General features: G+C 62.0%; 43 protein-coding genes, 2 tRNA genes and 1 pseudogene. 11 read left to right on the top strand and 35 right to left on the bottom strand.

The window, feature by feature from the left end; genetic code table 11:
• A pseudogene (locus tag EKH49_RS16540) lies at window positions 1-395 on the top strand (IS481 family transposase); the annotation flags it as partial.
• A gap of 47 nt (window positions 396-442) precedes the next feature.
• Here the strand turns inward: EKH49_RS16540 and EKH49_RS06730 are convergent.
• The 11 genes from EKH49_RS06730 to EKH49_RS06680 form a co-directional block, all read right to left on the bottom strand.
• Window positions 443-515: transfer RNA gene (locus EKH49_RS06730), tRNA-Ala, on the bottom strand.
• Window positions 516-587: 72 nt separating this feature from the next.
• Window positions 588-968: a ribosome silencing factor gene (rsfS, locus tag EKH49_RS06725; RefSeq protein WP_038990849.1), complete on the bottom strand. Its 381-nt coding sequence runs from the start codon at window positions 966-968 to the stop codon at window positions 588-590.
• A gap of 57 nt (window positions 969-1,025) precedes the next feature.
• Window positions 1,026-2,408, bottom strand: coding sequence for a hypothetical protein (locus EKH49_RS16535; protein WP_161567465.1), 1,383 nt, complete (start codon window positions 2,406-2,408; stop codon window positions 1,026-1,028).
• An 82-nt stretch (window positions 2,409-2,490) separates the two neighbouring features.
• Window positions 2,491-3,096 carry a nicotinate-nucleotide adenylyltransferase gene (gene nadD / locus EKH49_RS06715; protein ID WP_128470206.1) on the bottom strand — a complete coding sequence of 202 codons (606 nt, stop codon included), beginning with the start codon at window positions 3,094-3,096 and terminating at the stop codon, window positions 2,491-2,493.
• 2 nt (window positions 3,097-3,098) lie between these two features.
• Window positions 3,099-3,311 (bottom strand): hypothetical protein, encoded by a 213-nt coding sequence (locus EKH49_RS06710; protein ID WP_128470205.1) that lies wholly within the window; start codon window positions 3,309-3,311, stop codon window positions 3,099-3,101.
• Between the two features lie 118 nt (window positions 3,312-3,429).
• Window positions 3,430-4,716 carry a glutamate-5-semialdehyde dehydrogenase gene (locus tag EKH49_RS06705; RefSeq protein ID WP_128470225.1) on the bottom strand — a complete coding sequence of 429 codons (1,287 nt, stop codon included), beginning with the start codon at window positions 4,714-4,716 and terminating at the stop codon, window positions 3,430-3,432.
• Window positions 4,717-4,732: 16 nt separating this feature from the next.
• Window positions 4,733-5,890, bottom strand: a complete 1,158-nt coding sequence (gene proB / locus EKH49_RS06700) for a glutamate 5-kinase (protein WP_128470204.1) — start codon at window positions 5,888-5,890, stop codon at window positions 4,733-4,735.
• A 3-nt stretch (window positions 5,891-5,893) separates the two neighbouring features.
• Window positions 5,894-7,483, bottom strand: coding sequence for a GTPase ObgE (obgE, locus tag EKH49_RS06695; RefSeq protein WP_128470203.1), 1,590 nt, complete (start codon window positions 7,481-7,483; stop codon window positions 5,894-5,896).
• A gap of 124 nt (window positions 7,484-7,607) precedes the next feature.
• Window positions 7,608-7,862: a 50S ribosomal protein L27 gene (rpmA, locus tag EKH49_RS06690; RefSeq protein WP_013349162.1), complete on the bottom strand. Its 255-nt coding sequence runs from the start codon at window positions 7,860-7,862 to the stop codon at window positions 7,608-7,610.
• Between the two features lie 49 nt (window positions 7,863-7,911).
• On the bottom strand, window positions 7,912-8,220 hold the full coding sequence (gene rplU / locus EKH49_RS06685; protein ID WP_022875304.1) for a 50S ribosomal protein L21: 309 nt from the start codon (window positions 8,218-8,220) through the stop codon (window positions 7,912-7,914).
• A 227-nt stretch (window positions 8,221-8,447) separates the two neighbouring features.
• A complete protein-coding gene (locus tag EKH49_RS06680; RefSeq protein WP_128470202.1) occupies window positions 8,448-11,264 on the bottom strand; it encodes an Rne/Rng family ribonuclease in 2,817 nt (938 codons plus the stop codon).
• A gap of 606 nt (window positions 11,265-11,870) precedes the next feature.
• Here EKH49_RS06680 and EKH49_RS06675 point away from each other — a divergent pair.
• The 4 genes from EKH49_RS06675 (at window position 11,871) to EKH49_RS06660 (ending at window position 15,455) form a co-directional block, all read left to right on the top strand.
• Window positions 11,871-12,494, top strand: a complete 624-nt coding sequence (locus EKH49_RS06675) for a vitamin K epoxide reductase family protein (RefSeq protein WP_038990843.1) — start codon at window positions 11,871-11,873, stop codon at window positions 12,492-12,494.
• Between the two features lie 271 nt (window positions 12,495-12,765).
• Entirely contained in the window at window positions 12,766-13,353 is a 588-nt protein-coding gene (locus tag EKH49_RS06670; RefSeq protein WP_073706135.1) for a GNAT family N-acetyltransferase, read from the top strand.
• 254 nt (window positions 13,354-13,607) lie between these two features.
• Window positions 13,608-14,909: an AI-2E family transporter gene (locus EKH49_RS06665; protein WP_128470201.1), complete on the top strand. Its 1,302-nt coding sequence runs from the start codon at window positions 13,608-13,610 to the stop codon at window positions 14,907-14,909.
• A gap of 354 nt (window positions 14,910-15,263) precedes the next feature.
• On the top strand, window positions 15,264-15,455 hold the full coding sequence (locus EKH49_RS06660) for a hypothetical protein (RefSeq protein ID WP_066138602.1): 192 nt from the start codon (window positions 15,264-15,266) through the stop codon (window positions 15,453-15,455).
• Between the two features lie 63 nt (window positions 15,456-15,518).
• Here the strand turns inward: EKH49_RS06660 and ndk are convergent, their stop codons facing one another.
• From ndk to ileS, 4 genes are read right to left on the bottom strand one after another with little or no spacing between them, the layout of a single operon-like run.
• Window positions 15,519-15,935, bottom strand: coding sequence for a nucleoside-diphosphate kinase (gene ndk / locus EKH49_RS06655; RefSeq protein WP_038990838.1), 417 nt, complete (start codon window positions 15,933-15,935; stop codon window positions 15,519-15,521).
• A 40-nt stretch (window positions 15,936-15,975) separates the two neighbouring features.
• The gene (locus tag EKH49_RS06650) at window positions 15,976-16,407 is read right to left on the bottom strand and encodes a DUF4233 domain-containing protein (RefSeq protein ID WP_128470200.1); all 432 of its coding nucleotides are present in this window, start codon (window positions 16,405-16,407) and stop codon (window positions 15,976-15,978) included.
• On the bottom strand, window positions 16,407-17,702 hold the full coding sequence (locus tag EKH49_RS06645) for a bifunctional folylpolyglutamate synthase/dihydrofolate synthase (protein ID WP_442903501.1): 1,296 nt from the start codon (window positions 17,700-17,702) through the stop codon (window positions 16,407-16,409). Before EKH49_RS06645 ends, EKH49_RS06650 begins: the two co-directional genes overlap by 1 nt.
• 56 nt (window positions 17,703-17,758) lie before the next feature.
• Window positions 17,759-21,019: an isoleucine--tRNA ligase gene (gene ileS, locus EKH49_RS06640; RefSeq protein WP_128470198.1), complete on the bottom strand. Its 3,261-nt coding sequence runs from the start codon at window positions 21,017-21,019 to the stop codon at window positions 17,759-17,761.
• 449 nt (window positions 21,020-21,468) lie between these two features.
• On the opposite strand from ileS, the gene helR reads away from it, so the two are divergent.
• The 5 genes from helR to EKH49_RS06615 all read left to right on the top strand — a co-directional run bounded on the left by helR (window position 21,469) and on the right by EKH49_RS06615 (window position 28,180).
• Window positions 21,469-23,628, top strand: a complete 2,160-nt coding sequence (gene helR, locus EKH49_RS06635; protein WP_161567464.1) for an RNA polymerase recycling motor ATPase HelR — start codon at window positions 21,469-21,471, stop codon at window positions 23,626-23,628.
• 31 nt (window positions 23,629-23,659) lie between these two features.
• Complete coding sequence (locus tag EKH49_RS06630) at window positions 23,660-24,907, top strand: sensor histidine kinase (RefSeq protein WP_128470196.1); 1,248 nt, start codon at window positions 23,660-23,662, stop codon at window positions 24,905-24,907.
• Complete coding sequence (locus tag EKH49_RS06625; RefSeq protein WP_201739573.1) at window positions 24,901-25,521, top strand: response regulator; 621 nt, start codon at window positions 24,901-24,903, stop codon at window positions 25,519-25,521. Before EKH49_RS06630 ends, EKH49_RS06625 begins: the two co-directional genes overlap by 7 nt.
• A 111-nt stretch (window positions 25,522-25,632) precedes the next feature.
• Window positions 25,633-27,735, top strand: coding sequence for an MMPL family transporter (locus EKH49_RS06620; RefSeq protein ID WP_128470194.1), 2,103 nt, complete (start codon window positions 25,633-25,635; stop codon window positions 27,733-27,735).
• On the top strand, window positions 27,728-28,180 hold the full coding sequence (locus tag EKH49_RS06615; RefSeq protein WP_128470193.1) for a DUF2871 domain-containing protein: 453 nt from the start codon (window positions 27,728-27,730) through the stop codon (window positions 28,178-28,180). Before EKH49_RS06620 ends, EKH49_RS06615 begins: the two co-directional genes overlap by 8 nt.
• A gap of 231 nt (window positions 28,181-28,411) precedes the next feature.
• On the opposite strand, the gene EKH49_RS06610 is transcribed toward EKH49_RS06615, so the two are convergent.
• From EKH49_RS06610 to EKH49_RS06555, 12 genes are all read right to left on the bottom strand, one after another.
• Window positions 28,412-29,866, bottom strand: coding sequence for an FAD-dependent oxidoreductase (locus EKH49_RS06610; protein WP_128470192.1), 1,455 nt, complete (start codon window positions 29,864-29,866; stop codon window positions 28,412-28,414).
• A gap of 17 nt (window positions 29,867-29,883) precedes the next feature.
• Window positions 29,884-30,663 carry a uroporphyrinogen-III C-methyltransferase gene (gene cobA / locus EKH49_RS06605; RefSeq protein WP_128470191.1) on the bottom strand — a complete coding sequence of 260 codons (780 nt, stop codon included), beginning with the start codon at window positions 30,661-30,663 and terminating at the stop codon, window positions 29,884-29,886.
• Window positions 30,656-31,513 (bottom strand): ABC transporter permease, encoded by an 858-nt coding sequence (locus EKH49_RS06600; protein ID WP_038990828.1) that lies wholly within the window; start codon window positions 31,511-31,513, stop codon window positions 30,656-30,658. The genes cobA and EKH49_RS06600 overlap by 8 nt, the downstream gene beginning before the upstream one ends.
• On the bottom strand, window positions 31,485-32,228 hold the full coding sequence (locus EKH49_RS06595; protein WP_128470190.1) for an ABC transporter ATP-binding protein: 744 nt from the start codon (window positions 32,226-32,228) through the stop codon (window positions 31,485-31,487). The genes EKH49_RS06600 and EKH49_RS06595 overlap by 29 nt, the downstream gene beginning before the upstream one ends.
• Complete coding sequence (locus EKH49_RS06590) at window positions 32,228-33,325, bottom strand: ABC transporter substrate-binding protein (RefSeq protein WP_128470189.1); 1,098 nt, start codon at window positions 33,323-33,325, stop codon at window positions 32,228-32,230. Before EKH49_RS06590 ends, EKH49_RS06595 begins: the two co-directional genes overlap by 1 nt.
• Complete coding sequence (locus EKH49_RS06585) at window positions 33,312-34,607, bottom strand: sulfate adenylyltransferase subunit 1 (protein WP_128470188.1); 1,296 nt, start codon at window positions 34,605-34,607, stop codon at window positions 33,312-33,314. Before EKH49_RS06585 ends, EKH49_RS06590 begins: the two co-directional genes overlap by 14 nt.
• A 1-nt stretch (window position 34,608) precedes the next feature.
• The gene (gene cysD, locus EKH49_RS06580; protein WP_128470187.1) at window positions 34,609-35,532 is read right to left on the bottom strand and encodes a sulfate adenylyltransferase subunit CysD; all 924 of its coding nucleotides are present in this window, start codon (window positions 35,530-35,532) and stop codon (window positions 34,609-34,611) included.
• A gap of 13 nt (window positions 35,533-35,545) precedes the next feature.
• Entirely contained in the window at window positions 35,546-36,268 is a 723-nt protein-coding gene (locus EKH49_RS06575; protein WP_128470186.1) for a phosphoadenylyl-sulfate reductase, read from the bottom strand.
• Window positions 36,265-37,965 (bottom strand): nitrite/sulfite reductase, encoded by a 1,701-nt coding sequence (locus EKH49_RS06570; protein ID WP_128470185.1) that lies wholly within the window; start codon window positions 37,963-37,965, stop codon window positions 36,265-36,267. Before EKH49_RS06570 ends, EKH49_RS06575 begins: the two co-directional genes overlap by 4 nt.
• A gap of 67 nt (window positions 37,966-38,032) precedes the next feature.
• Window positions 38,033-38,773, bottom strand: coding sequence for a sirohydrochlorin chelatase (locus EKH49_RS06565; RefSeq protein ID WP_128470184.1), 741 nt, complete (start codon window positions 38,771-38,773; stop codon window positions 38,033-38,035).
• 30 nt (window positions 38,774-38,803) lie between these two features.
• Window positions 38,804-39,568, bottom strand: coding sequence for an SDR family oxidoreductase (locus EKH49_RS06560; RefSeq protein ID WP_128470183.1), 765 nt, complete (start codon window positions 39,566-39,568; stop codon window positions 38,804-38,806).
• A gap of 58 nt (window positions 39,569-39,626) precedes the next feature.
• Window positions 39,627-40,112: a methyltransferase family protein gene (locus EKH49_RS06555; RefSeq protein ID WP_128470182.1), complete on the bottom strand. Its 486-nt coding sequence runs from the start codon at window positions 40,110-40,112 to the stop codon at window positions 39,627-39,629.
• A 90-nt stretch (window positions 40,113-40,202) separates the two neighbouring features.
• On the opposite strand from EKH49_RS06555, the gene valS reads away from it, so the two are divergent.
• Entirely contained in the window at window positions 40,203-42,821 is a 2,619-nt protein-coding gene (gene valS, locus EKH49_RS06550) for a valine--tRNA ligase (protein WP_128470181.1), read from the top strand.
• A 61-nt stretch (window positions 42,822-42,882) separates the two neighbouring features.
• Here the strand turns inward: valS and EKH49_RS06545 are convergent, their stop codons facing one another.
• The 8 genes from EKH49_RS06545 to EKH49_RS06510 form a co-directional block, all read right to left on the bottom strand.
• Entirely contained in the window at window positions 42,883-43,092 is a 210-nt protein-coding gene (locus EKH49_RS06545) for a hypothetical protein (RefSeq protein ID WP_128470180.1), read from the bottom strand.
• Window positions 43,093-43,140: 48 nt separating this feature from the next.
• The gene (locus tag EKH49_RS06540; RefSeq protein ID WP_128470179.1) at window positions 43,141-44,148 is read right to left on the bottom strand and encodes a trypsin-like serine peptidase; all 1,008 of its coding nucleotides are present in this window, start codon (window positions 44,146-44,148) and stop codon (window positions 43,141-43,143) included.
• A 926-nt stretch (window positions 44,149-45,074) separates the two neighbouring features.
• Window positions 45,075-45,683 (bottom strand): mycothiol-dependent nitroreductase Rv2466c family protein, encoded by a 609-nt coding sequence (locus EKH49_RS06535; RefSeq protein WP_128470178.1) that lies wholly within the window; start codon window positions 45,681-45,683, stop codon window positions 45,075-45,077.
• A gap of 42 nt (window positions 45,684-45,725) precedes the next feature.
• Window positions 45,726-47,018, bottom strand: coding sequence for an ATP-dependent Clp protease ATP-binding subunit ClpX (gene clpX / locus EKH49_RS06530; RefSeq protein ID WP_073706121.1), 1,293 nt, complete (start codon window positions 47,016-47,018; stop codon window positions 45,726-45,728).
• A 167-nt stretch (window positions 47,019-47,185) separates the two neighbouring features.
• Window positions 47,186-47,845: an ATP-dependent Clp protease proteolytic subunit gene (locus tag EKH49_RS06525; protein ID WP_038990812.1), complete on the bottom strand. Its 660-nt coding sequence runs from the start codon at window positions 47,843-47,845 to the stop codon at window positions 47,186-47,188.
• 47 nt (window positions 47,846-47,892) lie between these two features.
• Window positions 47,893-48,516, bottom strand: coding sequence for an ATP-dependent Clp protease proteolytic subunit (locus EKH49_RS06520; RefSeq protein ID WP_255209556.1), 624 nt, complete (start codon window positions 48,514-48,516; stop codon window positions 47,893-47,895).
• A gap of 223 nt (window positions 48,517-48,739) precedes the next feature.
• Window positions 48,740-50,071, bottom strand: coding sequence for a trigger factor (gene tig / locus EKH49_RS06515; RefSeq protein WP_128470177.1), 1,332 nt, complete (start codon window positions 50,069-50,071; stop codon window positions 48,740-48,742).
• A gap of 86 nt (window positions 50,072-50,157) precedes the next feature.
• Window positions 50,158-50,232: transfer RNA gene (locus EKH49_RS06510), tRNA-Pro, on the bottom strand.
• Between the last annotated feature and the right edge of the window lie 117 nt (window positions 50,233-50,349).

The following is a 50,349-nucleotide window of genomic DNA, read 5'->3' as shown; positions in this document are numbered from 1 at the left end:
CCTTGGACGAATTCCAGCACGTTTACAACACCCAACGACCGCACCGGGCACTGAATCGAAACACGCCAGAACAGTGGTACCAGCGCACCCTCAAAGCACGCCCCAACCTCATAGATGTAACCCGTGATCGCGAGTTTCGCATCCGCTACGATCGCATCGACACGGACGGCAAAGTAACCCTGAGGCACGAAGGAAAACTGCACCATTTAGGGGTACGCAAAGTCCATCGCAGAAAGAAAGTCATGATGCTCATCGACACCGTCGAAGTCACCGTGCTGGATCTCGAGACCTCAGAAATCCTGAGCAGACATTTGATTGACGCGGAGCGAAACTACTGGCCGGATAAGCAGAAATCCCCCGGCCGGTGGCCGAGGGATTCCGATCAAAATTTGTAAAGTATGTCTCGACTCATCTGTCAACGATGTCTCGACTCTTCACATTGTGGAGGTAAGGGGATTCGAACCCCTGACCTTCTGCATGCCATGCAGACGCGCTACCAACTGCGCCATACCCCCAAAAGGATTGCTACCCTGATCAGGCAACTCCACAATCATAGATGACTACCTGATCAGGATGCAAATTGAGGGCTACTTCTGGTTTTCAGAGTTTTCCGCAGGCAGCTCGATGACTGGGCAGTCGGCCCAAAGGCGTTCAAGCGCGTAGAAGATGCGGTCTTCCTGGTGCTGGACGTGGACGACGACGTCGCCGTAGTCCAGCAGTACCCAGCGGCCCAGGCCGAAGCCTTCGCGGCGGATCGGGCGCATGCTGTACTTGTCGAGCACCTCGGCAACGATTTCGTCGACGATCGCGTTCACCTGAGGTTCTGACCCACCAGAAACAATCAAGAAAGCGTCGGTGACGCCCAGGCGGTCGGCAACATCCAGCGCGACCATGTTTTCTGCCAGCTTTTCGGAAGCCGCATGCGCGGCAACCTTCACGAGGGCGATTGATTCTGCGTGTGCTCCCATTGAGTGGAGTGTCTCCTTATAGAGGTGTAGATCGAGAACCTAATTGTCCTACGAAAACTAGTTGCCAAGCAACATGATCAGGCCAGCGACCAACGCGGCACCGCCCACACTGAGGGCGACGATCATCGCGATCAGCATGTTGTTGGCTCGGCGAAGACCGTGGGCCTGCACGTCAAGCGGCTGCAAGCCCTGCGCGTTGACCGCGTCGATGCGTGGCATGTCGACGCCAGCAGCTGGCTGCTCGGCCTGCGGCTCTGGCGCAGGCTTGGCCGCCGGTTTTGCAACGGGCTTGGCTGGGGCCTTGGGCGCAGGCTTGGCCGGCGCCTTCGACGCTGGCTTGGGAGCCGGCTTAGCCGGGGCCTTGGCCGCAGGCTTCGCTGGGGCTTTCGCCGCGGGCTTTGATGCTGGCTTGGCCATCGGCTTCTTGGCTGCTGGCGCCGCTTCGTCCTTCTTGGATCCTGCGGTGAAGTCCAGTGAGACGCTCTGCGTCTTCGGGCCCTGCACGCCGGTCTTTGCGATGCGGTCCTCGACCTCGCGGATGTTGCCCATGGCGCCGGTGAACGGGTCGGACGCCTGGTCGTCTTTGCCCTGGTTGGCGTTCTGCACGCGCAGGCGTTCGCGCTCCGCGGCACGGCGGGAAATGATGGCTGCGCGAGCGGCCATTTCACGCTGGTGGGCGAGAACCTCGAGATCGATCTCGGAGTCGTCCTCCCCCAGCAGGTTCGGATCAACCGGAGCCTTGGGCGCATGGGCGCGGCGTGCGGCCAACGCCTGCTCGACGCTCATGACGGTAGTCTCCGGGGCGTCGTCCTTGGCCGCAGGCTTCTTCGCGGCGGCGGGCTCCTGCTCCGCCTTGCCCTGATCAGCCAACGCCTGCAGGCGCAGCTGGCGGCGGGTCAGCGGCTTCGGCTCCTCGGCCGGGGCGACGGTTGGAATGTTGGTGGTCAGCGCGCCGACTTCTTCTTCAAGGCGGCGGCGCTCGCGCAATGCCTCGCGGTCGCGGGCACGGCGCAGCGATGCGCGCTCACCTAGTGGTTCTTCGGCCTGCGGTGCACCAGCCGGCTTGGCTGCGGGCTTGGCGCTGGGAGCCTTGGCCGGAGCGGGCTTTGCCGCTTGCGGCTTGGCCTGAGCGGCGTTGGCGGCTGGTGACTGCGGGACTGGCTTGGCCGCTTCCGGCTTGCCGCTTGCCTCCTTGGGAGCAGGCTTTGCAGCCGGCTCCTTGGCCGAAGCCGTTTTTGCTAGCTCTGCCTTGGGTTCCGGCTTGGCCTTTGGGGTCGCGTCGCTTTTCGCTGGCTTCGCCGAATCCTCGGCCTTGTCCTTCGACGCGAGTTCCTTGGCTTCCTGTTCGGCCTTGCTGCTGGCCAGCAATGCTTCCATCTCAGCACGTCGTTTTTCGCGCAGAGCTCGCCTGCTTGAAACCGGCTGCGAGTTATCGCTCATCCTGATACTTCTCCCGACCGCATAGACAAATACCGTCACCCTTACCTAGAGATTATGCCGTGTTACCCCACCCTATGTGAGGTTACGACTCGGTATACAGCCCATATTTTGCAATGTACTGCACCACACCGTCCGGCACCAGATACCAAACCGGCTTATCTGCGGCGACACGCTCCCGGCAATCGGTGGAGGAAATTGCCAATGCGGGAATCTCCAATTGCGAGACGTTGTCGCGGCCCAGATCCGCGATGACATAGCCAGGACGGCTCACGCCAACGAAGTGGGCGAGGTCGAAGACCTGGTCGATGTCGCGCCAGCTCATGATCTGGCTCATCGCGTCGGCACCGGTAATGAAGAACAGCTCCGCGTCCGGGCGCAGGGCACGCAGATCGAGCAGCGTGTCGCGCGTGTAGGTGGCGCCCTCTCGGTCGATGTCGACGCGGCTTACGGTGAAGCGCGGGTTCGACGCGGTGGCGATCACCGTCATCAGGTACCGGTGCTCGGCGCCAGTGACCTGGCGATCGGCCTTCTGCCATGGCTGGCCAGTGGGTACGAAAACAACCTCATCCAGGTCGTACTCGGCAGCTACCTCGCTGGCGGCTACCAAGTGGCCATTGTGGATGGGGTCAAAAGTACCGCCCATCACGCCGAGGCGCAATGGGCGGTCTTGAGGCTTGTGCTCTGCCAAGACTAGTGGCTATGCGGTACGTGAGTCTTGAACTGGCGGTGGGTGTCCTCTGGCTCAGGCTTGGCTTCGTGGCGGTTGCCTACGTTGGTGTAGGACACGGTGATCAACAGCAGGATCATCAGTGCTGCGAAGATGCCACCACCGATGATCACAGCGAAAGTGTGAGGGTCCATGCCGGTGGAAGCGGCTTCGGAAGCCAAAATCAGCGCGTTCAAGATAATTCTCCAGTCGTTTTCACGAGCCCGCTGCGCCACCAGCCTGGGCGGATGGAGCAGCGGCTCGAAAAGTAACGGTACGTTTCTTCTACATCGTACCGAAAAGGGCGGTCAGAAACTATTTCCGGATATGTCCGTCGCCTTGGACGATCCACTTGGTCGTGGTCAGCTCGGCCAGGCCCATCGGGCCGCGGGCGTGCATCTTCTGGGTCGAGATGCCCACTTCGGCGCCCAGGCCAAGCTGACCGCCGTCGGTGAACCGGGTGGAGGCGTTGACGATCACGGCGGCCGAGTCGATCTCCGCGACGAACTGCTCGGAGGCGGCCAGCGAGGAGGTGACAATCGCCTCGGTGTGGCCGGTGGAGTAGGCGCGGATGTGCTCCAGGGCCTGGTCCATGCCGTCGACGACCTTCACCGCGATGTCCAGATCCAGGTACTCGTTGCCCCAGTCCTCCTCCCCCGCGTCGATGGTCTGCAGCTGCGGAACCAGTGCGGCGGCACGATCGTCCGTGTGCAATCTCACGCCGGCAGCGGACAGGGCCTGCAGCACTGCCGGGGCGGCTACCGCGTCCTTGTGGACCAGCAGGGTTTCCACGGTGTTGCAGACGCTGGGACGGTGGGTCTTCGCGTTGAGCAGGATGTCCACCGCCATTTCCTCGTCGGCGCTCGCGTCGAGGAAGATATGCACATTGCCCTCGCCGGTTTCGATCACCGGCACCTTGGCGGTGGTGACCACGCGCTGAATCAGCTCGCGGCCGCCGCGCGGGATGAGCACGTCGATCTTCCCGCGGGCGCCCATCATGGCGTCGGCGCCGGCACGGCCGAACTCGTCGACCGAGATCACGATGTCGCGCGGCAGGGAGACGGACTCCAGCGCATCGCGGATCACCGCAACCAGCGCCTGGTTGGAGTTCAGCGCGGCCGAGCCGCCACGCAGCAGCACGGCATTGCCGCTCTTCAACGCCAGGCCGGCAATGTCCACGGTGACGTTGGGACGGGCTTCGTAGATTGTGCCGATGACGCCCAGCGGCACATTGACCTGGCGCATGCGCAGGCCGTTGGGCAGGGTTTCGCCGCGCACCACGCGGCCTACCGGGTCGGGCAGCCCGGCGAGCTCATGCAGCGCGGCGATCAGGCCGTCGATGCGCGGCCCATCGAGCTTCAGCCGGTCAAGCAGGGCTTCGGAGGTGCCATTGGCGCGGCCCGAGGCCAAGTCCTGCTCGTTGGCGCGCAGGATCATCGAGCGGTTCTCGTCGATGCGCGCGGCCATGGCGGCCAGGGCGCGGTCTTTCCAGTCGCGGTTGGCGCGCTTGAGGATCCGCGAGGCGCGGCGTGCGCGATCGGCCAGCTGATGGACCGAGGTGGTGACGTCGGTGGTCGTTGCTTCGGTGTTTACGGCGTCCATACTCATGCTCCTCATTCTAGAAAATGGGTTCGATCAAAGCCAGATCATCGACATGCACTACCGACCTGTCGTAACCTGCGCCCATTTCTTCCACCAGTTCCGTGGTGCTGTGACCCAGCATGTCGGGCAGTTCGTGGGAGCCGAAATTCACCAGCCCGCGGGCGAAAGGCGTCCCATCGGCATCGCAGATTTCGACGACATCGCCGGCTTCGAATTCCCCGCGCACGGCGGTGATGCCGGCGGCCAGCAGCGAGTTGGTGCCGCTGGCGATGGCCTTGACCGCGCCGGCGTCCAGGATCAGCTTGCCTTCGATGTTGGCCAGGTAGGCCAACCAGACGTCGCGGGCCGAACGGCGGGAGTTACGGGCCGCGAACCAGGTGCCCACGTCCTCTCCGCGCAGCGCCTTGGCCGCATTGTCGGTGCTGGTCACCAGCGTGGGGATGCCTGCCGAGGAGCTGAGGGTCGCGGCGTCGACCTTGGTGATCATGCCGCCGGTGCCCACCCCGGCCGCACCCGGGGTGCCCAGATCCACGGCTTCGAGCTCATCGGGGTGCTCGATGGTGGTGATCCGGCTGCCGCCGTCGTCCGGGTGCGCGTCGTAAACGGAGTCCACGTCCGAGAAGAGCAGCAGCGCGTCGGCCTTGACCAGGTGGGCCACCAGCGAGGCGAGCCGGTCGTTGTCGCCGAAGCGGATTTCGCGGGTGGCTACCGCGTCATTTTCGTTCACGATGGGCAGCACGCCCAGGTTCAGCAGGCGAACCAGGGAACGCAGCGCGTTGGTGTAGGAGGAGCGGCGCATCAGGTCATCGGCGGTCAGCAGCACCTGGCCCACGCGCTGGTCGTACTCGTCGAACAGCTGGGTGTACTGCGCCAGCAGCAGGCCCTGGCCGACGGCCGCGGCGGCCTGCTGGGTGGCAAGGTCCTTGGGACGCTTGGCCAACCCGAGCGGGGCCAGGCCGGCGGCGATGGCGCCGGAGGAAACGAGAATGACCTCGGTACCGTTGCGCAAGGTTTCAGCGAGCGTGTCCACCAGGAACTTCAGCCGTTCGTGCGATATCCCGCCGCTGACCGTGGTCAACGAGCTGGATCCGACTTTGATGACCAGCCGCTTGGCTTGCGGCAGCTGGTGGGGCGAGGTAATGGCTGAAATTGTCTTGGTGGCGCTTTCACTCATACTTTAATTTTCCTCCTGGTTTGCCTTTGGTTCAGCAGTTTTGCGTCCGTACTTGGCGTCCACGGATTCGGTCCAGATGCCGGCCTTGCGTTCGGCTTCCAGCTCGGCGCGGGCGGCCGCCTTGGCGGCCTTGCGCTCCTCGTGCTCGGCACGCTTCTCCTCGCGGGTCTTGCGGTCGCCGCGGTCCTCGAGGCGGATATCCTCGCCGCGCCGGCTGCCGCCGAGCAGTTCGGCACCGGCAGCCATGGTCGGCTCCCAGTCGAAGACCACTGCGTCGTCCTCTGCACCGATGACCACCGCGTCGCCCGGCTTGGCGCCGGACTTGAACAGCTGGGTCTCGACGCCCAGCTTGGCCAGGCGGTCGGCCAGGTAGCCTACGGCTTCATCGTTGCGGAAGTCGGTCTGCATGATCCAGCGTTCCGGCTTCTCGCCAATCACCCGCCACATCGGCTCAAGGTTCTGCTCCTCGCGGCGGATGGTGAATTCGACGCGCTTGGCTGCGCGCGGACGGATCACAGGCACCTCGACGACAGGGGCTTCAACCACCTGTTCGGCACGGGCCTGCTCTACCAATTCAGCCATAGCGAAGGACAGATCGCGTAATCCGTTACGCGAGAGCGCGGAGATCTCGAAGACGCGGTAGCCGCGCTTCTCCAATTCCGGGCGAACGAATTCGGCCATGTCAGCGCCGTCCGGCATGTCGACCTTGTTCAGCGCGATCAGCTTCGGGCGGTCGATCAGCGGCACGATGGTGCCATCGGTGCCGGCGAAGGTGGAATCGGCCTCGTAGTTGGCCAGCTCCGACTCGATGATCTCCAGGTCGCTGATCGGGTCGCGGTCCGATTCCAGCGAGGCGCAGTCCAGCACGTGCACGATCGCCGCGCAGCGCTCGACGTGGCGCAGGAACTCGTGGCCCAGCCCCTTGCCTTCGGAAGCGCCCGGGATCAGGCCGGGCACGTCGGCGACGGTGAAGCGGGTTTCGCCGGCTTCGACCACACCCAGGTTGGGCACCAGCGTGGTGAATGGGTAGTCGGCGATCTTCGGGCGCGCCGCGGACAGGGCGGCGATCAGCGAGGACTTGCCGGCCGAGGGGTAGCCCACGAGGGCGATATCGGCCATGGACTTCAGTTCCAGGACGATGTCCTGGCTGGTGCCAGGGATGCCCAGCAATGCGAAGCCCGGGGCCTTGCGCTTATCCGAGGCGATGGCTGCGTTGCCCAAGCCGCCCATGCCGCCGATGGCTGCGATGTATTCGTCGCCCGGATTGACCAGGTCGCCGAGGATGTCGCCGTCCTTGGTCTTGATGACGGTGCCGGCAGGTACGCCGAGGACCAGGTCCTCGCCGCTCTTGCCCGGGTGCAGGCTGCCCTTGCCCGGTTCTCCGTTGCCGGCCTTGCGGTGCGGCAGGTGGTGGAAGTCCAGCAGCGTGGTGACCTGGGGGTCGACGCGCAGGATGATGTCTCCGCCCTTGCCTCCGTTGCCGCCGTCGGGACCGCCAAGCGGCTTGAACTTCTCACGCTTGATGGACACACAACCGTGGCCACCATTACCTGCGGTGACATGAAGGGTTACGCGATCAACGAATGCAGCCACGGGGCCATCTACTCCTAGTACGGGGGTGCGAGGGATACTCGCTTAAAAGTCTAACTATGCACGCAAGGGGCGGACCGAAATCGGCCCACCCCTTGTGTACTAAAAAATTTGCCTGATGCCTGAATTAGGCAGCAGCCACAATGTTCACCACGCGGCGACCACGACGGGTGCCGAACTCGACTGCGCCAGCAGCCAATGCGAACAGGGTGTCATCCTTGCCACGGCCTACGCCGGCGCCTGGGTGGAAGTGGGTGCCACGCTGGCGAACGATGATTTCGCCTGCCTTGACTTCCTGACCACCGTAGCGCTTTACGCCTAGGTACTGTGCGTTGGAATCGCGACCGTTGCGAGTGGAACTCGCACCTTTCTTATGTGCCATGCCTTTTAGCCTCTTTCGCTACAAAAAATGGATTCTACGATTGCCTGAATTAGGCGATCGAGGTGACCTTGACCTTGGTCAGAGCGGCACGGAAGCCCTGGCGCTTCTTGTAACCGGTCTTGTTCTTGTACTTCTGGATAACGATCTTCTCGCCGCGAAGGTTTTCTACAACCTCAGCGGTGACCTTGACCTTAGCCAGATCGGCAGCTGCGGAAGTTACCTTCTCGCCATCTACCAACAGCAAAGCTGGAAGCTCGATGGAGCTGCCTGGGGCAGCCTGAAGACGGTCAACGGTGATGAGGTCTCCTACGGAAACCTTCTCCTGGTGGCCGCCTGCGCGGACAATTGCGTACACCACGTGGGTACTCACTTCTACTCGACGTTTATTGTCTTACCGGCGCAGATATCGACCCGAACACCCACATAGTGGATGCGATCCGGGGATCTCATGCGCTTGTGCCTTGACGCCGAGCGGACCAAAAGTCCGTGATCTTGGCGTTTAGCACCGATCAACTAGATTACGCTAGTCCCCGCCACTGGAGCAAATACAAACTGCCCCAGCGTGGGAAGCGTGATCAAGTTCATCTATTTCAGTTCGCGTACCGGAACACCCACACCGAGCATGACCGGTTGCCCGGCAGACTCAGCTGGTTTTTCCTTCTTCGAACCGGAGGCATCCATCTGGACTACCGAACCGGTAGCGGCGGATACCTCTGCCACGAGGACCTCTGCCGTCGCATCGCCCTGGACCGAGGTGGCCCGACGACTGCGGCGCTTTGGCTTCGTGGAAATCTGCGGGGTTGCCGTGGCGGCAGCCGGAGCGGAAGCAGGTGCAGTTGCAGCGGCAGGAGCACTGGCAGCTGGCATGGCCAGGCCGGTAAGCACCGGCTGGTCCTGCTGCGCCGACTCCTGCGGACGCGATGCACGGCGCGAACGCTTGCGAGGCTGCTCTTCGGACTTCGGGGCAGCAACAGGTCCAGGAGCAGCTTGCTGTTCCTGGCTGGCCTGTGCGTCCTCGTTGGTCGAAGCGCTTTCCTCGGCCTGGTTGCGGTTGCGTCCGCGGGAGCGCGAACGGCGGCGCGGCTTGCGGCTGCCATCGTGCTCTTCGCTGGACTCTTCCTTGCCAGGCAAGGCGGCTTCCAGGGCCTCCAGGGTCACCGAAGCCTCGGCGGCCTGCGCAGGGGCCGCGGACTTGGCCACGGGAATCTGCTCGCCCTCGATGCTCACTGCGTTTTCAGCAGGGCCGTCAAGGTGCGAGGCGGCGGCAATATTGGCCAGGGCGTTGCGCGTGGCTTCGTCCTTCTCCCCTGCTGCCTGGTCCTGCTTCTCAACCGGCTTCTGCTCGTCCTTCTCGCCGCCGCGACGGCGGCGGGAATTGCGGCTTGGCTTGTCGTTGAACTTCTTGCCATGCGCTTCGCCATGCGAGTTGAAGGACTTGCGCGATTCGACCGGCTCGTCGTGGGTGATGACGCCAGCACCAGCGCAGTGCTCGCACTCTTCGCCGAAGACTTCGAGCAGTCCGGTGCCCATGCGCTTGCGGGTCATCTGCACCAGGCCCAGCGAGGTCACTTCGGCCACCTGGTGCTTGGTCCGGTCGCGGCCCAGGCACTCGACCAGGCGGCGCAGCACCAGGTCGCGGTTCGACTCAAGCACCATGTCGATGAAGTCGATGACGATGATGCCGCCGATGTCGCGCAGGCGCAGCTGGCGCACGACTTCCTCGGCCGCTTCCAAGTTGTTCTTGGTCACGGTCTCTTCGAGGTTGCCACCCGAACCGGTGAACTTGCCGGTGTTGACGTCGATGACAGTCATCGCCTCGGTGCGGTCGATGACCAGCGAGCCGCCCGAAGGCAGGAAGACCTTGCGGTCCAGTGCCTTGGCGATCTGCTCGTCCACGCGGAAATTGGCGAAGATGTCCTCTTCGGCTTCCCACTTCTCCAGGCGTCCCATCAGGTCCGGGGCCACGTACATGACATAGGCCTCGATGGTGTCCCAGGCGTGCTCGCCCGAGACGATCAGCTTGGTGAAGTCCTCGTTGAAGACGTCGCGGACTACCTTGATGGTCAGGTCCGGTTCCGAGTACAGCAGTTCCGGAGCCAGGGTCTTGGTGGAGTTCGCCTGTTCCTCGATGCCTTCCCACTGCGCGCGCAGCCGGTTGATATCGTTGGTCAGCTCCTCCTCGGAGGCGCCTTCGGCGGCGGTGCGCACGATGACGCCAGCGTTTTCCGGCAGGTGGTCCTTGAGGATCTTCTTCAGGCGCTGGCGCTCAACATCGGGCAGCTTGCGCGAGATGCCGGTCATCGAACCGCCCGGCACGTAGACCAGGTAGCGGCCCGGCAGCGAGATCTGGCTGGTCAGGCGGGCACCCTTGTGGCCAACCGGGTCCTTGGTGACCTGGACAAGGACCGAGTCGCCGGCCTTCAATGCGTTCTCGATGCGGCGTGGCGCGCCTTCGAGCGCTGCCACATCCCAGTTGACTTCGCCTGCGTACAGCACGGCGTTGCGGCCGCGTCCGATATCCACGAAAGCGGCTTCCATGGAGGGCAGCACATTCTGCACCTTGCCGACGTACACGTTGCCGATCAGCGAATCCTGCTGGGTCTTGGAGACGAAGTGCTCTGCAAGCACGCCGTCTTCGAGCACGCCGATCTGGATGCGGTCTTCGCGCTGGCGCACGATCATCTTGCGCTCGACGGACTCGCGGCGGGCCAGGAACTCGGCCTCGGTGATCACCTGGCGGCGGCGTCCGGTTTCGCGCGATTCGCGGCGGCGCTGGCGCTTGGCTTCCAGGCGGGTGGAACCGCGCACCGAGGCGACCTTGTTGTTGACCGAGCTGTGGCTCTCGATGCTTCCACGCGGAGCACGTACGCGGGTGACGGTGTTCGGCGGATCATCCTGCGAGCCGCCTTCGAGCTCCAGGTCCACGTCGCCACGGCGACGGCGGCGACGGCGACGCGAGGTCACGTCGTCGGAATCGGCGTCTTCAGCGGAATTCGAGGCAGCGGCGCGGCGGGCAGGTTCCTGCTTCTTCGCGACGGCTGCGGCCAGCACAGCCTGGGCGGTTTCCGGCACGGCAAACGGATTGAGGATCATGCTACTACCGTGTTCGGCCAGCAGCATGCCGGTCTGGTCAACGTCGTTCGCCTCTTCCACCGGGGCAGCTTCCTGCTCGGCGGCTTCAGCTGCTTCGGCGTTCTGCGCCTGTGCGTCTTCATGCTTGGCTGCGGCAAGCTCGACGGCCGCGTCATTGGCGGTATCGCGTGCCGCCTGGGCACGGCGTTCTGCTTGGCGGCTGGCCCGCTTGGTGGAATCAGGCGTGGAAACCTGGGTGCGGCGGGTGGCCCGCCAGCGGTATGGGCTTTCCTCGACACCGGCAGCGGCATTGAGTTCGGCCAAGGTCATGGCGCGACGCAGTGGCCGCGCAGGCGTGGTTGAAACACTGGTACGGCGGGCTCGAGTTGAACGGTTGCCCCGCTTATTACCTTGCGCTCCACCCTTTCGTTGATTTGCTGCGCTCATTTAAATTCGCGTACTCCTACTATGTCCCGCTTCGGCATCCTCCACAGACGGCGCCGTCGCTGAAACTACAATCATCACGTGTCGCTTGGCCTACCTGACTTCCAGAAGGCCGGACACAAAAGCTCGCTATTTTCCGCGGGTTCAACGCAGGTCCAAAATTCTGAACCATGCGCAAATCCTGCGGATCAACGTGGCCTAAGAAAACCGGCTGCTTTCCTTTGCAGCCCTACGATCCGCGGTATTCCCTCGGGAGGCGCACATATTGGGCACTCAACCGAAGCGATGCATCGCCTGTCGATCTGTCGTTTCAAAAGTCTGTCGTCGGGTTGAAAGCAGACTGTGGATCCGCGAACAACCATTTACATTCTCTCATATTTCGTTCACGCCTTGTTCATTGCTTCTCACCTGTTGCACAGAAACGCTTCCTAGGATGAAAAAGCCCACGGCGGAATTACCCGCTTTCCTATGAACTTATGGAATAGTCAAAACATGGTTTCATCACTAGAAAATAGCCGCGGCTCGGGCGTGTTGCCCTGGTGGGCTAAGGAACGCGGCTTCGGCCTGTTCATCATCGTTACCGGGTTGGTCTCTTGGCTCGCCGCCGGAATCCTGGTTCTGGAACGCTTGGAGCTCTACAAGAACCCCGACTACATCACCAGTTGCGATGTTAATCCCTGGATCTCTTGTGGCACCGTGATGAAATCCGAGCAAGCAGGCATTTTCGGTTTCCCCAACCCCTTTTTCGGGATTGTCTGTTTCGCAGTGGTAATCACGATCGGCTTCGCCCTGCTTGCCGGCGCAAGCAACCTGAAGCGCTGGTTCTGGCTGTGCTTCCAGCTGGGCGTGACGGCGGCCATGGGGTTGGTGATCTGGTTCTGGTCCCAGGCCCTCTACGAAATCAATGCACTGTGCCCATACTGCATGGTCGTCTGGGTCATGACGATTCCATTGTTCGTCTTCACTACCGCACGCAATGTGCTCACCGGCGTGATTCCCGCAGGCCCCGGCGTGAAGAAGTTCTTCAGCGAGTGGAGCTGGATCATCACCGCTATCATCTGGGTGCTCCTCGCCGCATCGGTCGTCCTGCGTTTCCCGCACGCCTTCTTCGGCTAGAACAACTCCAGATCTCCTCACGTACCTGCGGGGCCGCCACTTCCGGTGACGGCCCCGCAGTGCTGTTCCCGGCACTCCGCCCCACCCCGCCGGCCATATAGGTCATGTCCAGACCTTGTACCACTTTTTGTTGCCCCCCGACGCGCCAATGCGCAAAGGAATCCCAATTCCCGCTGCGACTAGCGCTTATAGGACACATGGCGGCACCTGCACGGCTTCGCCAACAACGATTTTCCGGGCGCCGCTCAGCTAGACCCGGTAGATTGGATGCATGGCAAGTGACATATGGAACACAGAAAATGCCCAAGACTACGGAATTAATCTGCTAATTTCCGAACACATACGGCTGCGTGAACTGCAAGAGGAAGATCTTGCATTCCTCACCCAATGGTGGAACAGTCCGGAGTTCATGGCCCTGCAAGGCAACCTGGTACTTCCCCACCCGGTCACCGAGGCCGCAGAACTCTTCAAGTCCCGGAGCATCAACCGGGGCACCACCGACGGCGTTGGACTGTCGATCACGCTTCCCGACGATACGCTGATTGGGCACACAGCATTGTACGAATACAACGCTCCAGCGCGTTCTGCCGAGCTGATGATCATGATCGGCGGATCCAATGTTGGCCAAGGCTACGGCACAATGGCCATCAAGATGATCATCGATTACGGCTTCCGCGAAATGGGGTTGAACCGCATCGGCCTGAACGTCTGGGCATACAACGAGCGCGCGCTACGCACCTTCAACCGCGCAGGATTCCGTGAAGAGGGCAGGGTGCGCCAAGCCGGATTCCACGACGGCTCGTTCCACGACAAGATCATCATGGGGCTGCTGGCCAAGGAATACTTCAGCGCCAAATAGCCCGGAGAGGCAGCGAACAAGATTTGAAAGCAACGGGGCCGCGCAGCGCGCGGCACCGTTGCTTTGCATGAGCTTGCCTCCAGAGCGCTTGTAAAATCAGCCAATAGTTGTAGGAATCTTCGGCTTAATGGTGCAGAAGCAGGTTCTATTGGCCTAGCCAACACTAAATAATCAGTCTTGCGGTGTTGCCCCGGAACCTTGTCAAGTCGTTAGCCTATTGTTAGAGCTATCAGAACCAGCTACAAGGAGCGACTATGGCTTTTTTCCGTAAGGTCAGGCTCGCCGCGTTGTCGAAGAACCAGTCTCAAGATGACAAGCCGACACCTGCCGAGCACCACCGCGTTCCGGCCAAGGACGCCAAACCAGAATTCACTGTCACCAGCTTGTGGACCGACTTGCTAGGCCGACTGGGCATCCGCAGCGCGCAGCTATTGATCGTTGGCGCTCTGGCAACATTCCTCATCATCGGCATGCTCCGCTTGACCATGATCGTGATCCCGACTCTGCTGGCCGTCATCATTTCCTGCGCGCTATGGCCACTTGTCGTCAAACTGCGCAAAATCGTTTCACCGATGCTGGCAGCATGGATCGTATTCCTCGGTTCGCTCTTGATCCTAGGAGGCATCGGCACCGGCCTGGTCTTCTCGGTCATCAGGGAGTGGCCAAAGCTCGTTGACCAAGCTGTCGAGGGTTTCAACCAGCTCAATGAGATGGTCCGGGGCTTCATCGGCACGATGCCGTTCAACATCGACCAGAGCCAGATCGACAGCGTCGTTGAAACAATCACCGGATTCTTGACCAGTTCCCAGTTTGGCACCGGTGCATTGAACACGCTGAGCGCCGCCGGCAGCTTCGTCACTGGCTTGATCCTGCTTCTGGTGATCCTGTTCTTCTTCCTGAAGGACGGAGACAAGATCTGGGCCTTTGCCGTGTCGTGGACTCCACGCCACTACCGCAACAAGTGGATTCTCTCCGGCGATCGGGCCCTGCGCACCTTCGGCGGCTACATCCGCGGTACTGCCACCGTGGCCGCAGTAGATGCCTTGGGCATCACCGCAACATTGCTGATCGTGCAGGTCCCCTTGGCCATCCCGCTAGGTGTCATCGTCTTCCTCGGATCCTTCGTCCCGATGGTCGGTGCTACGGTTGCCGGTATCCTGGCCACGCTGATCGCGCTGGTGACCAACGGTCCAGTGATTGCGCTAATCGTGCTTGCCGCGGTGATCTTGGTGAATCAGCTGGAGGGCAACTTCCTCCAGCCGGTCGTCATGGCCAATGCCCTGAGCCTGCATGCGCTGGTCGTCTTGATGGCGCTGACCGCTGGCACTGTCCTGGCTGGCATCGTTGGCGCCGTCCTGGCGGTGCCGCTGGTTGCGGCAGCGTGGGCGGTGATCAAGGTGTGGACCGGGCGCGACAAGTCGGATGCGGTGGCTGAAGCCAGTGAAGACATCAAGTCCGAAGTTGAAATCAGCGAAGAGGACGCGGCTATCGAAAAGCTCGAAGCCAAGGAGAAGCACAGGGAACAGCACATGGAATCCCCTCAGGATTCTGCGTAATTGTCGCCAGTGGGGGCGCTCCTGCATTGCAGGGGCGCCCCTTTCTTACGCCACTTAATGCTGTCGTTCGAATTATTTCCAAATAATTCTCAAGGCGTTCACGCACCCTCCCAGCCCTGAATTTCCAGGGTTTTCACCATGCGAGCAGAGCGTGGATGGCTAATCCCGCGTTGCCGTGCGTGTTGTTTCTGTGTTTAATGTGACTGAAGTGATGGAAGTGGAGCGACGCGGGATGCGCAAGCACCTTGAGAAGTCTTGCTGCATGTCTTCGTTTTCCCCAACAGGGAGAATCCCGCGCCATGCTTCGCCCGCAATCAATGCGCTAACGCGTGCTGAAGACTGGGAGGTATCCACGTGCTGGAATCCAGCAATGACGAAGCAGATAAGTATTTTTCGCTGACCGTCGGCCCGATCGCCGACCGCCACCAGGTGGTCAGGATCGGTGCCGCGGAGCAGCTGCCACTGGACTCGGCCGCGCAGGCGTCCGGAAGTTCGGTGCAGCAACCGTCCGCGCTCGCCCAGGACAGTTTGGATGACTGGTTCTAGGTTCCGCTTTCGGGGATCAAAAGTCCCGGCAGCCCATGGTTGCCGGGATTTTTGCGTATCAGCTTACTTGCCGAACCAGATGCCGATCTCGCGCTCTGCGGACTCAACGGAGTCCGAGCCGTGGACCAGGTTCTGCTGGACTTTCAGGCCCCAGTCGCGGCCGAAGTCGCCACGGATGGTGCCTGGGGCTGCGGTGGTCGGGTCGGTGGTGCCGGCCAGCGAACGGAAGCCTGCAATGACGCTCTGGCCTTCAGCCACGATCGCCACCACTGGACCGGAGAGCATGAACTCCACCAGCGGCTCGTAGAACGGCTTGCCTTCGTGCTCTGCATAGTGCTCGGCGAGCAGCTCGCGAGTAGCTTCCAGCTGCTGCAGCTTGGCAATGGTGTAGCCCTTGGCCTCGATGCGGGCAAGGATCTGTCCGGTCAGGCCGCGCTTGACGCCATCTGGCTTGACCAGGATCAGGGTACGTTCAGTCATGTGACTACCTCTTCGTATCGTTGATGTACTTCTTGGAATCTTAGGCTTGCTCGGGGTTGGCTTTTTCCCAGGCTTCCTGGGCGGCGGCACGGCGCTTGTTCTCCACGTCGATTTCCCCGCCCTTGGACAGCGCAAACCACCAGCACAGGGCGAACGCCGCGGCCAGGTAGAACATGTCCACCAGGATGAAGCCGCTCAGGAAGAACACTACCTGCAGGATCCAGCCGATGATGTAGCCGATCTTCTTGCCCAGCAGGGCGCAGTTGAAGATGCACAGCAGCGCCACGGCAGCGCCGAGGCTGAGCACCACTGCGGGTTCGCCGCGCTTGAGCCCGAAGGCCGCGAGGGTGACGAACACCGCCAGCAGCGCCTCGCAGACCAGCACGGTTGATGCGAACATCATCTTCGTGGAACGCTGCTTCTTCTTCATCCCAGGTCGCCACTCGCGCTGGGCACGGGTGAGTTTGGCCATTAGGACTTGCCTCCCTTGAGCAATAGTGAAATCTCGCCCACCAGTGTAATCGAACCGGTGACCAGCACTCCGCCGGACAGGTCGTTGCCTGCCTCCGCGCGGCCAACGGACCACTCGATGGCGTCTTCCAGGTTTTCGGTGACGTGGATGTCAGCTTCCGGCCAGCCGGCATCGATGGCCAGGGTGGACAGCTCGCCGGCGGGAATGGCTCGCGGCGAGGAGGACTGGGTGATGCAGATGTCCTCGACCATGTCCCCGTATTCCTCGCGCAGAGTGTAGAGCATCGCCTCGGCGTCCTTCTCCTGCAGGATGCCGACCATCAGGACCAGACGCGTGAAGCCGAAGGACTCCTTGATCGCTTCCGCGGTGACGCGGATGCCGTCCGGGTTGTGCCCGGCATCCACCAGGATGCTCGGGGCCGCACGTAGCAGTTCCAGCCGGCCCGGGCTCGTCGCCGCGGCGAAGCCGTCGCGGACCAGGTCGGCGTTCAGCGCGCGCTGTCCGCCGCCGAGGAATGCCTCCACCGCGGCCAAGGCCACGGTGGCGTTCTGCGCCTGGTGGGCGCCGAACAGCGGCAGGAAGATCTCGTCGTAGCGGGCGGCCTGGCCCTGGATGGACAACAGCTGCCCGCCCACGCCATGCTGGCGATCCAGCAGCTTGAAGTCCAGGGTGTCGAAGGCCGCCGGCACGTCGAGCTCGCGGGCGCGGGCCAGCAGCACGTCGGCCGCGTCCACCGGCTGCACCGAGGAGACCAGATAGCCTCCGGGCTTGAGGATGCCGACCTTCTCCTCGGCGATCTCCCCCGGGGTATCCCCGAGCAGGTCGGTGTGGTCCAGCGAGATCGGGGTGATCACCGAAACATCGGCATCGGCCACGTTGGTGGCATCGGTGATGCCGCCCAGGCCCACTTCGAGCACCACGACATCCACCGGGACCTCGGCGAAGACCGCGAAGGCGAGGATGGTGACAGCCTCGAAGTAGGTCAGCTTGTTTTCCCCGCGCTCGACGAGCTCGGCGTCCACGATCTCAAGGAACGGGCTGATCTCATCCCATACGCGCACGAAGGTCCCGTCATCCACCGGCGCACCGTCGATCGCTATGCGCTCGGTGACCGAAATCAGGTGCGGCGAGGAGTAGCGGCCGGTGCGCAGATCGTGCGCCATCAGCAGCGATTCGATCATGCGTGCGGTCGAGGTCTTGCCGTTGGTGCCGGTGATGTGGATGACCGGGCAGGCCTTGTTCGGCTCGCCGAGGATCTCCATGGCCCGGAACATCGGAGCCATGCGCGGCTCCATCTTGTTCTCCGGGGCCCGGGACAGCAATTGCGCGTAGACGCGGTCCAGTTCGCTCACTAGTTGGCCTCGACTTTGCCGGAATCCAGCTTGGCCACGGCAACCTGCTCGCCCTTGGCCGAATCGTCGGCGACGAGCTCCAGCTGCGCGCTCAGGGTTTCGCCGGCGACCAGTTCGCGGTTGGCTTCCAGCGCTGCGATGGTGGCCGCGCTGGCGGTGATCACGGTGCGGATGCGGTCCGAAACCTGCAGGTCGGCATCCTTGCGGGCGGACTGGATGGAGCGGATCATGTCGCGGGCGGTGCCTTCGGCGGCCAGCGCCTCGGTGACCTCGGTATCCAGCACCAGGAAGCCGCCGTCGATGACCGCCGCGGCGATCTCGCCGGCCGCATCCACCACGGTGTCCAGGGTGTATTCGCCCTCGGCCAGTTCCAAGCCGCCGGCGGTGACCACGCCGTTGGCGACGGACCAGTCCCCGGACTTGGCGCCCTTGATCGCCTGCTGCACGTTCTTGCCCAGGCGCGGGCCGGCGGCACGGGCGTTGACCACCAGCTGCTGGCTGATGCCGTAGCTGGCAGCGTCCACTCCCTCGGCGTCGATCAGGGTCACTGCCTTCAGGTTCAGCTCGTCCTTGATGATCGATGCATAGGTGCCCTCCAGACGGGCGGCATCGGTGAGCACGACCTTCAGCTCGGCCAGTGGCAGGCGCACGCGCAGGTTCTTGGCCTTGCGCAGCGAGGAGCCCACCGAGCAGATCTTGCGGGTGGTTTCCATGGTTTCCAGCAACGCGGCGTCGGCCGGGAACTGCTCGGCATCCGGCCAGTCGGCCAGGTGCACCGAGCGCTGCCCGGTCAGCCCGCGGAAGATCTCCTCGCTGGCCAGCGGCAGCAGCGAAGCGGTGACCTTCACCAGGGTTTCCAGCGCGGTGTACAGGGTGTCGAAGGCCTGGGTGTCCTCGTCGAAGAAGCGCTGGCGCGAGCGGCGCACGTACCAGTTGGTCAGCGTGTCCATGTAGTGGCGCACCGCCTCGGTGGCATCGGAAACCTCGTAGGAATCCAGCGCCTCGGTGACCTCGCGCACCAGCTGGCCGGTGGCGGCCAGCATGTACGCATCCAGCGGGTCGGTGGAAGCGGTGGTGAACTTGGCCTCGTAGCCGGCCCCGTTGTTGGCCGAGTTGGTGTACAGGTTGAAGAAGTGCCAGACGTTCCACAGCGGCAGCAGCACCTGGCGCACGCCATCGCGGATGCCCTGCTCGGTGACCACCAGGTTGCCGCCGCGCAGGATCGGGCTAGCCATCAGGAACCAGCGCATCGCATCCGAGCCGTCGCGGTCAAGGACCTCGGTGACATCCGGGTAGTTGCGCAGCGACTTGGACATCTTCTGCCCGTCCGAGCCCAGCACGATGCCGTGGGAGATCACGTTGGTGTAGGCCGGGCGGTCGAACAGCGCGGTGGACAGCACGTGCATGGTGTAGAACCAGCCACGGGTCTGGCCGATGTACTCGACGATGAAGTCCGCCGGGTGGTGGCCGGAATCGAACCATTCCTGGTTGTCGAACGGGTAGTGCACCTGGGCGTAGGGCATCGAGCCGGAGTCAAACCAGACGTCGAGCACGTCTTCCACGCGGGTCAGCGTGCCGCCTTCGGCACAGCCTTCGTGGGCGCGGGTCAGCTCGTCGATGAACGGGCGATGCAGATCCGGCTGGCCGTCGTGGTTCACCGGCAGGCGGCCGAAGAAGTCCTTCAGCTCGGCCAGCGACCCGAAGACCTCGCGGTGGGTGCACTCGGCGCCCGAGCATTCCCAGACCGGGATCGGCGAACCCCAGTAGCGGTTGCGCGAGATCGACCAGTCGCGGGCGTTTTCCAGCCACTTGCCGAACTGGCCGTGCTTCACGTTGCCCGGGATCCAGTTGATCTGCTCGTTCAGCTCGACCATGCGGTCCTTGAACTTGGAAACCTCGACGTACCACGAGGAGATCGCGCGGTAGATCAGCGGGGTGCGGCAGCGCCAGCAATGCGGGTAGGAGTGCTCGTAGGAAGCCTGCTTGACCAGCTTGGCCTCGTCCTTGAGCACATTGGTGATGGTCTTGTTCGCATCGAAGACCTGCACGCCGACGATGTCGGCCAGCGGCCCGCCGGCGAAGACCGGCAGGAACTTGGCGCCCTCGTCCACCGAGAGGATCACCGGGATGCCGTGCTCTTCGCAGACCTTCTGGTCATCCTCGCCGTAGGCCGGAGCCTGGTGCACGATGCCGGTGCCGTCGGCCACGGTGACATAGTCGGCGGTGAGAATCTGCCAGGCGTTTTCGGTGCCGTACTTCTCGGTGTCGGTGTAGGTGTCCCACAGCGGGGCGTAGCGCACGCCGGCCAGGTCGGCCCCGGTGTAGCTGGCGGTGATCGCGGCGGCGGCTTCCTTGGCGTCCTTGTAGCCCAGGTCCTTGGCGTAGGAGCCGAGCAGGTCGCGGGCCAGCAGGAATGGGCCGGCGGCGGCAGAGGCCTTCACGCCAGCTTCGCCGGCTGGGAGAACGACGTACTCGATGTCCGGGTGCACGGCCAGCGCCTCGTTGGTCGGCAGGGTCCACGGGGTGGTGGTCCAGGCCAGGGCCTGCACGCCGGCCAGGGCCTTGGATGCTTCGGTCTCACCGGCAAGGATGGTGAAGCCGACGGTGACGGTCTGGTCCTGGCGGTTCTTGTAGACGTCGTCGTCCATGCGCAGCTCGTGGTTGGACAGCGGCGTCTCGTCCTTCCAGCAATACGGGAGCACACGGAAGCCCTGGTAGGTCAGGCCCTTGTCGGACAGCTGCTTGAAGGCCCAGATGACCGATTCCATGAACTCGACGTTCAGGGTCTTGTAGTCGTTTTCGAAGTCGACCCAGCGAGCCTGGCGGTTCACGTACTCTTTCCACTCGTCGGCGTACTTCATCACCGAGGTGCGGCAGGCGTCGTTGAACTTGTCGATGCCCATGGCTTCGATCTGCTTCTTGTCGGTCATGCCCAGCTGCTTCATGGCTTCCAGCTCGGCGGGCAGCCCGTGGGTGTCCCAGCCGAAGCGGCGCTCGACGCGCTTGCCGCGCTGGGTCTGGTAGCGGGCGACGAGATCCTTGACATAGCCGGTGAGCAGGTGGCCGTAGTGCGGCAGGCCGTTGGCGAAGGGAGGGCCGTCGTAGAAGACGAACTCTTCGCCTTCGCGCTGGTCGATGGAGGCCTGGAACGTGTTGTCGTTCTTCCAGTATTCGAGGACGCGCTTCTCAAGTTCTGGGAATCGCGGTGAAGCCGGGGTCGAACCGGTTGGGTCTGTAGTGACCTTCGGGTAGAAGCTCATCGAATGGGCCGTCCTTCAAGCGTAGGGTCGATAAATCCTTGCCTACGAGGACGGCGATAATGCCGCGGTACCACCCCGCTTATCCCCCGCCTAAATCGCGGAGAACCACTTATCATCAGCTGTGACGGGCTGGTCCCGTTCGGTTCTACTGGGCAAACCCGAGGTTCGCTGTTCTTCCGAAGACTCACCGGTGATAGCCGGATCGAAGTCGCAGTCCTTATATCGTACCGCGTGATGCGCGTGGTGAAAATTCCCAGATCACCCAAGATGGCAATGAGTTCAGGCTCACAGCCTTGTGGCCCAAGCACCGAGGAAAGGGGCTGATGCAAGGAAATCTCCGTTGCCTGCATTTTCAGGATAGCGCGTTGAGGGGGCCTTGCCGCAAGGCCCCACCCATGGCCCATAATCGATACCTTCCCCACGAGAACCATCCAGATCAGGGAGCCTGCGTGCCTGCTGCAACTTCTAACACCAGCTACTTCGATTCCATCCACGAACATGCCACACCCGAACTCGCGAAAGACATCGAGCAGGACCAGCAACGGCTGGAAGAGATCGCCGCGCGCATCAAGCAGCTCCGCTCCGAAGCGGTTGAGCGCATCGCTGCACGCGGCAAGGACCGGGCCGGCACCCTCCAGCAATCCCTGCAGCGCGATGTCGAGCTGAACGAACTGGCTCAGCGGCTGCGCCAGCTGGACCTCATGGGACCATACGCCTGCTTGGGGTACATGCAATTCGCCCAGACCGGCGAGCGCCTCTACATCGGACGAGCCGGCTTGAGCGATGCCCAAGGCAAGCAGCTGATGGTGGACTGGCGCACCCCGGCGGCCGAACCATTCTTCGCTGCCACGCATGAAGAGAGCTACGGGCTGTCGATGCGTCGCCGCTACCGCTGGCGCCGCCAGCGCATTTCCGACTACTGGGACGAAGTATTCGATTCCTCCCAGCTGCAATCCCATACCCGCCTGGATGACCACTCATCGTTTCTCGCGTCGCTTGGCAGCAAGCGCTCACCGAAAATGCAGGACGTGCTCTCGACGATCCAGTCCGATCAGGACGCGATCATCCGCAGCAGCTCGCGCGGAGCACTGGTGGTTGACGGCGGGCCAGGCACCGGCAAGACGGTCGTCGCCCTGCACCGCGCCGCGTACTTGCTCTACGCGGATCAGCGCCTGCGCAGCCAAGGAGGCAAGGTGCTGGTCGTGAGTCCGCATGAAGCCTACTCCTCCTATGTCTCTGATATCCTAGCGAATTTGGGAGAGGATGATGTTCTCATTGCCACTCTTTCGAACATAGTTTCGATAGGGCAAGATCTCCCTGCCGAACAAGATCCCGAAGTCCAGCGCATTAAATCCAGTGCCGCCATGCTGAGTGCGCTGAAGAAAGCAGTCGAGGTCTTTGAAGAGCCGCCCGCCACCGAGGTGGTGCTCGATATCGGTGAATTCCAAGCCACGGTCACTGCGCAACTATGGCGCGACGCGGTGGGCATGATCGACTCCGAGACTCCGCACAACGAAGCGCGCATCCAATTGCGCGAAGCTCTGGTTGACCTGCTGCTCCCCCAGCTAGCAGGCAGCAATGCCCCTGAACCGCAACTTCGCGCCGATGCGGCACGAAGTTCTGCACTCGGAGCGCTGCTCAATGAATACTGGCCCATCCTGGATCCGCTGAATCTCCTGAAGGCTTTGTATTCGACGCCCGCATTGCTTCGGTACAGCGGCTCGGAACTCACTGACGACCAGATCGAGAAGTTGCTGTCCGCCCCACGTCCAGTCGCATGGACGACATCAGATATTCCGTTGATCGATTATTCCCGCTATCTGATCGGAGACCAGGACAGCGAGACCAGCCATCGTGACGAGCAGTCTCGAATCCATGCAGAGCGAAACCGATGGACGAACGTCATAGACGATCTCATGGCCTCGGCTGATGACAAGGAAGACCTGGCATCTCAGCTCATGCACCACGATCTCCAGGAGCATCTGCTCAGCCATAGCTTGGAGACCCCGTTGGCGAAGGAAAGTTTCGACGGGCCCTTCTCGCATGTCGTCGTCGATGAAGCCCAAGACCTGACCGATGCCCAATGGGCAATGATCCAACGCCGTTGCCCGTCGGGCAGCCTGACGATTGTCGGCGACAGGGCCCAGGCCGTTGACGGTTTCAGCACGTCATGGGAACAGCGGCTAGCAAGCATTGGCATTCACGACATCTCCATCTCCCGGTTGCGGGTCAACTACCGCAGCACCGCACAGATCATGGAAGCCGCAGCAGCGCAGATCCTGCCGGAGATGCCGGAGGCCAACGTGCCGCAATCGCTGCGAGCAGACGGTGCGCCGGTACGCTATGCCCATCCTTCACACCTCAAGAAGATTCTGGATCAATGGCTGGCCGAAAATAATGAGGGCACCGCTGCGGTGATTGGGCTGCCGGGTTTCCCCGCCTCCGAACGAGTCAGCGTGCTGACTCCTGAACATGCCAAGGGGCTGGAATTCGACCTGGTTCTCGTCTGCCAACCGGAGAACTTCGGCCGGAACCGGCGCGGCGCAGTACGCCGGTACGTGGCCATGACGCGAGCGACAGCTCAATTGGTCATGCTGACTGAACAATAACCATCGGGCAGCCTTTAGTAGGCTGGCTTCCATGAGCACTGCCGAACCACAACGGTTGGAAACCCGGAATCAACAGCACGCCTTCGCCTCACCAAGCGTGCTGCGTTGGGGCCAGCATCTGGTCACGGCGATTCTCCTTGCCATTGCGCTGCTGCGTCAGCTAGCAACTCAGGATGCCGCGTTGCCTGCCATCCTCGTCTCAGTGCTTTTCGCTGGCTGGTACAGCGCAGGCTTCACTGCCCAGTCCAAGGCTGGCGTCTTCGCGGTGCGCGCATGGTGGCTGGCGCTCCTGCTCGGGATCTGGATAGCAAGCCTCTTCGTTTCGGCCGAATTCATGTGGCTCGCCTTCAGCCTGTGGCTGCTATTGGGCCACCAGCTGCCGTTCCTTCCCTCAATCTTGTGGTCGGTGGTCGTCTACGCCTTTACGCTGCTTGCTCCGTATCTGCACCATGGGCAACTGAGCATTGCGGCCATAGCCGGTCCATTAGTCGGGGGCTTGTTCGCCTGGGGCATTTCCCGCGGTTACCTGCAGATGGAACGCGATGCCCAAGTGCGCACCTCGCTCGTGAATTCCCTGGTCCGCGCCCAGCATGAAATGGCCGACCTCCAAGAGGAACTTGCGAGGTCTCAGCACGAGGCGGGCATCGCCACGGAACGCACGCGTCTGGCCCGCGAAATCCATGACACCGTCGCACAGCAGCTGTCCTCCATCGGCCTGCATGCCAAGGCAGCAGAGGCCTCCAAGGAACCGGACGCAGCCGAGAAAGCACTGGTTCGCATTGATGAGCTTTCCGGACAGGCGCTGACCGATTTGCGCCGCATTATCGCCGCGCTCGCACCCGCCGAACTGGATTCGCAGGCACTGGCCGGCGCATTGAACCGGATACTGGAGAATTTCGAAGCTGATTCGAACGTCAGCACCCGGCTGGACATCGAGCCGGGTTTGCCCGCCCTGGAGCCCAGCGTGCAGATTGCCTTGCTGCGCACCGCGCAGTCGGCGCTCTCTAACGTCCTTCGCCATGCACACTCTTCCATCGTTGCTATCAGCTTGAGCAGCAGTGGCGACGAAGTCCGCCTGGATATCGTGGATGACGGTGTTGGGTTCACGCCGAATTCCGGTCCTGCGCAAACCAGCACCGAGGCTGGCGGGTTCGGCCTGAAAGCCATGAACCAGCGGCTCCGGGAGCTCGGCGGCGGACTGGACATCGAAAGCTCCCCAGGCGAAGGCACAGCACTGTGCGCTCATCTTCCGATCAACGCCGCAAAGGACAAATCGTGATCCGCATCCTCTTGGTCGATGACCATCCCATCGTTCGCACCGGGTTGCGGGCGCTTTTTGAGAACTTCGAAGACATCGCAGTGATCGGCGAGGCATCCAGCGGCGAGGAAGCGCTAGCGTTCGTCAAGGACAACCCGGTTGATGTAGTGCTGTGCGATCTGCGCCTCGGTGCCGGGATGAACGGCGCGCAGACCACGGCAGCCATCCGCAAGCTATCCAAGCCTCCCCACGTGTTGATCCTGACCACGTTCGACAAGGACTCGGAAATCTTGGCCTGCATCGAAGCCGGAGCCGCCGGCTATCTGCTCAAGGACGTCAGTGCGCAAACCATCGTGGATTCCATTCGCCAAGCAGCGGCCGGCCAGATGGTGCTGGCCCCAGAGATGACCCTGCGGGTTGTCCAGGGCATGCGGCGGCCAAAGATCGAGCTGACTGCACGCGAGAAAGACGTGCTGGCCCAACTGGCTACCGGTGCCGGAAACAAGCAGATAGCCAAGGCATTGTTCGTTTCCGAAGCAACGGTGAAGACCCATCTGGTGCATATCTTCGACAAGCTTCAAGCTTCCAGCCGTACCGATGCCATCAACAAGGCGAAAGACCACGGTTTGCTCTAGGTTCTACCGGTATTCGCAAGACACGCCGAGTACCGTCTCAACCTTTCGGTTGAACTTTTATTCGCCCTTTTCCACGATGGATTGGACTGCAAAAACTCATTAACTGGAACTATGAAAGTTCCAGTTATTTCCCGAGTCGGCGATTCGCTGACCAGCCGGCGCGGCGCTCGCCTGTGGGCCGTCGGCATCTTCGCAGCAGTTCTCGTCCTCTTTGGCGCACTGAGCAGCATCCAGGCTCCGGCCCGGTCAGCGAGCTCGCTGGTGGGCGATTCGGATTCGGCCAAGGTCGCCCAGATCATCGCTGCGAACTCCAACGAGTCCGAAACCACGGCCCTGCTGGTGGCCAGCCGTGAAAATGGCCATTCGCTCAGCAACAACGACCGCGCAATGATTGATCGCCAGGCAGACGCCTTGGGTCACGCAGCGAACGTCACCGCTGGCCGCACCATGGCCAGCGAGGATCAGCAGGCAGCCATGGTTCCGCTCTCCTGGAATACCGTGTCCGATGCGGCCGACCGAGAAACGCTCAAGTCGATTCGAGGCTGGATCCAGGATCATCCATCAGCAGATTTGCAGCTTCAGGTCACCGGGCCTACCGCCTTTGCAGTCGATGTCACCAATGCATTTGCCGGCGCCGACTTCACCCTGTTGGCAGTCACCGTAGGAATCGTGGCTGTCCTGCTGATCTTGACCTACCGATCGCCGGTGCTCTGGCTGATCCCGTTGGCGGTCGTTGCCATCGCCGACCGCAGCGCCTCTCTGGTGGCCAACCTGCTGGGCAATGCCTTCGACCTGCACTTCGATTCCGGCGTGCTCAGCGTCCTGGTCTTCGGCGCAGGCACCAACTACGCCCTGCTGCTGATCTCCAGGTACCGCGATGAGTTGCATAAGCATGCTGATCACCGTCAAGCGCTGGCCAAAGCCTGGGCATCCAGCTTCGAGGCCATTCTCACTTCAAACCTGACCGTGGTTTTGGCTCTGCTCACCCTGGGTCTGGCAGTCATGGACGATACGCGCGGATTGGGTATCGTTTGCGCCGTCGGCTTGCTGATCGCGGCGATCTTCGCGCTGTTCCTCTTACCCCCGATCCTGGCCATGTGCGGCCGCAACGCCTTCTGGCCATTGATTCCCCGTCCAGGACAGGAAGCCAAGACGGAGAATTTCTTCGGCCGTGCAGCTCGCTCCGTGATGAACCGTCCGGGACTGAACCTCACCGCGATGGCACTATTGCTTCTGGTGCTTGCCGGAGCACTCACCGGTACGCGTATCGGTCTGGATCAAACCCAGCAATTCCGCACGGCAACTGAATCCTCCAGCGCCATGGACCTGCTGGCAGAGCATTTCCCCGCCGGGGAAACCCAGCCGGTCACCGTCTTGGCACAGGGTGCAGGGACTGGCCCATTGCGAGATGAATTCGCTCGCCTTGAGAACGTGAAACGCGTCGGCGAGGCAAGCCAGCTCGGCACTACCGCGTGGCAGGAGTTCTCGGTGATTCCCGACGTTGATCCCAACTCGGCGAAGGCCCAGGATCTTGTTCAGCAGCTGCGTGATGTCGCAGCCCGTGGAGGCGACGGCAAGGTGCTGATTGGCGGACAGAGCGCAGAACAACTGGATTCGCATCAAATGCACCTGCGAGACCTCTACGTGATTGCGCCGCTGATCATGATGATCTGCTTCGTGATGCTCGGCTGGCTCACCCGTTCATGGCGCACTGCCCTGGCTCTGGGAGTGGTGAACCTGCTCAGTGCTGCAGCTGCTGTCGGATTGGGTTCGCTGGTTTCCTCAGTCGTCTTCGAGGCTGACGCGCTGGATGTCCAAGTGCCGCTGTTGGCCTTCGTCTTCCTGGTAGCGCTCGGCGTGGACTACACGATCTTCCTGACCCAGCGCGTGCGCCAGGATGCACAGGCGCTGGAACTGCATGAAGCAGTTGCCTTGGCGGCAAGCCGCACCGGATCGGTCATCACCAGTGCCGGGCTCGTGCTCGCCGGAGTATTCGCCGCCCTGGCGACCTTGCCGCTGACCGTCCTGGGCCAGCTCGGCCTGATCGTCGGACTCGGCGTCCTGCTGGACACATTCGTTGTTCGAACCCTGCTGCTGCCCGCGCTGTTCGCGGTCCTGGGTTCGGCCAAGCGCCCGGTCTTCGGCCACGTTTCCTCCCCTGCGGAAGCATCTGCAGAACCAATCACTCAGAAAGAAAGCAACATCAATGCGTAAGCTCGTCAATTTCTCCTTCACCTACATGATCCTCGGAGTCGCCTCAGGCCTCTTCTACCGCGAATTCACCAAGATGAACGGTTTCCCGGAGGGAGCGTGGACCCAGCTATCGGTAGTCCATACCCATCTGCTCGTCCTCGGCTTCATCATCTTGCTGCTGGTGCTCATGTTGGAGAAGGCCTTCGGCCTGAGCCAGCATCGCAAGCTCTTCGCATGGTTCATGGGAACCTACAACGCGGGCGTGCTCCTCACTGCGGGCATGCAGCTCACCCACGGCATCATGACCGTGCTGGGCATCGAGTCCTCCAAGATGGTCTCCGGCATCGCGGGCCTTGGACACATGTCGATCACTGCAGGCATGATCCTGCTATTCATCATGCTCCGCCGCAGTGTCGGCGCCGGTGATCAACAGAAGGCCGCACGGAAGCGGGCAGTCGAGGGCTAGGCAATCGGCCCGTCGTCGATTTGCCGTTCCCGGCTGGCCGGTGAACTGGCTGGCAGGGCGGGTCTGAGCATCGCGCGGTAGCCCTGGCAGCAGCGCTGCTCATGGCAGCTGATACTGATTCGGCCGGTAGCAAGTCGAAGAAGTTGCGGGCTGAAAACACCAATGGGCAGGGTCCCTCAGCAGATTTGCCGAGGGACCCTGCCCATTGCGTGCTAGAGCCCGGGGTGAAACTTACAGGCTCTCAACCAATTTTTTTGCCGAAGAGAATTCCATCATTGCTTCGCGCTCAACAACCTTGATGCGGTCGCGGGTGATCTCGCCGAAACGGGTCGAAACGGTGCCGGCCGCAGCACCCAGCTCCTTCTCGTGGGCATCCAGGTTCTTCCAGCCCTCCCAGTTGGAGAAGTTCACGCCGCGGCTTTCCAGCAGCTCGGCGATCTTCTGGGAAGAATCCGGCTGTGCCAGCTTGGTGAGATCTTCAAGCAGGTGGGTGATCGTCTCCAAGGCGTCGCCCTTGGTGTGGCCAATCAGGCCGATAGGGCCGCGCTTGATCCAGCCGGTGGCGTACAGGCCAGGAACGTGATTGCCCGAAGCATCCAGCACACGGCCTTCGGCGTTTGGCAGCACGCCCTTGGCACCGTCGTATTCAATGTCATTGACCGCCGAGCCGAAGTAGCCGACTGCGCGGTAGATGGCCTGCAGCGGGTACTCGATGAATTCACCGGTACCGCGTGCGCCACCATTGCCGTCAAGCTCGTTGCGCTCAACCTTCAGACCGGAAACCTTGCCATCCTCACCCAGAACCTCGACCGGGGACTGCAGGAAGTGCAGGTGCAGGCGACGCGAGGCGCTTGGAGCTTCTTCGCGTTCTTCCTGCTCGATCAGCCAGTTGGTCAGCGTGGAGACCATGGTCTTGGTCTGGTTGTTGGTCTTCATGGCTTCGTCCGAGGCCTTGTCGAATTCGAAGTCCTCCGGGTACAGCACGATGTCCACGTCCTTGGAGTGCGAGAGTTCGCGCAGTTCCAGCGGGGTGAACTTGACCTGTGCCGGACCGCGGCGGCCGAAGACGTGCACGTCGGCGACGGCCGAGTCGTTCAGCTGCTCGTAGATGTGCTCCGGGATTTCGGTTTCCAGCAGCTGGTCAGCGTGCTTTGAGAGAATGCGGGCGACGTCCAAGGCGACGTTGCCGTTGCCGATGACGGCAACTTCCTTGGCCGAGAGGTCCCAGTTCTTGTCGGCATCCGGGTGCGCGTCGTACCAGGAAACGAAGTCGGCGCCGCCGAAGGAGCCGTCAAGATCGATGCCCGGAATATTCAGGTCGGCGTCCTTCTGGGCGCCGGTCGAGATGATCACTGCATCGTAGCGGGTGCGCAGGTCCTCCAGCGAGATGTCCCGACCCAGGCCGACGTTGCCGTAGAAGTCGATCCAGTCGTTGTCGAGCACCTTGTGCAGGGCATTGATGATGCCCTTGATGCGTGGGTGGTCAGGCGAAACGCCGTAGCGGATCAATCCGAAGGGAGTCGGCAGCTCGTCGAAGAGGTCAACGTGCAGCTTCAGTTCGCCGGAGGCGACTGGCTGGCTCTTGCTCAGCAGGTCGGCGGCGTAGATGCCAGCTGGACCGGCACCAACGATGGCAACACGCAGCGCCCGGGAAGTGAGGTGCTCAGGGACGGTAATTTCACTCATCAAACAACTTCTCTTTCTTAGTCAACGAATGAGGCCGGCGCGGTGGCTTCGGCATTCACTAGCGGCAGGAGGTCTACCAGTTGGTCGGAGGCTTCCGGGGCTAGCCGAACGACGTCACCTATAACGATAACGGCCGGATTCGCCACTGCGGCCTTGCGGGCGCGCTTTACAATCCCTTCTAGCGTACCGATAGTTGTGCGCTGCGTCTGTGAGTAACCTCGCTCAACTATCGCAATTGGGGTACTCGACGGTAAACCACGGGTAAGCAATGTCTCAACAATTTGCGGCAAATTCGATACTCCCATCAGCACCGCCAAGGTGTGATCGGACCGGATCGGCACATCAGCAAGTTCCCCGTGCCCGCTGACCACGGTGAACCCGGCAGCAATGCCCCGATGGGTGACGGGAATGCCGGCAGCCATGGGCACCGAGACGGCACTGGTAATGCCTGGAATCACGCGTACAGGAATGCCATATTCCGCGGCGTAGAGCATTTCCTCGCCGCCGCGGCCCAGCACGAACGGATCGCCGCCCTTCAGGCGGACCACCCGCTTGCCTTCCAAAGCGTATCTGACCAGTAATTCATTGGTTTCATCCTGGGTTTTGACGTGGCATCCAGGCGACTTGCCCACATCGATAACCAGCACGTCCTCAGGCAGCTCGGCCAGCAGCGCGGTGGGGCCCAGCTTGTCGGCCAGGACGACGTCTGCGGCCATCAAGGCCTTGTATCCGGCGACGGTGATCAGCTCGGGATCCCCCGGCCCACCGCCAATCAGTGTGATGCGGCCATCAGCCATTGTTCTCTCCAGTCCGGGTCATTCCTCGATCGGCCATCAGCTTGCGTTCGATCGGGGCGAAGAATAGAAGTTCGATAAGTACGCCAACCAGCAAGATGGTCAATATGACCAACATCACCAGTGGCAGGTCGGCGAGGTCCCGGCCGCGCTGGAGCAGCGAGCCTACGCCCAAGGCCAGCGAGCCGCCGACCGCGATCAGTTCGGCCGCCATCAAGGAGCGCCAGGCGAAAGCCCAGCCTTGGCGCAGGCCGGCCACGTAACCGGGCAAAGCCGCGGGCAGTTCGATGTACAGGATGTGTTCGCGCCTGGAGGCGCCGAGCACCTTGGATAGCGCCTTGTACTGTGTCGGGATCATGTCGATTCCCGAGAGCAGGCCGTTGATGATCGACGGGATCGCGCCCAGCAGCAAGACCGTGTAGATCGTCGCATCGGAGAGCCCGAAGAGGATGATCGCCGCTGGCACCCAGGCAATGGACGGCAGGACCTGCATGGCCGACACCAGCGGTCCAACCCCTTGGCGCAAGAGCGGCTGGTGGGCCAGCAAGAGCGCCAGCGGAGTCGCAATCAGCACCGCGATCCCGAATCCGCTCACGGCGCGGAACAGCGAGGTGCCTACGGCCTGGACCAGTGAACCGTCGGCCAGCAGCTGAGGCAGCCTGCCGGCCACGGCGACCGGTCCGGGGAACAGGTCTTCGCGCAAGGGGCTGGCCCACGAGGCAATTTGCCACAGGCTGAGCAGCACCAGGACGGTAAGAATCGGAGCGACGACGGCATCAAGCTTGCTGCGGGTGCGCTTCTTCGCCTGTGCCGGCGTTGCGGCCTTAGCCGGCGCTTGTGTCAGTGAGCTCATGCTTTCGCTGCTCCTTTCGCAGTATTGCGGTCAGTTCGTTGGCCAGCGCGGCTGATTGCGCCGGATCGTTGCGCAGGTGATCGGTGATCTGACGGGTTTCCAGGATCCTGCCGGGGTGCGAGGAAAGCACCAGGATCCTGCCGGCAAGCCGGATCGCCTCGCGGACGTTGTGGGTGACGAAGATGATCGTCTTGCCGGTTTGCTCCCACAGGGCGCGCAGCTGCTCATGGAGCATGTCCCGGGTGATCGCGTCCAACGCGGCGAACGGCTCGTCCATCAGCAAGACCTGGCGGTCCTGCGCCAGAGCCCTGGCTAGGGCGACGCGCTGCCGCATGCCGCCGGAGAGCTCATGAGGCTTCTTCCCGATGGCGTGCCCCAGCTGGACCAGCTGCAGCAGTTCGGTGGTGCGCGCGGTCCGCTGGGCCGCCGGATAGCCGGCGAGCTTGAGCGCCAAATCCACGTTCTGCCCGGCGGTCAGCCACGGAAGCAGATTGGAATCCTGGAACATGAATGCCGCCCCGTCGTGCGGGACTTCCAACCAGCCGGAGCTTGGGGCCAGCAGCCCGGCGATCATGTTCAGCAACGATGACTTCCCGCATCCCGAGGCACCCAGCACCGCGATGAATTCGCCGTCGTCGATCTCAGTACTCAGCCGGTCGATCACCAGCCCGGTGCCCGGATAGCTCAGCGAGACTTCATTGATCAATACGCCCATCAGTGCTCCTGCGTTGCAAGGAAACGGGTGTCCACCAAGCCGTCAACCGAACCGGTCTGCCCGATGCCAACCTGCGCCGCATGGTCGATCAGCGTCTGGTAGGTATCGGCCAGCGGGTCCTCGTCGAAGGAAACTTCTTCCAGTGCAGCGGCAATGACCGTCTCATCGAAGGAGCTGCCGTTCGCTGCGGCCAGGGCCTCCTGGACTGACGCGGCCTTGTACTGCTGATCTGCCGAGTTCAGCCATCCAATGGCTTCGGAGTTCGCGGCCACGAGCTTTTCCACGGTTCGCGGATGCTCGGTGAGGTAGTCCTGGGAGACGACCAGAACGGTCGTAGGGAATTTCCCGTTCTCCCACAACGTGGATTCGTCCACTAATCGATGACCCCCGTAGTTCTCCACCAGCAAGGAGGCGTAGGGCTCGGGAACCCACGCCCCGTCAATGGCGCCCCGCCCGAACAGCTGGGTGAGGGTGGCATTGGAGCTGGGCGTCACCGTGGCTTGCTGATCCAGCCCGTGCTCGGCCAGATAATGGCGCAGCGCCACGTCTTGGGTTCCGCCGAATTGCGGGGTGGCCAGCTCGGTGCCAACCAATTGGCCGGGCTCGGAAATATCCGGGGACACGACCAGGCTTGCACCGCCGGATGAGGCGCCGGCGACGATTTTCAGGGACGTTCCCCCGCTGGCCAGGTAGCTGTTCAGCGCCGGGCTGGGGCCCAGGTAGGCCGCATCGATGGCACCGGAGTTCAGGGCCTCGATCGCTGCTGGGCCGGCATTGAACAACTGGGTTTCCAGGCTGGTGCCATCAGCCTCAAGCTGGTCTGCAAGCAAGCCCTGGCCCGTGGAAATCAGGGCCGGGGCGTGGGTCAGGTTGGCGAAATAGCCCAGCTTGAGCTCTGCCGCCGGGCCGAGGTCCGCCGCATGCGCCGGGGCCTGGCCTGGTCCGGGCACCACGGTGGTGAGCACCGCCAGCGCGGCGAGCGCAGCAACCCCGGCCAGGCCGGCGATCCTCCCGCGGAACCCGGTCGCCGGACTGGCTGCTGCCAGGCGGATTCGTGCCCCGTGGCTGATCCGGGTGCCAGGATCAGGCCGCTGCATGCTCGGCCTCGATGATCCCGGCCGCCAGCGTGCGGCCGGTGGCGGGGTCGATCAGCAGGAAGCTGCCGCCGGTGCGCGAGGTGCCGTACTGCTCGATGGCTACCGCGGCCGAGCTGCGCAAGGTGATCCGTCCCAGATCGTTGAGGCCGAGGCTGTCGGCTGGCAGCTGCGAGTAGTCGGCGATGTCAATGACGTAGTTGATGCCGGCGAGCTTCGCGGCGGCGACCTTGGTGCCGTGCTTGATCAGCACCCGCTGGCCCTTGCCCAGATGCACTGGATCCAGCACGCAGATATTTGCCTGGAACTCCCGCTGGGCTTCGGGCAGCTCGCCGGCTACCAGCGTGTCGCCACGCGCAATGTCCAACTCGTCCTCCAGTTCCACGGCAATCGCGTCGCCGGGCTGCGCCTGGGCGGTGCTGCCGGCTGGCGTGCTGATGGCCTTGATGCGGGTGCCCAGCGGTTGCCCGTTGGACAGCACCTGTACCTGGTCTCCCACGCTCAGGGTGCCATCCACCAGGGTTCCCGCGTAGCCGCGGTAGTCGCGGAACGCTTCCGGGTCCAGCCCAGGTGCCAGCGCCCCTTGCGGGCGCAGCACGTACTGGACATCCAGGCGGGCGGTACCCCTGGGCGCCGCCGGCTCCAGGTCTTCGAGCAGGCCGAGCAGGGTCGGGCCGGCATACCAGTCGGCGCTGGCCGAAGGCTCGACGACATTGTCCCCCTGCAGGGCGGAGACCGGGATGACGGTGGTGGCTGGCACACCCAGCTGCCCGGCGAGCGCCAGCACTTCTGCCTCGATCTTGCTGAAGGCCTCCTCGTCCCAGTCGATCAGGTCCATCTTGTTCACCGCAATGACCAGCTGGGGCACCCGCAGCAGCGCGAGCACGCCCAGGTGGCGGCGGGTCTGCTCCAGCACCCCGTGCCGCGCGTCGACCAGCACGATGGCCGCATCGGCGGTGGAGGCGCCGGTGACAGTGTTGCGGGTGTACTGCACGTGCCCGGGGCAATCGGCCAGGATGAAGGAGCGCTTGCCGGTGGAGAAGTAGCGGTAGGCCACATCGATGGTGATGCCCTGCTCGCGTTCGGCGCGCAGCCCGTCGGTGACCAGCGCCAGGTCCAGGGTTCCGGCCGCCCCGCCGAAGCCGCGTTTGGCGCTGGTGCGCGCCAGGTCGTCCAGCGAGTCGGCGAGGATGGCCTTGGCGTCGTGGAGCAGGCGGCCGACAAGGGTGGATTTCCCGTCATCCACCGAGCCGGCGGTGGCGATGCGCAAAAGTGTGGTGGTCATCTTAGAAGTACCCTTCGGTTTTGCGGTCTTCCATGCCCGCGGCGGAAATTCGGTCATCGGCGCGGGTTGCACCGCGTTCGGTGATGGTGGCGACGGCCAGCTCGTCCAGCACCTTCGCCACGGTGTCGGCGGCGGAGAGCACCGCGCCTGTGCAGCTGGCATCGCCCACGGTGCGGTAGCGCACCTGCTTGATCACCACCGGCTCATCAGCGGTGGGCTGGCTGACGGGGGTCAGCGCCCGCCACATGCCGTCGCGTTCGAACACCTGGCGGCAGTGCGCGAAGTAGATCGGCGGCAGCTCGATGTTCTCCCGCTGGATGTACGCCCAGATGTCCCGTTCGGTCCAATTGGAAATCGGGAAGGCGCGCACATGCCAGCCCGGCTCATGCCGGCCGTTGTACAGGTTCCAAATTTCCGGGCGCTGGTTGCGCGGATCCCAGACGCCGAACTCGTCGCGCAGCGACAGGATGCGCTCCTTGGCGCGGGCCTTGTCCTCATCGCGGCGGGCCCCGCCGAACACCGCGTCGAAGCCGTTGGCCTCAATGGTGTCCAGCAGCACCCGGGTCTGCAGCCGGTTGCGGGTGCCGTCGGGCAGCTCGGCAAGCTCCCCGCGGTCGATGTAGTCCTGCACGGAGCCGACCACCAGGTTCAGGCCGTACTTTTCCACCACTGCGTCCCGGAAGTTCAGGACTTCGGCGAAGTTGTGGCCGGTGTCAATGTGCACCACGGGGATGGGGACGCGGCTGGGGTAGACGGCCTTGGCCAGCAGGTGCAGCACCACGACCGAGTCCTTGCCGCCGGAGAACAGCAGCCCGGGCTTGTCGAACTCTGCGAGCACTTCGCGGATGATGTGGATGGATTCGGCTTCCAGGGCGTCCAGGACGCTGCGCTGGGTGCCGGTCGGGGCGTTAGCGGTAATGGTCATGATTCGCTCTCCTTTAGACGTGGATTCCGCATTCGGTCTTGCTCAAGCCGGCCCAGCGGCCGGCCCGGGGGTCTTCGCCCTCGGCAACCGGGCGGGTGCACGGCTGGCAACCGATGGATGGGTAGCCGTTGGACAGCAGCAGGTTCACCGGCACCTGGTGCTCGGTGGCGTAGCCGATCAGCTGGTCGAAATTCCAGGGGGCGACCGGATTGAACTTGACCAGTCCGTGCTTCTCATCGAAAACGACCAGCGGGGTGCTGCTGCGGGTCGGCGCCTCGTCGCGGCGCACCCCGGTGAACCATGCGCTGTATCCGGACAGCGAACGAGCCAGCGGGTCCATCTTGCGCAGCTGGCAGCAGGCGGCCGGATCCCGGGAAAACAGGTCCTTGCCGAACTTCTCATCCTGTTCGGCAACGCTCAGCTCAGGCAGCACATCCACGACGTTCACGTCCAGGGTGCAGGCGACCTCGTCGCGCGTGACATGGGTTTCGGCAAAGTGGTATCCGGTCTCCAGGAACAGCACATCGACCTTCGGCAGCTGCGCGGCGACCAGGTGCGGCAGCACTGCGTCGGCCATCGAGCAGGCCACCGCCACCTCATCGGCGCCCAGGTGCTCGGCGGCGAAGGCGACGACCTGCTCGGCCGTGGCCTCCCAGCCCAGCTCATCGGCGCCGAGCTTGGCGATCCGCCGCAGTTCGGCTTCGCTGCGGGTTCGCACGGGGTTCTGCTCGCTCATTTCAGTTCGTCCTCTTCAGCTCGGTGGGCCCAGGCCGCGAAGGATTCGCCGTCGTCCGCGGAGGCCGAATAGTTCTTCACAACCCGCTCAACGTAGTCGGGCAATTCATCGGCAGCCACCTTCAAGCCGCGCACGGTACGGCCCATGGTCGCTTCGCCGTTTTCCCGGCCGGCCAGGGTGCCGCCCAGGTGAACCTGGAAACCTGGCACCTGCTCGCCGGCCTCATTGGTGATCAGTTGCCCCTTGAACCCGAGGTCTGCGGTCTGGATGCGGGCGCAGGAATTCGGGCAGCCGTTGACGTGCAGCGCCAACGCCCGGGGCAGCTTCCCCTGGTGATCGGCCAGGCGTTCCTCGATCTTCGCTACCGCGTCGATCATGGTGTCCTTGGTATCCACGATGGCCAGCTTGCAGAATTCGATGCCGGTGCAGGCAATAGCCGACCGCTTGAGCAGTCCAGGATATGCTTCCAGCCCGAGGGCGCGCGCTGCGCCGACAAATTCCTTGACCTGCTCCTCGGCGATATCCAGCGCAAGGATCTTCTGGTGCGGCGTGGTCCGCAGCCTGGTGGAGCCGTGCGCCTCGACCAGGTCGGCGAGTGCCACGAGCGTGCTGCCCGAGACGCGTCCTGCCGGGGCGGTCAGGCCGATGTAGAAGCGGCCGTCTTTCTGCTCGTGCACGCCGCTGTGGTCACCTGCCGAGGTGGGCTGGGCCGGCAGTTCGCAATCAGGCAGCGCGTAGCCCAGGTACTCGTCCTGCAGCACCTGGCGGAACTTCTCGGTGCCCCAGTCGGCCAGCAGGAACTTCAGGCGGGCGCGGTTGCGCAGCCGGCGGTACCCGTAATCGCGGAAGATCGAGGTGACGCCCTCCCATACGTCGGCGGCCTGTTCCTCGGAGACGAAGGCGCCAAGGCGCTCGCCGAGCCGCGGGTTGGCCGACAGTCCCCCGCCGACCCACAGGTCGTAGCCTGGGCCGAGTTCCGGGTGGATGGCCGCGATCAGGGCGAAGTCGTTGATTTCGTGGACCACGTCCTGGCTGGGGTGGCCGGTGATCGCGGTCTTGTACTTGCGCGGAAGATTGGAGAACTCCGGATTGCCAATGTAGCGGCGGGAAATCTCGGCAATCACCGGGGTGGGATCGATGATCTCGTCCTTGGCGATCCCAGCTACCGGGGAACCGAGGATGACGCGCGGGACATCGCCGCAGGCTTCGGTGGTGTGCAGCCCCACGTTTTCGAGGCGGCGCCAGATTTCTGGAACATCGACGACGTCCACCCAGTGCAGCTGCACGTTCTGGCGGTCGGTGAGGTCTGCCGTGTCGCGGGCGAAGTCCTTGGAGATCTGGCCGATGACGCGCAGCTGCTCGGTGGTCAGCGCCCCGCCGTCGATGCGCACGCGAAGCATGAAGTAGCGGTCCTCGAGCTCTTCAGGGCTCAGCGTGGCGGTCTTGCCGCCGGGAATGCCCTGGGCACGCTGGGTGTACAGGCCCCACCAGCGAAAACGCCCGTGCAGGTCATCCGGGTCGATGGAGTCGAAGCCCTGCACGGAGTAGATCTCTTCGATCCGCTGGCGCACGTTCAGGCCGTTGTCGGCGGCCTTCATTTCCTCGTTGGCGTTCAGCGGCGTAGTGCCATCGACCTTCCATTGGCCGTTGGGCTTGGCCGCTCTTTTGGGGCGAACTGGTGTGGTTGTCTGCGTCATGCCCATCAGCCTAGAAACTGCCCCCAGGGGGTCAGCAACCTGCTGATGTCACATGGCTACGCGTTGACTAACGGGTTAGGAGTTCGTCATCTGGAGACATGAAAAGCCCTTCTTGAAGGGCTTTTTGCAGTCGCACAAGGAAACATTGAGTGATCATGACGTCAGGCAGCAGTGGGCTTGTCACCACGTCGGCGCCTGTGCTAGCCAGCTTCTGCTGGAAGTATCCGTCGGCGAGCAACGCGCTGAGCACCAGCACCGGACGACCGGCCGCGCCGCCCACGAGCTCAGCGATCCGCGGTTGCGCGCCCGCGCAGTATCCCACCAGCACTTCGCGTTCCAGCAGGCCCGCGACCTGCTCGGCCAGGTTCTCGACCTGGTTTTGGCCGACTTCCAATCGTGTGCCCGCGGCGGCCACGATGACCAGCGTGTCTTTCTCCAGGTGCCCGGCGGCACGTTGCGCCAGAACTTGGGCCAGTTCTGGCAGCGGGCCCAACGGCGGTGCGGCTAAGGTGCCGGGGCGTGAAGCGACAGCCTGCGCAATATCGTCGGTCGTATGCACCCCGTCTGAGACCAGCAATGGCAGGACCACTGCCGGCTCGCCTTCGGGCAGTGCCGCGATGACCGATTCGAGCCGGGGTTCCTGGACATCGACATAGGCTTCGTGCCAGAGAAGCTGCCCCGGGAATTGCTGTGCGCTCATGCGTTCAAGATCGCCGCGCAGGTCGTGGATCAGCTGCTGCCCGTGGGGGTTGTCCGTGCCATGGGATGTGGCCACGATATGGATCGTCTGCTGGGTCTTTTGGCTCATGATTTGGTCCTCATGGATGAAGTTGGGCGCCTATTTGGCGTTGCGGATGAGCTTGTGGTTTGCGGCTTGCGCCTGCGGGCGGATGACAATCTCATCGAGATTCACATGTGCCGGGGCGCTCGCCGCATAGCGGATCACCTCGGCAACGTCTTCGGCGGTCAGCGGATGATCCACGCCAGCATAGACGTTATCGGCAGCGCTCTGGCTGCCCAACCGGCGCAGGGAGAACTCTTCTGTCTGCACGAGGCCAGGCAGGATCTCGATAACGCGCAACCCGTTCTCGACTTCTTCCAGGCGCAGAGCCTGGGTCATGGCCCGTTCTGCAGCTTTCGCCGCGTTGTAGCCGCTGCCGCCTTCGTAGCTGGCCAGTGCCGCCGTGGACGTGACGTTCAGGACGGTGCCGCGCGCCTCGCGCAGCTGCGGCAGCAGGGCACGGGTCAGGCGCATGGTTCCCATGACATTGGCCTGCCACATGAATTCCCAGTTCTCGTCAATCGCATCCGCCCAGGTCTCCGTTCCCCGGGCACCGCCAGCGCAGTTGACCAGCGTGTCGACGCCGCCCTGGGCGAGCACGGTTTCCGCCAACGAGTCGACATCAGCCTGCACGCTGACATCTGCTGGAACGGCGATCGCGCCGCATTCGGCAGCGAGGCTTTCCAAGCGTTCTGCACGGCGGGCCACCGCGAAGACGGTCCACCCTTGAGCGCGCAGAGCGCGTACGGTTGCCTGCCCGATTCCGCTGGAAGCTCCGGTCACGACGGCCGAACGGGATGAAGTGCTATTAGTAGTAGTCATGCAACAACTGTAGAACTAGATGATTACCAGTTGGTAAGGCATGAATTTCTCTTACGTTTCATCTGGCATGGGTTTTGCCGCGCTCAGTGGAAGGAATCCAGCGCGGCACCGCCCGCTGGTACTGCCAATACGCCTGTCCGTATTTCTGCGCCAGTGCATCTTCTTCAGCGGGTATCTGGAACTGGTCGAGCCAGCAGGCGAGCGCGACGCTGGGAACAAGCCCCAGTAGCGAGCCCCGCCACATGGCATAACTGGTGGATACGGCAACCATTCCCAGGTACATCGGATTGCGGGTGCGGGCAAAGAGTCCCGTCGTGACCAAAGCGGTGCTGTTCTCCGGACGCCGCGGGTTCGCGGTGGTCTTGGCGGCATGGAAAGAGAGTCCTGCGCCTAGGGCAAGGCCAGCACCGCCAATGGCCAAGAGCCCGGCCATGAGTTTTAACCCGGTTGATGAACGCACCTCGGGAACCAGCAGCCGTTGTGCAGCCATCGCGGCTGCTGCAATGGCCGGTGGCGGCATTCGAGGTGCTCTTCGTCGCTCCATGCACAAGATGGTACTCGCCACGGGCGCCGCGTGGTGCAAGCCATGGGCAACAATGTCTTGGCACCGGGCAAAACATGAAAGAATAGAGGCATGGCAGAAGAAAACTTGGGCACAGACACGCCCGCAACGGTTTCCGTTCCTGACAAGCCAGCATTGGAAGGCTTGGAGGAACGTCTTTCGTCCCGGTGGCGCACCGAGGGCACCTATCACTTCAATGAGGATACGACTCGCGAAGCCGTGTACTCCATCGACACTCCCCCGCCAACTGCTTCGGGTTCGCTGCACGTAGGACACATGTTCTCCTACACGCAGACCGACGTACTGGCCCGCTACCAGCGCATGAACGGCAAGAACGTTTTCTACCCACTGGGTTGGGATGATAACGGGCTGCCGACCGAGCGCCGCGTGCAGAACTACTTCGGTGTCCGTTGCGACCCGACCAAGCCTTACATCGAGGGCTACCGTCCACCAGAAAAGCCGGCGAAGAACCAGCGCGACTGGGACGTCATCAGCCGCAAGAACTTCATCGAGATCTGCGAAGAGCTCGCGGTCGAGGACGAGAAGGTCTTCGAGCAGCTGTTCACCACCCTGGGCCTTTCGGTTGACTGGCGCATGACCTACCGCACCATCGACGACAACTCGCGTGCGGCCTCGCAGCGTGCGTTCCTGGAGAATCTGGCCAAGGGCGACGCCTACATGGCCGAGGCCCCAACCCTGTGGGACGTGACCTTCCGTACCGCCGTGGCCCAGGCCGAACTCGAAGACCGTGAAATGCCGGGCGCCTACTACCGCTACGCATTCTCTGCGGACAACGGCGAGCAGGTCTTCATCGAGACGACCCGCCCGGAACTGCTGGCAGCATGCGCCGCCCTGGTGGCGCACCCGGATGACGAACGCTACCAGCACCTGTTCGGCAAGACCGTGACCTCGCCGCTCTTCGGCGTTCCAGTCACCGTGCACCCGCACCCGTTGGCCCAGGCCGACAAGGGTTCGGGCATTGCCATGGTCTGCACCTTCGGCGACCTGACCGACGTGACCTGGTGGCGCGAACTGCAGCTGCCAACCCGTCCGATCATCGGACGCGACGGCCGCATCCTGGCCGAGACCCCGGAGTGGATCACCACCGAGGCCGGCAAGGAAGCCTACGCCCAGATTTCGGCAAAGACCGTGTTCTCCGCCAAGGAAACCGTCGTTGAGATGCTTTCCGAAGCCGGCCTGCTCGATGGCGAGCCGAAGAAGATCTCCCGTCCGGTGAACTTCTTCGAAAAGGGCGACAAGCCGCTGGAGATCGTGACCTCGCGCCAGTGGTACATCCGCAACGGCGGCCGCGACGAAGAGCGCCGCAACCAGATGATCGCCCGCGGCCAGGAAATTGATTTCCACCCGTCGTTCATGCGTTCGCGCTACGAGAATTGGGTGTCGGGCCTGAACGGGGACTGGCTGGTATCCCGCCAGCGGTTCTTCGGCGTACCGGTACCGGTGTGGTACCAAGTCGATGAGCACGGCGAACCGAACTACGATGCACCGCTGCTGCCGACCATCGACCAGCTTCCGGTTGATCCGGCGGCCGACGCGCCTACCGGCTACACCGAGGACCAGCGTGGGGCAGCCAATGGCTTCATTGGCGATGCCGACGTGCTGGACACCTGGGCAACCAGCTCGCTGACCCCGCAGATCGTGGGCCGTTGGGGCCGTGACGACGAGTTCTTCGCAAAGGTCTACCCGTTCGACCTGCGCCCCCAGGGCCACGACATCATCCGCACCTGGTTGTTCTCCACCGCGGTACGTGCAGATTCCCTGCATGGCAACGCTCCGTGGAAGCACGCCGCCATTTCGGGCTGGATCCTGGACCCGGACCGCAAGAAGATGTCCAAGTCAAAGGGCAACGTGGTGGTTCCGAACGAAGTCCTGGACAAGTTCGGCGCGGACGCCGTCCGCTACTGGGCCGCCAGCGCCAAGCTCGGTGCCGACACCGCCTATGAAGTGAACCAGATGAAGATCGGCCGCCGCCTGGCCATCAAGATCCTGAACGCTTCGAAATTCGTGCTGAACTTGGGTGCCACCGAAGCCAACGTGCTGACCGATGATGCTTCGGTAGTCACCAACGGGCTTGACCGCTCGCTGCTCGCCGGCCTGTCGACAGTCATCGAAGATGCCAAGCGCGCTTTCGACAACTACGACTATGCTCGAGCTCTGGATATCACCGAGTCGTTCTTCTGGTCGTTCACCGACGACTACGTGGAACTGGTCAAGGACCGCGCATACGGTGGCCATGGAGAAGCCGAGCAGGCTTCGGTTCTGGCTGCCTTGGCCACCACCTTGGATTCGGTGCTGCGTTTGTTCGCTCCGTTCCTCCCGTTCGCCACCGAAGAAGTGTGGGGCTGGTGGCGCAACAGGTCGGTGCACCTGACCCAGTGGCCAAGCACCGAGCACCTGTCGGCAGCAGTCGAGGGCGCCGACCCTTCAGTACTGCCGCTGGTTGGCGTAGCCCTTTCGGGAATCCGCAAGGCCAAGTCCGATGCAAAGGTCAAGCAGCGCACCGAGGTGCTCTCGGGCGAGATCCACGCGCCTGCAGCCCAGGTTGCCCAGCTCAAGGCAGGCTTCGAGGACTTGAAGTCCGCAGCCAATGCCCGCGAGTTGTCCTTGGTTGAAGCCGAAGGCGAACTGACTGTCGCCAACGTCGAATTGGCTCCGGCCGAAGAGGCGTAAGCGCCATTAAACAGGACCGGTTGCCATCCCCTCAACGGGATGGCAACCGGTTTTTCCGTTTCTATTCCTCTTTCTCCCCCGGATCTGGACGATCCTTCTGCAGTGGAGATTCAAGGGTTTTTTCTTTGGGACGAGCTGCGCGTCGACGTTGGTCGGTGAAGTATTTCAGCTGGTCTTCGGCGCTGTTCTCAAGACGATGCCTCTGGACCGGACGCTTGGACCGGTCAGCTGGCGAATCTCCATTGGCCATCATCTTTCCCTTCTGCTCCATGCCAACGGCTGGATCCCCATCAATGTCCAGCCGCCGGCGAGTGAGAGTTTAGTTCTGCGCGTTCTGGTAAGCCTGCTGGATCACCGAACCCCAGTATGGCCCGAACATGGTGTCGCGCACGGAGCTGTATCCGAAGCTGTTCACCGAGTTCTGGTAGCCGTCCGAACCGCTGCCCAGGAACCATGGTCCGCCCGAGGAGCCGCCGGTCATGTTGCATGGAATGCCTTGGGACTGCGACTGGCCAAAGGGATCGTCGCTCGCGTAGCCGGTGCATGACTGCAGGGTCTCGCCGTTGAATGGTGAGGCAGCTGGGTAGCCGTACGCGGTGTACTGCTCGCCTCGTGCCTGGTTGAATGCAACGCCGGATGCGCCGACGGCATCTGTCAGGGTCGAACCACCGCTCGTGCTGACGACTGCGAAGCCGGTGTCATAGGAGATGTCACCGCCGTTGGACCATTCGGTTGGCGCCACCAGCTCGGTCGCTGCGAAGGAGCCGTACGGTGCTTTGCCATTCTCATAGGCCGGGACGAATACCCAACGGGTGGCGAATGCGCCCGGCCCTTCGTTCAGGCAGTGCCCTGCAGTGGAGACGGTCGACTCATTGGCCGAGACCACAGCATTGCCGGAGCAGACATAGTCTGATCCACCAAGGGTGAAGAAGACCTTGCCGATGTGCGAGACCGGAGTTTCCTGGGTTGCGCGGGTCTTGCCACCCTTCTTCTGCGTCTGCTTGCCCGCGGCAACGTCAGCTCCATGGCCAGCCACCTTGGCAGGCTTGCCGATTTCGACCTTGGCGGCCGAGCCCGACTTTCCAGCAACGAGTGAATCTGCGTTCTTTGCGGCCTTCATCCGGTCTGCGGTCCAGTAGTCCACCGCAGCTTCAGCCTTCTGCTGAGAGATCGTGATCGACTCGATCTCTCCGCCCGTTGTCGTCGGCGCTGCCGAGGCCATTGGGGCCGCGCTAAGCATCAGTGCGCTCGCAAGGACTGCGGCGCCTGCCAGCTTGCGGCGCCCTCTGCCCTTGGATGAATCCGTAATTAGAGAACGAATCTGCACGATTTAACTCCTTGTCCAGTGGCTTCTTTGCCACTATCGATGGGGGTGCGGTTGCACTCGTGGGAAATAGTCAAACACACACTTCAAGCATTTTCTACAGGAATCTTTCCCTCCGCCGACCGTGTCGCGATTCGCCTGCGGCGCTCAATTTGTGAAGCGAAATTAGCCTGGAACAGATACTTTAATTCGTCCGCGCACGTTGCCCGCTCCCGCGCTGATAGCCCAGCCAGATCAGCCGGTTTCGGCTCGACCCCAAAATTACTTGTGAATCAAATCACTATTGGATCTCCAGAATTCATCTTTCAACGGCGGGCCAGCAACCGCGAATACATGAAACAGAAGCTTCGGTAACAGGTACTTTTCGGCAGTACGTTAACTGGGCAGAAGGAAAAAATATGAGTTAATTAGATGTCGAAAACGGACTTATTCACGCGTCTGAGCACAACACGGAACCAACGCCTGGATCACCAGTGACCTTCCTGCGACACCGCGTTCTGCGTTCGCAGGTCCCTGCAGGGGCATCTCGGGCTCACCACCAAGACGATGGGCGCGTGGCCTAAGTCATCGGCCGTCCGTTCTTTTCGGCGAAATCGACCCAAGGATTCCGTCGAACCTCGCGCGCCGATTACCTGAAGCATCCGTTAGCGAGCGCCGGCCAATGAGAATGGCTGCCGGGAATCATTTTCGCCGGCAATGTGTGAACCAGTTTCCGCACTCCAAGAAGATCCGGTGAAATGATCGACGCAACCCCTCAGGACAGTGTGGCCAATTCTCCGCCGCACAAGGAGCACATCGGATGGAGAACTGCATCAATCGAAGCGCGGAAGGCCGGTAGATCCACGCTGACGCTGCCGCTGAGTTCCCTGCTAAGCACAAAGGACGTTGTCTCTCCATGAGACAACGTCCTTTGGACAATGAATTTTCGCTTAGTCGAAAATTGGGCTTTCGGTGCGGGTACGCTTCATTTCGAAGAAGTATGGGAACGATGCGAGTTGCGCCGCGGCATCAAACATCGTGCCTGCATCTTCTCCGGTTGGAATGCGGGTGATTACCGGCCCGAAGAAGGCAACGCCGTCAACGGCGAGGATTGGTGTTCCGACATCCTGACCTACCTTGCCAATTCCAACCTCGTGGCTGGCACGCAAGGCCTCGTCATTAGCGTCAGTATCCGCCGCCTCAGCGAGTTCTGCTGGGAGTCCGACCTTCGCCAGGGCCTTGGAAATCACTTCCCCACGGTCTTCGATCTTTTCGTAATGGAACAACTCGCCCATTGCCGTGTACAGGCTGTCTTTAACGTCATCGCCGTGCTCCTGGGCGGCACGGGTGATCACACGTACCGGTCCCCAGGAATCGTCCATCTTGGCGCGGTAGTCAGCGGGAAGATCCCGTCCTTCGTTAAGCATCGAAAGACTCATGACATGCCAGGTCACATCGATGCTGCGGACCTTTTCTACTTCCTTGATCCAGCGGCTCGTCGCCCATGCGAATGGGCAGATTGGATCGAACCAGAAATCAACTTGCTGACGTTCAGCCATGAACTACCAACTTTCTTCCGAAAAGAATTTTATGGACGTGGTCTATGCAGACTTCTTGTCGCGCTTGGCGACCATCGCGTGCGAGAGCAGCGTGGGCTCTTCGCGGTCGATTACGGTGGCGCGAGTGATTACCACTTCAGCTACATCGTCGCGGCTTGGCAAATCGAACATCACTCCGCCAAGAGTTTCTTCAAGAATTGAACGCAGGCCACGTGCGCCCGTCTCACGTGCAATAGCCAGTTCCGCGATGGCGTCGAGAGCGGATTGGTCGAAACTCAATGCTACGCCGTCCATCTGGAACATCTTCTGGTACTGCTTGAGCAGTGCATTCTTCGGCTCGGTCAGCACTCGAACCAACGCATCCTTGTCCAGGTGCTCCACCGTAGTGATCACCGGGAGGCGTCCAATGAATTCTGGAATCAGTCCGAACTTGAGCAGGTCCTCCGGCCGAACATCCGAATAGGAAGCAGTTTCGGACTTCAGCGCGGTCAGCGGGGCCCCAAAGCCAATGCCCTTCTGTCCTGCGCGAGAAGAAATGATCTCTTCCAAGCCTGCAAAGGCGCCGGCAACAATGAAAAGAATGTTGGTGGTGTCGAGCTGAATGAAATCCTGATGCGGGTGCTTGCGGCCTCCCTGAGGTGGCACGGCTGCAACTGTACCTTCGAGAATCTTCAGCAGTGCCTGCTGGACACCTTCACCGGAGACGTCTCGCGTGATCGAGGGGTTCTCGCTCTTGCGGGAAATCTTGTCGATCTCGTCGATGTAGATGATGCCGGTTTCAGCCTTCTTGACGTCATAGTCGGCGGCCTGGAGGAGCTTGAGGAGAATGTTCTCCACGTCTTCTCCCACGTACCCTGCTTCGGTAAGGCTTGTCGCGTCGGCGACTGCGAATGGAACATTCAGCTTCTTCGCCAACGACTGAGCCAGATAGGTTTTGCCGCATCCAGTAGGACCGATAAGCATGATGTTGGACTTCGAGACTTCCACATCATCCAGTGGGTCTTCGTTAGTCAGCGCAGCAACGGGACCGTGGTCCTGGTTGCCGTGGATGCGCTTGTAATGGTTGTAGACAGCAACCGAGAGTGCCCGCTTGGCGTTCTCTTGGCCGATGACGTATTCCTGCAGCGAATCAAAGATCTCGCGTGGCTTGGCCAAGGAGAACTCTTCATGCACCTGCTCTTCGGCAAACTCTTCGGCGATGATTTCGTTGCAGAGTTCGATGCATTCAGTACAAATGTAGACACCATGGCCTGCAATTAGCTTCTTAACCTGCTTCTGGCTCTTCCCGCAGAAGGAGCATTTCAACAGATCCGAGCCTTCACCCATGCGTCCCATCGCACCATTCTCCCGTTTACTTGAGTAGCTGTGGACTTACTCAATTCTAGGCTAGTTGTCCCCCAAATTAGATGAATATGGCGGTTTACCTGTGTTGCGCCTTCTGCCTTTGGACAGACCGGCAACTAGGTAAACCGCCATTCATCCTGGATTATTCCAAGTATGCGCTAGCTTCCCAGCTGGGCGCGGTTAAGCTTGCGAGGAGTCAATACCTCGTCAACGATGCCGTAGGCCTTTGCTTCGCTCGCCGTCATGAACAGGTCGCGCTCCACATCATCGCGGACCTTCTCAACTTTCTGGCCGGAGTGGGACGCAATGGTCTCTTCCAGCCAGCTGCGCATGCGCATGACTTCCTCGGCCTGGATCTGCAGGTCGGTCGCGGTACCGCGTTCGCCGCCACCCATTGCTGGCTGGTGGATCAGCACGCGGGCGTTGGGCAGCGCCAAACGCTTGCCCGGGGTGCCAGCTGCGAGCAGTACTGCTGCTGCCGAGGCCGCCTGGCCGAGGCAGACGGTCTGGACCTCTGGGCGGATGAACTGAATCGTGTCGTAGATTGCAGTCATCGCGGTGAAGGAACCACCTGGCGAGTTGATGTAAAGGGTGACGTCGCGCTCTGGGTCCATGGATTCCAGGACCAGCAGCTGGGCCATGACGTCGTCAGCCGAAGCGTCATCGACCTGGGCACCGAGGAAAATGATGCGATCCTCGAACAGCTTTGCGTAAGGGTCCTGGCGCTTGAAACCGTATGGGGTGCGCTCTTCGAACTGTGGCAGGATGTAGCGGGCCGACGGCATCTGGCCGCTAACGGCTTCCGGATTGAAGTTCATAGTTTTCTCCTTGGACAAATCTTTGGGTATCAAGCGGTGCGGTACGACTACTTGTCGTCGTCGCCTACAACACCGGTGACCGAGCCAGCGTGGGTTGCGATCTGATCGAAGAAGCCGTACTTCAAGCCTTCTTCTGCGGTGAACCACTTATCACGCTGGTTGTCGATGAGGATCTGCTCCACGGTCTGACCGGTCTGTTCTGCAGTCAGCTCGCTCATGACCTTCTTCATGTGCATGATCAGTTCCGCCTGGATCTTGATGTCCGAGGCGGTACCACCGATGCCGCCCGATGGCTGGTGCATCAGAATGCGTGCGTTCGGGGTAGCGAAACGCTTGCCTGGGGTGCCCGAGGACAGCAGGAACTGTCCCATCGATGCTGCCAAGCCGGTAGCTACGGTCACCACGTCGTTCGGGATGAAGTTCATGGTGTCGTAGATGGCCATGCCAGCGGTGATCGAGCCGCCTGGCGAGTTGATGTAAAGGTAGATGTCCTTCTCAGGATCCTCTGCCGAGAGCAGCAGCAACTGCGAGCAAATGGCATTCGCATTGTCGTCGCGGACGTCGGAGCCCAGCCAGATGATGCGCTCCTTGAGCAGGCGGTTGTAGATGTAGTCATCACGGCCGGCCGGCTCTGCGGCTGCCATAGTGGGAGTGCGCGAATCATTTGACATGTTCTCTACCTCTTCCAAACGTGTAGATCAGTTTCTGGAATCTCTGTTTCTAATCCCATAGCTGCAACTGGTTACTTTGAGATTACTTACTTCAAGGCGATCTTGGGCTGTTTCATGCCCCTGTTTCGCTCACGGCGCATGATGCACGCCTGAAGCGAACAAAAATGGCCATCGGCAGCTTGCGTTGAACAAGCGGCCGACGGCCATCAGAGTTTAGTGAAGACTACTTTGCTTCTTCGGTTTCAACCTCAGCAGCCTCTTCTTCACTGGCTGGCTTGACGAAGGAGGTCAGGTCAACTTCGGCACCGTTGGAATCGGTGACCTTGGCGAACTCGAGAACCTTTGCCAGTGCCTTGCGGCGGCGAACTTCGCCCATGAGCATTGGAACCTGGCCTGCGCCGTCCAGCATCTGTGCGAACTGGTTCGGCTCCATGCCGTACTGGCCTGCGGTCTGGACGATGTAGTCGATCAGCTCGGACTGCTCGACGCCAACTTCCTCAGCGTCTGCAACAGCGTCCAGGATGATTTCGTTCTTGAAGGCACGCTCAGTGTTCTCGCGAACCTCTGCACGGTGCTCCTCGGTGTCGTGGCCCTCTTCGGAGTTCGGAGCATTGAAGTGCTGCTCGATCTGCTCGTCGATAACCGAAGCAGGAACAGGGACCTCAACCAGCTCAACCAGCTTGTCCAGAACCAGCTCGCGAGCCTCTACGCCCTGCTCGACAACCTTGCCCTCTGCGGCATCCTTAGCCAGGTTCTCGCGCAGTTCGGCGATGGTGTCGAATTCCGAAGCCAGCTGAGCGAAGTCGTCGTTAGCTTCTGGCAGTTCACGCTGCTTCACAGCGTTGACTACGACCTTGACGGTTGCGGACTTGCCAGCGTGCTCGCCGCCAGCCAGGGTGGTTTCGAAGGTTGCGTCTTCGCCAGCGGACAGGCCGGTAACGGCTTCGTCCATGCCCTCAAGCATGTTGCCGGAACCGATCTGGTAGGACAGGCCCTGTGCGGAGTCGACTTCTTCGCCTTCAACGGAAGCGGTCAGGTCGATGGTTACGAAGGAGTCTGCAGCTGCTGGAGCTTCAACTTCCTTCAGGGTGCCGAAACGGCCGCGCAGGTCGTCGAGAGCCTTCTCGATGTCCTCGTCCGCAACTTCCTTGGCTTCAACAGAAACCTCGATGCCCTTGTAGTCCGGAAGTTCAACCTTCGGACGTACGTCTACCTCAAGGGTGAAGACCAGCTGGCCTTCGCCTTCCTTTTCGAGGGATGGCAGTTCGGTGATGTCTACCTCTGGGCGGGACAATGGGGTGAGTTCGTTCTCAACCATTGCCTTCTGGTAGTACTCGTTCAGACCTTCGTTAACAGCGGTCTCGATGACGTGGCCACGGCCGACGCGCTGGTCGATCAGCTTTGCAGGAACTTTACCCTTGCGGAAGCCCGGGATCTGGATCTGCTGAGCGATGGTCTTGTACGCCTCATCGACGCGGGGCTTCAGTTCCTCGTAAGGAACTTCAACGGTCAGCTTAACCCGGGTCGGGTTGACGTTTTCGACGGCGCTCTTCACAGCGTTGTACTCCTGAGTTGTCTAATATTAGGTCTAATCTGCAAAAACCCCGCAACATGGTGGCGTTGCGGGGTTGTTCGACAGAGTCGGGGTGACAGGATTCGAACCTGCGACCTCACGCTCCCAAAGCGCGCGCTCTAGCCAAGCTGAGCTACACCCCGATTAGCAGTGAACAGTCTAACCCGAGTCATCCTGTATCCACTAATCGATTGTGATGCTTACTAGTTACCTTTTACAGTTCCTAGTGATCACAAGATCTAAATTATATTTAGCTCTCA

The organism is Glutamicibacter sp. HZAU, from assembly GCF_004100365.1.
Taxonomy (GTDB): domain Bacteria; phylum Actinomycetota; class Actinomycetes; order Actinomycetales; family Micrococcaceae; genus Glutamicibacter; species Glutamicibacter nicotianae.
The sequence above is the reverse complement of the archived record's forward strand: the minus strand, read 5'-3'. Positions and strand labels throughout refer to the sequence as shown.

What these genes read in the sequence shown, in the direction of transcription:
- EKH49_RS06600 (WP_038990828.1), bottom strand. Translation starts at nt 31,513, where the DNA reads ATGAGCTCACTGACACAAGCGCCGGCTAAGGCCGCAACGCCGGCACAG.
- EKH49_RS06575 (WP_128470186.1), bottom strand. Translation starts at nt 36,268, where the DNA reads ATGAGCGAGCAGAACCCCGTGCGAACCCGCAGCGAAGCCGAACTGCGG.
- rpmA (WP_013349162.1), bottom strand. Translation starts at nt 7,862, where the DNA reads ATGGCACATAAGAAAGGTGCGAGTTCCACTCGCAACGGTCGCGATTCC.
- cobA (WP_128470191.1), bottom strand. Translation starts at nt 30,663, where the DNA reads ATGGCTGATGGCCGCATCACACTGATTGGCGGTGGGCCGGGGGATCCC.
- EKH49_RS06570 (WP_128470185.1), bottom strand. Translation starts at nt 37,965, where the DNA reads ATGACGCAGACAACCACACCAGTTCGCCCCAAAAGAGCGGCCAAGCCC.
- EKH49_RS06675 (WP_038990843.1), top strand. Translation starts at nt 11,871, where the DNA reads ATGGTTTCATCACTAGAAAATAGCCGCGGCTCGGGCGTGTTGCCCTGG.
- rsfS (WP_038990849.1), bottom strand. Translation starts at nt 968, where the DNA reads ATGGGAGCACACGCAGAATCAATCGCCCTCGTGAAGGTTGCCGCGCAT.
- EKH49_RS06555 (WP_128470182.1), bottom strand. Translation starts at nt 40,112, where the DNA reads ATGGAGCGACGAAGAGCACCTCGAATGCCGCCACCGGCCATTGCAGCA.
- EKH49_RS06595 (WP_128470190.1), bottom strand. Translation starts at nt 32,228, where the DNA reads ATGGGCGTATTGATCAATGAAGTCTCGCTGAGCTATCCGGGCACCGGG.
- EKH49_RS06610 (WP_128470192.1), bottom strand. Translation starts at nt 29,866, where the DNA reads ATGAGTGAAATTACCGTCCCTGAGCACCTCACTTCCCGGGCGCTGCGT.
- EKH49_RS06665 (WP_128470201.1), top strand. Translation starts at nt 13,608, where the DNA reads ATGGCTTTTTTCCGTAAGGTCAGGCTCGCCGCGTTGTCGAAGAACCAG.
- EKH49_RS06590 (WP_128470189.1), bottom strand. Translation starts at nt 33,325, where the DNA reads ATGCAGCGGCCTGATCCTGGCACCCGGATCAGCCACGGGGCACGAATC.
- EKH49_RS06650 (WP_128470200.1), bottom strand. Translation starts at nt 16,407, where the DNA reads ATGGCCAAACTCACCCGTGCCCAGCGCGAGTGGCGACCTGGGATGAAG.
- EKH49_RS16535 (WP_161567465.1), bottom strand. Translation starts at nt 2,408, where the DNA reads ATGAGCGATAACTCGCAGCCGGTTTCAAGCAGGCGAGCTCTGCGCGAA.
- EKH49_RS06680 (WP_128470202.1), bottom strand. Translation starts at nt 11,264, where the DNA reads ATGACCTTGGCCGAACTCAATGCCGCTGCCGGTGTCGAGGAAAGCCCA.
- ileS (WP_128470198.1), bottom strand. Translation starts at nt 21,019, where the DNA reads ATGAGCTTCTACCCGAAGGTCACTACAGACCCAACCGGTTCGACCCCG.
- EKH49_RS06560 (WP_128470183.1), bottom strand. Translation starts at nt 39,568, where the DNA reads ATGACTACTACTAATAGCACTTCATCCCGTTCGGCCGTCGTGACCGGA.
- proB (WP_128470204.1), bottom strand. Translation starts at nt 5,890, where the DNA reads ATGAGTGAAAGCGCCACCAAGACAATTTCAGCCATTACCTCGCCCCAC.
- clpX (WP_073706121.1), bottom strand. Translation starts at nt 47,018, where the DNA reads ATGGGACGCATGGGTGAAGGCTCGGATCTGTTGAAATGCTCCTTCTGC.
- EKH49_RS06630 (WP_128470196.1), top strand. Translation starts at nt 23,660, where the DNA reads ATGAGCACTGCCGAACCACAACGGTTGGAAACCCGGAATCAACAGCAC.
- EKH49_RS06520 (WP_255209556.1), bottom strand. Translation starts at nt 48,516, where the DNA reads ATGTCAAATGATTCGCGCACTCCCACTATGGCAGCCGCAGAGCCGGCC.
- EKH49_RS06525 (WP_038990812.1), bottom strand. Translation starts at nt 47,845, where the DNA reads ATGAACTTCAATCCGGAAGCCGTTAGCGGCCAGATGCCGTCGGCCCGC.
- EKH49_RS06565 (WP_128470184.1), bottom strand. Translation starts at nt 38,773, where the DNA reads ATGAGCCAAAAGACCCAGCAGACGATCCATATCGTGGCCACATCCCAT.
- EKH49_RS06585 (WP_128470188.1), bottom strand. Translation starts at nt 34,607, where the DNA reads ATGACCACCACACTTTTGCGCATCGCCACCGCCGGCTCGGTGGATGAC.
- EKH49_RS06535 (WP_128470178.1), bottom strand. Translation starts at nt 45,683, where the DNA reads ATGGCTGAACGTCAGCAAGTTGATTTCTGGTTCGATCCAATCTGCCCA.
- EKH49_RS06620 (WP_128470194.1), top strand. Translation starts at nt 25,633, where the DNA reads ATGAAAGTTCCAGTTATTTCCCGAGTCGGCGATTCGCTGACCAGCCGG.
- EKH49_RS06615 (WP_128470193.1), top strand. Translation starts at nt 27,728, where the DNA reads ATGCGTAAGCTCGTCAATTTCTCCTTCACCTACATGATCCTCGGAGTC.
- EKH49_RS06545 (WP_128470180.1), bottom strand. Translation starts at nt 43,092, where the DNA reads ATGGAGCAGAAGGGAAAGATGATGGCCAATGGAGATTCGCCAGCTGAC.
- valS (WP_128470181.1), top strand. Translation starts at nt 40,203, where the DNA reads ATGGCAGAAGAAAACTTGGGCACAGACACGCCCGCAACGGTTTCCGTT.
- cysD (WP_128470187.1), bottom strand. Translation starts at nt 35,532, where the DNA reads ATGACCATTACCGCTAACGCCCCGACCGGCACCCAGCGCAGCGTCCTG.
- EKH49_RS06670 (WP_073706135.1), top strand. Translation starts at nt 12,766, where the DNA reads ATGGCAAGTGACATATGGAACACAGAAAATGCCCAAGACTACGGAATT.
- EKH49_RS06645 (WP_442903501.1), bottom strand. Translation starts at nt 17,702, where the DNA reads ATGGAGCCGCGCATGGCTCCGATGTTCCGGGCCATGGAGATCCTCGGC.
- EKH49_RS06705 (WP_128470225.1), bottom strand. Translation starts at nt 4,716, where the DNA reads ATGGACGCCGTAAACACCGAAGCAACGACCACCGACGTCACCACCTCG.
- ndk (WP_038990838.1), bottom strand. Translation starts at nt 15,935, where the DNA reads ATGACTGAACGTACCCTGATCCTGGTCAAGCCAGATGGCGTCAAGCGC.